Raw genomic sequence first — 49,995 nt, forward strand, 5'->3', positions numbered from 1 at the left:
GGCGTTGGCCGTGCTTTGTCCGTGGCGGATCAGCCAGAGTTCGCGCAATGTCATGGAGCGGCAAGCGGGAAGGAAAGGGTCTTGTTGTACACCGGTTGCGAGAATTGCGCGCCCAGGGCCTCGCGAGCCTGGGCGACGAAGGCGCTCTCGCCCTGGCGTGGAGGCAGCAGGTGGAAGGTGGCGTCGGGCAGCGCGGGCAACCGCCGGCCGGGAGCCAGCCGCGCCATGCCGGGCCCCAGCGACGAGGCGTTCAGGCAGGCGATGCCCAGTCCCGCCGCCACGGCCTGCTGCATGCCGGCCACGCCCGATGCCACGTGCGCGAGCAGGTAGGGTACCTTGGCGCGATCCAGCAGGCCGACGGTGTATTGGTGCAGGGCGCAGGTGTCCGGCAGGGCCACCAGCGGCAGCGGGGCGGTACGGCTGAACGCCGGCGGTGCGCCGTCGGCCGCCGTCCAGCACAGCGGTTCGCGCCGCAGGCGCAGCCCGGCGGGCGGGCGGCGGCCACCTGCGCCCCGGGATTCGATGCGCATCGAGATCGCCACGTCGAACTCGCCGCGCGCATAGGCCTGTTCGATGACGCCGCTTTTCAGGATGGCCACGTGCAGGCGCACCCCGGGATGGTTCTGGCCCAGCCGGCGCAGCAGGGGCGCGATGTCTCCCGGGCGGAAGTAATCGGTGACGGCCAGGCGCAGTTCGCCCAGCAGGGGTACGCCGCGCAGGTCGCGGTAGGCTTCTTCGTTCAAGGCCAGCAGGCGCCGGGCATGGGCCAACAGGCGGTCGCCGGCGGGGGTCAGGGTGACGCCGCGCTTGGCGCGCACCAGCAGGCGCTGGCCGGCCTTGTCCTCGAGCTTGCGAATCTGTTCGCTGACGGCCGATTGCGACAGGAAGAGGCGCGGCGCGGCTGCCGTCAGGCTGCCGGCGTCGGCCACGGCGGCCAGGGTGCGCAATTGGTCGAACTCGAAGCCGTCCATGCCTATCCATCGGAAAGTTTGATGGATAAGATCCTAAAATCCCGTTTTTCAAATGTCAAAGGCCGCCCTAGACTGGCCTCGTCCATTGCACGAGGAGTCTGTCATGCCACACATCGTCATCCATCTTTCCGGCCAGCCCGAGGCGGCCCTGACCCGGGAAGCCGTCCAGGCGGCCACCCGGCTGACCCAATCCATCCTGGGCAAGGAAGAGCGGGTCATCGCCGTCGCGGTCCAGTACGTCCCGAAGGACCAGTGGTTCATCGGCGGCCGATCGCTGGAGGAGCAAGGGGCCAATGCCTTTCACCTGGACATCAGCGTGACCGACGAGACCAATACCAAGGCCGAGAAGGCGCGCTTCATCCGCGAGGTCTACGCGGCATTCAAGGAGCTGTTGGGAGGCGTGCACGAATGCTCGTACGTACACGTGATCGATGCGCGCGCCGCCGCCTACGGCTACGGCGGCGCGACGCAGGAGTACCGGCACCAGCGCGCCGGGTGACGCGCCGGGCGGAGGACGGGTCCTAGGCCAGCTTCTGTTTCAGCAGTTCGTTGACCTGCTGCGGGTTGGCCTTGCCCTTGGCGGCCTTCATCACCTGGCCGACCAGCGAGTTGAAGGCCTTTTCCTTGCCGGCGCGGTATTCGGCCACGATCGCGGGGTTGGCGGCCAGCACGTCGTCGATCATCTTGCCGATGGCGCCGGTATCGCTGATCTGCTTGAGGCCGCGCGCTTCGATGATGGCATCGGCGTCGCCGCCGTTCTCGCCCTGCCAGATGGCGGCGAACACGTCGCGGGCGATCTTGTTCGAGATCGTGCCGTCGGCGATGCGCGCCAGCAGCTTGCCCAGCTGGGCGCTGGAGACGGGGCTCCGGGCGATGTCCATTTCCTCGCGGTTCAGGGCGGCGGCCAGCTCGCCCATGATCCAGTTGGCGGCCAGCTTGGCCTGGCCGGCGGGCAGCGCCTTGGCGGTGGCCTCGAAGAAGTCGGCGGTATCGCGGCTGCCGGTGAGCTGGGCGGCGTCGTAGGCGGGCAGGCCGTAGTCGGCTTCGAAGCGGGCGCGCTTGGCGGCGGGCAGCTCGGGCATGTCGGCGCGCACGCGCTCGATCCAGTCCGGCGCGATGACCAGCGGCGGCAGGTCGGGATCCGGGAAATAGCGGTAGTCGTGCGCGTCTTCCTTGGACCGCATGCTGCGGGTCTCGTCGCGGTCGGGGTCGTACAGGCGGGTTTCCTGCACCACCTTGCCACCGTCCTCGATCAGTTCGATCTGGCGCCGCACTTCGTATTGGATGGCGCGTTCGAGGAAGCGGAACGAGTTGACGTTCTTGGTCTCGGTGCGGGTGCCGAATTCCTTCTGGCCCACGGGGCGCACGGACACGTTGGCGTCGATGCGGAACGAGCCTTCCTGCATGTTGCCGTCGCAGATGCCCAGCCAGACCACCAGCGCGTGCAGCGCCTTGGCGTAGGCCACGGCTTCCTCGGCAGAACGCATCTCGGGCTCGGACACGACTTCCAACAGCGGGGTGCCGGCGCGGTTCAGGTCGATGCCGGTGGACTTTTCGCCGTGGGGGCCGGCGAAGTCGTCGTGCAGCGACTTGCCCGCGTCTTCTTCCAGGTGGGCCCGGGTCAGGTTGATGGTCATTTCCCGCTCGCCCACGAAGAAGGTGAGCGAGCCGCCCTGCACGACCGGGATCTCGTACTGGCTGATCTGGTAGTTCTTGGGCAGGTCGGGATAGAAGTAGTTCTTGCGCGCGAAGATCGAGCGCGGCGCGATGTGCGAGCCCAGCGCCAGGCCCAGCTTGATGGCGCGTTCGACCGCGCCCCGGTTCATGACCGGCAGCGTGCCCGGCAGCGCCAGGTCCACGGCATTGGCTTGCATGTTGGCCGGGGCCCCGAAGCGGGTGCTGCTGCCCGAGAAGATCTTGGACGCCGTGGACAGTTGCACGTGCGTTTCGAGACCGATGACGACTTCCCAGTTCATACGTTCATTCCGCTTGAAGGATCACAGGCTGCCCGGGCGGCGATCATGCCAATCGGTGGCTTGTTGGAAGATGTCGGCGATGCCGAGCAACCGGCCCTCGTCGAAATAATTGCCGATGATCTGCAGGCCGACGGGGCGCTGGCCGTGCACCGGACCCAGGCCGAAGCCGCAGGGGATGGACACCCCGGGCAGGCCCGCCAGGTTCAGGCTGAGCGTGTAGATGTCGGCCAGGTACATGGCCACCGGATCGTCGGTCTTCTCGCCCAGGTTCCAGGCCACGGTGGGGGACACGGGGCCGACGATCACGTCGCACTGGTCCCGCAGCGCCTTCTGGAAATCGTCGGCCACCAGCCGGCGCACCTTCTGCGCCTGCAGGTAGTAGGCGTCGTAGTAGCCGTGCGACAGCACGTAGGTACCCGTCAGGATACGGCGCTGCACTTCCAGGCCGAAGCCCTCGGCGCGCGAGCGGCTGGTCATGTCGGCCAGGTCGCGGTATTGGGCCGCGCGGTGGCCGTAGCGCACGCCGTCGTAGCGCGAGAGGTTGCTCGAGGCCTCGGCCGGGGCGATGACGTAGTAGGCCGGGATGGACAGTTCCGTGCGCGGCAGCGAGATGTCCACCCGCCGGGCGCCCAGCGCCTCGAATTGCTGCAGCGCGGTCTCGATGGCCATGCGCACGTCGTCGGCCAGCCCGGCGCCGAAGAATTCGCGCGGGATGCCGATGCGCAGGCCGGCCAGCGGCTTGTCGCCCTGGGCCCGCGCCGCGAACGCGTCGAACGCCGCGCGCACGCGGCCGGGGGCGTTGGGCTCGGCGCCGCAGCGTTCCAGGCTGGTGGAGTCCCGTTCGTCGAAGCCGGTGATGGGGTCCAGCAGTTCCAGCAGGTCGCGCGCGTGGCGGGCGATTGGGCCGCCCTGGTCCAGGCTGGAGCCGTAGGCGATCATGCCGTAGCGGGACACGGTGCCGTAGGTGGGCTTGATGCCGCTGACGCCGCACAGCGAGGCCGGCTGCCGGATCGACCCGCCGGTGTCGGTGGCCGTGGCGCCCACGGCCAGGCCCGCGGCGACCGCGGCGGCCGAGCCGCCGGACGAACCGCCGGGCACGGCCGCGGTGTCCCAGGGGTTGAGGACCGGGCCGTAGGCCGAGTTCTCGTTGGACGAACCCATCGCGAACTCGTCGCAATTGAGCTTGCCCAGGGTGACCGCGCCCGCCGCGGCCAGTCGTTCGACCACGGTGGCGTCGAACGGGCTGACGTAGTCCTTCAGCATGGCGCTGGCCGCCGTGGTGCGCCAGCCGCGGGTGACGAAGACGTCCTTGTGGGCGATGGGGATGCCGGCCAGCGGACCGGCCTGGCCGTTCGCCAGCGCGGCGTCGGCGGCGCGGGCCTGGGCCAGCGTCAGTTCGGGGTCGACGTGCAGGAAGGCATTGAGTTCGTGGCGGGCGGCGATGGCCTCGAGCGCGCTTTGCGCCAGCTCGACGGCCGAGACGCGGCGCTCGTCCAGGGCCTTGCGCAGCTCGGTGATGCCGGAGAATTCGGTGTGCAGGGGTTGGGGCATGGGCTTACTCGATGACCTTGGGCACCAGGAACAGGCCGTCCTGGACGGCCGGGGCGTTGGCCAGCAGGGCGTCGCGCGATTCGGCGGTGGCCGGCTCGGTGGCGGCGTCCTCGCGCAGGCGCAGCGCCACGTCCTCGATGGCCGAGATGGGATGGGTGAGCGGTTCCACGCCCTGGGTGTCGACCGCCTGCAGTTGCTCGATCAGGCCGAAGATGCCGTTCAGGTCCTTCAGGACGCGGGCCTGGGTGTCGCCCGCAAGTTCGAGACGGGCCAGCCGCGCGATGCGCGTGACGTCGGTTTCGGTAAGCGCCATGACAGTGTGATGGAAAGGCTGCGAAACGGCGTCGGACGGGGCTTTGGCGCGCTTCGGGGCCGGGTGGGTCGTAGCACTGCTTCGAAGACCGCAGAATCGAGAATAATGCAGAACTTTGATGCAGTTTCAGGGTATTGAAGCAGGATTATAAGTTATCATTTCGCGTTTACCGGACCCGCCCACCCCGCATCCGTTCTTCATAAAAGATTCCCGATGTTCAGTTTCCTGCGCAGTTATTTTTCCAATGATCTGGCGATCGACCTTGGCACCGCCAACACGCTGATCTACGTCCGCAGCAAGGGCATCGTGCTGAACGAACCCTCGGTGGTGGCCATCCGCCAGGAAGGCGGGCCCAGCGGCAAGAAAACGATCCAGGCGGTGGGCAAGGAAGCCAAGCAGATGCTGGGCCGCGTGCCCGGCAACATCGAAGCCATCCGCCCCATGAAGGACGGCGTGATCGCCGACTTCACCGTGACCGAGCAGATGCTCAAGCAGTTCATCCGCATGGTCCACCCCAAGGGCCTGTTCGCCCCCAGCCCCCGCATCATCATCTGCGTTCCCTGCGGCTCCACGCAGGTCGAGCGCCGGGCGATCCGGGAATCGGCGCTGGGCGCCGGCGCCAGCCAGGTGTTCCTGATCGAGGAACCCATGGCCGCGGCCATCGGCGCCGGCCTGTCGGTTTCCGACGCCAGCGGCTCGATGGTGGTGGACATCGGCGGCGGCACCACCGAGGTCGCCGTGATCTCGCTGGGCGGCATGGTCTACAAGGGCTCGGTGCGCGTGGGCGGCGACAAGTTCGACGAGGCCATCGTCAACTACATCCGCCGCAACTACGGCATGCTGATCGGCGAACCCACGGCCGAACTCATCAAGAAGGCCATCGGATCGGCGTTCCCCGGCTCCGAGGTCAAGGAAATGGAAGTCAAGGGCCGCAACCTGTCCGAAGGCATCCCCCGCAGCTTCACCGTTTCCTCCAACGAAATCCTCGAGGCGCTGACCGATCCGCTGAACCAGATCGTCTCGGCCGTGAAGATCGCGCTGGAGCAGACCCCGCCCGAGCTCGGCGCCGACATCACCGAGAAGGGCATCATGCTGACTGGCGGCGGCGCGCTGCTGCGCGACCTGGACCGCCTGCTGCAGGAAGAAACCGGCCTACCCGTCATCGTGGCCGAGGATCCGCTGACCTGCGTGGTGCGCGGCTGCGGCCAGGCGCTCGAGCGCATGGACAAACTGGGCGCCATCTTCACGAACGAGTAATCTTTTCTCGTGGTTGTCATCGCGACGGGGCGAAGCGGCTGACAAGCGGTTCGCCCCGGTCTTTTTTCCTCGGGACCTGTCCCGGCATCGCCGGACGCTGGACATACTTCCATGCAATACAGTCCACCGTCGTTTTTCAAGCAAGGGCCGCCGGCCTTGGTCCGGCTGGCGTTCTTCGTGTTCCTGTCCCTGGTCATGCTGGTGGTCGATACCCGCATGCGGGCGCTCGATGCCTTGCGTGAAGCGGTCAGCGTCGTCCTGTATCCGTTCCAGCGCGTGATGCTGCTGCCTCGCGACGGCGTGCGCTACGTGGCCGATTTCTTCGAGGTCAACAGCAGCGTCCAGCAGGAAATCGAGCTGATGCGCCGCCAGCGCATCGAGATGGCGCAGTCCACCGCCCAGGCCGCGCAACTGGCTTCCGAGAACGCCCAGCTGCGCCGGTTGCTGGGCGCCAGCGAGCGCGTTCCGGCGCCCGCCGTCCTGGTGCAGGTGCTGTACGAGTCGCGCGACGCCTTCTCGCGCCGCCTCATCATCGACAAGGGCAGCCACTACGGCATCATCGCCGGCATGCCGGTCATCGACGACGGCGGCGTGGTGGGGCAGGTGGTGCGCACCTCGCCCATGACCTCCGAGGTCGCGCTGCTGACCGACCGGGTGCAGTCCATTCCCATCCAGGTGCTGCGCAACGGCCTGCGCGGCATCACCTCCGGCGGCGAGATCCCGGGCCGGCTGGGCCTGCGGTTCATGGCGTCCGACGCCGACATCCAGGTGGGCGACACCCTGGTCACGAGCGGGCTGGATGGCATCTATCCCGAGGGCCTGCCGGTGGCCACGGTCGAATCGGTCGAGCGCGACGCCAGTTCCGGCTTCGCGCGCATCCTGTGCAAGCCGGTGGCCGGCGTGGACCGCTACCGGCATTTCCTGGTGCTGCAGACCATCAAGCCGCAGGAACTTCCCGGCGCGCCGGGGGACGAATCCTCCAAAAGCGAACTGTCGGACAAGTCGTCCCCATCATCCATGGCGCCCCGCGCTACCCCCAGCCGATGAAAGCACACTTCCTCATCCAGGGCGCGGCGGATCCGGCTCCGCCGGTCCGCCAGTGCCGCCCCCTGGGGGGCGCGCGTCAGCGCGCAGGGGGGGGCTTCCGTTGAAAGCACCTTCCACGCTGCCACGTTCCCGGGTTCCGACCGAACACCTGCTCTTGCCGGTCGAACCCCGCTTCATCTGGCTCACGCTGTTCCTGGCCTGGCTGCTCAACCTGCTGCCCTGGGGCCAGGTGGGCGGCATCCCCGACGCGCTGGCGATCTGCCTGGTATTCTGGAGCGTCCACGAGCCCCGGCGCGTGGGCATGTTGACCGCCTTCGTCTTCGGCATCCTGATGGACGTGCACGGGTCGGCCCGCCTGGGCGAGCACGCGCTGTCCTACACCTTGATGGTCTATCTGGCGCTGCTGATGCACCGGCGGCTGTCGTGGTTCTCGCCCTGGCTGCAGGCCTTGCACGTGCTGCCGGTTTTTTTCGTCTCCGAACTCACGGTATTCTCTATCCGCGGCTGGCTCGACGGCACCTGGCCCGGCTGGTGGTGGGCGCTGAACAGCGTGATCTCGGCCCTGTTGTGGCCGCTGGCGGGCTGGATCCTGCAAGCCCCCCAGCGCAGGCCGGTGGACCCCGACGACACGAGGCCCATCTAAGCCAGGCCAGCCGGCACCACGCAACACCGTCCGGCCCGCAGGGGCCGGGTTTCCGCAGCACATGACCGAACTCAAGAATACCGAGCGCGAACTCCAGCATTTCCGCCTGCGCCTGCTGGTGGCGGTGGGGCTCGTTCTCGTCTGCTTCGGCCTGCTCGGATCCAGGTTCTGGTACCTGCAGGTCGCCAACCACGACGCCTATGCCGCCCGTGCCGAGCAGAACCGCATCTCGGTCGTGCCCATCACGCCCCATCGGGGCATCGTCGTGGACCGCAATGGCGCGCTTCTGGCCCGCAACTACTCGGCCTATACGCTGGAAATCACCCCGTCCAAGGCGGGCAAGCTGGACGAGACCATCGAGCAATTGGGCGAGGTGGTGCACATCGACGCCCGCGATCGCCGCCGTTTCCGCCAGTTGCTGGGCGAGTCGCGGCGGTTCGAGAGCCTGCCCATCCGCAGCCGCCTGACCGACGAGGAGGTCGCCCGCTTCGCCGCCCAGGCCTATCGTTTCCCGGGCGTGGAAATCCGCGCGCGGCTGCTGCGCAACTACCCCCAGGGCGAGACCGCGGCGCATGTGGTCGGCTACATAGGGCGGATTTCCCAGCGCGATATCGGCCGGTTGGAAGAAGATGGCACCATTTCCAACTATCGGGGAACGGATTACATAGGCAAGGAAGGCCTGGAAAAATCCTACGAGAGCGTGCTGCACGGGAAGACCGGGGTCGAGGAGGTCGAGGTGACCGCCTCGGGCCGCGCGGTGCGGACGCTTTCGCGCACGCCGCCGGTTTCGGGCAAGAACCTGATCCTGTCCATCGACATCGAGCTGCAGAAGATCGCCGAGGCGGCGTTCGGCAACCGGCGGGGCGCGCTGGTGGCGATCGAACCGTCCACGGGCGACATCCTGGCCTTCGTCTCCCGCCCGTCGTTCGATCCCAACCTGTTCGTCGACGGCATCGACGTGGACAACTGGAAGGCGCTGAACGAGTCGCCCGACCGCCCGCTGATCAACCGGCCGCTGTACGGCACCTATCCCATCGGCTCCACCTACAAGCCCTTCATGGCGCTGGCCGGACTGGAACTGGGCAAGCGGACCTTCACCGGGACCATGTACGACCCCGGTTATTTCGAATTCGGCGACCGGCGCTACCGCAACTCCGGGGAACGGGCCTACGGCACGATAGACATGCGCCGCGCGCTGGAGGTCTCGTCCGACACCTATTTCTATTCGCTGGCCGCCGACCTGGGCGTGGACGCCATCCACGACTTCATGAAGCCCTTCGGTTTCGGCCAGATCACCGGCATCGACCTGGGCGGCGAGAAGACCGGCATCCTGCCGTCCACCGCCTGGAAGCGGCGGGCCTATTCCAAGCCCGAGCAACAGCGCTGGTACGCGGGCGAAACCATCTCCATCGGCGTGGGCCAGGGCTACAACGCCTTTACGCTGCTGCAACTGGCCCAGGCCACCTCGGTGCTGGCCAACGACGGCGTCTACATGAAGCCCCACCTGGTGAAGTCCCTGCAGGACAGCGCCACCGGCGAACAGACCCTGACCGTCCCGCACGAGAGCTATCGCATCCCGCTCAAGCCCGAGAACGTCAGGATGATCAAGCAGGCCATGGCCTCGGTGACGCGCAGCGGCACCGCGGCCCGGGCCTTTGCCGGCGCGCCCTACGTCGCGGCGGGCAAGACCGGTACGGCGCAGGTCTACAGCCTGCGCACGGGGGAACGCTACAACGCCAACCGCATCGACGAGCGGTTGCGCGACCACGCCTTGTTCATGGCCTTCGCGCCGCTGGACCACCCGCGCATCGCGGTGGCCCTGATCGTCGAGAACGCCGGCTGGGGCGCCACGGTGGCCGCGCCGGTGGCGCGCCAGGTATTCGACTTCTGGCTGCTGGGCAAGCGCCCGGGCGGGCCCGTGCCCGACACGCCACCCCAACCTGTGGAGGCTTCCGGTGATTGATGGACCGGGCCTGTTCAACCGCCTGACCTGGCGCACCGTCTTGCTGCGCACGGTCGCGGTGTTCGACGCTCCCATGCTGCTGATCCTGATGGCCCTGGCCGGCATCGGACTGATGTCCATGTACTCGGCCGGAGGCGGCTTCGACGGCCGCTTCGCCGACCAGTTGCGCAACTACGGCATCGCGCTGCTGGCGATGTGGCTGCTGGCGCAGCTCTCGCCGCAGACGCTGATGCGGCTGGCCGTGCCGGTCTACTTGGTCGGGCTGGTCCTGCTGTTCGGCGTGGAATTCGCCGGCGAGACCAGCAAGGGCGCGACACGCTGGCTGAACCTGGGCTTCACCCGCATCCAGCCTTCCGAGGTGATGAAGATCGCCGTGCCGATGATGCTGGCCTGGTATTTCCACAAGCACCAGGGCACGCTGCGGGTACGCGACTTCATCGTGGCCGCCGTGCTGATGTTGACGCCGTTTTCGTTGATCGTGCTGCAACCCGACCTGGGCACCGCGCTGCTGGTGTTCGGCGCGGGGTTCTTCGTGCTGTTCTTCGCCGGCCTGTCGTTCCGCCTGCTGGTGCCGATCACCCTGGTCAGCGTGATCGGCCTGGGGACGCTGGTCACGCTGGAGGACACCCTGTGCGAGGACGGCCTGGACTGGGTGGTGCTGCACGACTACCAGAAACACCGTGTCTGCACCCTGCTCAACCCCGCTTCCGATCCGCTGGGCAAGGGCTTCCACACCATCCAGTCCGCCATCGCCGTCGGCTCGGGCGGCATGCTGGGCAAGGGCTACATGCAGGGAACCCAGACCCACCTCGATTTCATTCCCGAGCGCACCACCGACTTCATCTTCGCCGTCTTCGCCGAGGAGTTCGGCTTCGTCGGCAACCTGCTGCTGCTGTTCCTGTACCTGCTGCTGCTGATCCGCGGGTTGACCATCGCCGCGAATGCCCCGTCGGTCTTCTCGCGCCTGCTGGCGGGGGCGCTGACCATGGTGTTCTTCGTCTATGCCTTCGTGAACATGGGCATGGTCAGCGGCATCCTGCCCGTGGTGGGCGTGCCGCTGCCTTTCATGAGCTACGGCGGCACGGCGCTGCTGACGCTGGGGTGCGCCGCGGGCATCCTGATGGGGATACAGCGGCACCGGGCGCTGGTGCAGAGCTAGCGGCGCACCCCTAGTCCTCCGGCAACGCCGGCTGCGGCGAGAACGGCGCCACGTTCATGATCTTCACCTCCTGGGCGACGAACGACCCCCGGTTCATCTGCCTGAAGGCAGCCCATTCGGGGTCCGCCTCCAACCGCTCGCGGCGCCGTTCGCGCTCGGCCAGGCTGGCGTAGGCCCAGATGTGGACGACCTGGTTCAGCGGACCGATCTCGCTTACGTAGAAGCCGACCAGCCCGCCCAGGTGCCGCATCTGCACGGGCAGGCCGTGCGTGCGGTATCGCTGCAGGTAGTCGTCCATGGTGCCGTGCTTGAGCGTGTAGGTGCGGTGCTCGACGATCATGCGGTGGGTTCCTCTGTTTCCTCTAGGGCTGGACCTGGATGCCGGTCTTCTTCAGGAAGGGGATCCAGCGGTCGAAGTCGCTGGCCAGCTTGGCCTTGAATTGCTCCGTGTCCATGGGGCCGATCAACCCCATGCCGCCCAGCTTGTCCGATACCTCGGGCGAGCGCGCGACCTTCAGGATGGCCTGCTCCAGCTGCCGGCGCGTGGCCTCCGGGGTGCCGGCCGGCGCCAGGATGCCGTAGGCGTTGCTCATCTGCAGGTCGGGATAGCCCGCCTCGACCGAGGTCGGCACGTCGGGCAATTGCTTGGAACGCTGCGTGTCGAACAGCACCAGGCCGCGTACCTTGCCTTCGCGCACGTAGGGTGCGAGGATGGTCACGTCGGCGTTCAGCGCGTCGATCTGCCCGGCCAGCAGGTCGGCGATGGCGGGGGCCGCGCCGCGATACGGGACGTGCAGCATCTGCGAACCCGTGTAGACGTTCACCATCTCGCCGCCTATGTGCATGGTGGAGCCGACGCCGGACGAACCGTAGCTGATGCGCGCCCCGGACTTGGACTTGTCCACCAACTCGCGCAGCGTGCGCACGCCCAGGTCGGGGCGGGCGATCATCAGGGTCTGGACCTGGCCGATCAGCGCCACGGGTTCCAGGTCCTTGCGCGGGTCGTAGGGCAGTTGCGTCATCGTGCCCGCCGACATCACGTAGCCCGAGGTCGCCACCAGCAGCGTCCCGCCGTCCGCGGGCGACTTGGCGACATAGTTGGCGCCGACGACGCCGCCCGCGCCGCCGCGGTTCTCCACCACGACGGTCTTGCCCAGCGCCGCGGTGAGCCCCGGCGCGATGATGCGCGCGACCTGGTCCACCGGACCGCCGGCCGCGAAGGGCACCACCAGCTTGACGACATCGGCGGCGGGCGATGGGGCCGCGACGGCACACGACAACAGGAACAGCAAGGCTCGAACTCGTTGCATGAAGGTCTCCTCCATGGCGCTGCGCCATGGTCGTGGTCGACGCGGGGCGGATGTCGGAGCCGGGGTGCCGCGTTCAGCCCCGGAAGCGTGGTTCGGGCAGGCCGCCCACGCCCACGTCGAGCGCGAACAGTCCGCCGGCGAGCGGTTCCCTGGCCAGCTCGGGAATGCGTTGCGAATGGCTCGTGACGTACAAGGTGTCGAGCCGGTCGCCGCCGAAGGCGGGGCAGGTCGGATTGGTGACCGGCATCTGGATGACCCGGTCCACCTTGCCTTCGGGCGTGAGCCGCACCAGCTGCCCGGTGGCCACCATCGCGTTCCACAGGCAGCCGTCCACGTCCACTGTCGATCCGTCGGGGCGCCCTGCCTGGTGGGTCCAGTCCTTGAAGACGCGGCGATTGGAGATGACGCCGTCGTCCAGGTCGTAGTCGAAGGCCCAGATGACCTGCCGGTGCGTGTCGGCGAAGTACATCGTGCGGTCGTCGGGACTCCAGGCGATGGAGTTGGGCAGCACGACGTCGTCCAGCATGGCGTGGCAGCGGTGATCGGGGTCGAAGCGGTAGAGCCTGCCTTCCGGCGTGCGGCGGGTATCGGGCATGCTGCCCACCCAGAAGCGGCCGCGGCGGTCGCACTTGCCGTCGTTCAGGCGGTTGTCGGGCAGGTCGGGTTCCGGGTTCAGCAGGGGCTGGGGAGGTTCGCCGGTATCGGGGTCGTACAGGTACAGGCCGTGGCTGGTGGCCAGCAGGAAGCCGCCCGCCTCGCGCAGCGCGATGCTGCCCACCAGCAGTTCGGGCGCCAGCCGTTGCGCGCGATGCCGGCCGGTGGCGGGTTCGTACGATTGCAGGGCGGGCCGCCGCACGTCCACCCACCACAGGCGCTGGCTGCGGTCGCACCAGAGCGGGACTTCGCCCAGGATGTCGGCCCCTTGGACGACGCATTCGATCTTGCCGGCCACCGTTGTCTCCTTCGGTCTTGTGGGCCCCGCGATGCGGAGCGTTTTTTTCAGGTTATTCCGTAATTCAGGATTCGTCAAACATCCCATTATTTAGGATTGATAAGTTGGTGTTGCCATGACCGGTATAATCCGCGTCACCATTCCGCCCCCAAGCGCTCCGTGAACGCATCCGATAACGCCCGCCCGGCTTCCACGCTCGCCCGCGCTTTCGAAGTGCTGGAACTGCTGTCCGTCGAGCATCCGCTGCTGCGCGTCGAGGACGTCATGTCGAGGCTGGGCCATACCCGCTCCACGGCCTACCGGTACGTGAAGGAACTGTGCGACGCCGGCGTGCTGGCGCCGTCCTCGGGCGGCATGTATGCGCTGGGGCCCCGCATCATCGAACTCGAACGCATGCTGGTGCTGACCGATCCGCTGTACCTGGCGGGCCGCAAGGTGCTGCCGGCCGTACGCGAGCCGGGCAGCGTGCTGCTGCTGCACAACCTGTATCGCGACAAGGTGTTGTGCATCTACAAGGAAGGGCCCGATACGCTCGAATACCGTGGCGAGACCATCGCCGTGCGGCGCTCGCGGGGTACGCCGTTCCCGTTGTTCCGGGGCGCGGCCTCGTTGGCGATGCTGGCGTTCTTCACGCCGCATCGCATCCGGCAGGCCTATCTGCGTAGCGCCGACGAGATCGCTCAGGCGGGTCTGGGGCGCAGCTGGGAGGAATTCCGCGGGGCCCTGGCCGCGATCCGGCGCAGCGGCTACGCCACCAGCCGCAGCCAGATCACGCCCAACCTGGCCGGCGTGGCGGTGCCGATCTTCCTGCCGGGGGAAAGGAAGGTGATAGGCAGCCTGGCGCGCGCGTTCCCCGCCGAACTGCTCACGCCCGAGATGGAGCGGGCCTGCCTGGGCCGTTTGTCCGAGGCGGCCGCGCTGATCGCCCGGGAGTTCGTCCAGGCGGGGCACGGCGCCTAGGCGCCGCCTCCTGCCCCTCAGTCCGTCAGCTTGATCCCGGCGCTCTTGGCCACGCTGCGGGTGCTGTCGATTTCCTGGCGGATGAAGGCGTCGAACTGCGCCGGCGTGGATGCCACCACGTCGGTGCCCCAGGCATTCATCTGCTGCACGACGTCCGGCCGCTTGATGGTCGCGATCAGGTCGGCGGACAGTTTCTGCGCGACGTCGGCGGACAGGCCGGCCGGCGCCACGAAACCGAAGATGCTTTCGTACGCGTAGCCCGGCACGCTTTCCCCTATGGTCGGGAAGTCCGGGTGCGCGGAGCTGCGCTGGCCGTTGGCGATGGCCAGCAGTTTCAGCCTGCCCGACTGGATGTGGGGCAGCGCCGACTCCAGGATGACAAAGCCCAGCTTGACCCGCCCCGGCAGCAGGTCGTTGTAGGCCGGCGCGCTGCCGTTGTAGGGCACGTGGGGCATGTCCAGGCCGGCCTTCACCTTCAGCAGTTCCCCGGCGACGTGGGTGGCCGTGCCTATGCCCAGCGAAGCGTATTCCAGGCGCCCCGGTTCGGCGCGCACGAGCTTGATCAGTCCCGGCACGTCGCTGGCGGGCAGCGATGGATGGGCCACGAGCGCGATCACCGCCGATCCCAGCTGCGTGAGCGGCGTGAAGTCCTTCAGCGTGTCGTAGGGCAGCGTGCTGCGCAGCGCGGGATTGATGGTGTGCGAGCTGATGACCAGTCCGAACGTATAGCCGTCGGGAGCGGCACGCGCGATGGCCTGGGTGCCGATGATGGCGCCCGCGCCGGCGCGGTTCTCCACCACGACGCTCTGGCCCCAGCGTTCGCCCAGCTTCATCGCGATCAGCCGCGCCATGCCGTCGGTGGCGCCGCCCGGCGGCATGGGCACGATCATCCTGACGGGCTTTTGGGGATAGGTGGCCTGTGCGCGCAGCGCGGGCGACAGCGCCAGGGTGGCCGTCGCGGCCAGCCACTGGCGGCGACGGATGTCCGGCGAGCAGGACGGGGTCGTCATGTCGATTCCTTGGGCGTGGAGGGAAGGTGATGTATCCATGGCCGGCGCAACGCGTCGTGCCGCTGGAAGTCGTCGATGAGGTGTTTGCGCTTCAAGGTCTGCGCGATCGGATCGAGCCCTTCGAGCAGGGCCTCGCGGCGCAGGGCCTGGATGTCGAAACCGATGCGCGCGCCGTCGGCGCCGGCCACGAAGCATTGCCGCAGGTCCACGGTCATGGGGACGCCGGGGTGGCTGCGCGCCTGCGCCGCCAGCGACTCGACGTCGGCGCGTGGCAGACGCACGGGAAGCAGGCCGTTCTGGAAGCAGTTGCCATAGAAGATGTCGCCGAAGCTGGGCGCGATGACGCAGCGCACGCCCAGCGCCAGCAGCGCCCAGACCGCGCCTTCGCGCGAACTGCCGCAGCCGAAGTTGGCGCCGGCCAGCAGGATGCGCGCCTGCCGGGTGGCCAGCTGGTTGAAGACGAAATCGGGATCTTCCGTGCCGTCCGGGCGATAGCGCAGGGACTCGAAGCAATAGGGTCCCAGCTCGCCGCGCGGGACGCCGTTGAACAGGGGTTCGACCCGGATGATCAGGTCGGTGTCGATGTTGTCGCGCAGCAGCGGGGCGGCCACGGATTCCAGGCGGGTGAAGGGCGTCATGCCGGGGTTGCCTTGAAGTCGCGGACATCGCAGATCGCTCCGGCGACGGCCGCCGCCGCGGCCATGGCCGGGCTGGTCAGGTGGGTGCGCGCGCCCGGGCCCTGGCGGCCCACGAAGTTGCGGTTCGATGTCGAGACGACGCGCTCGCCGCGCGCCGCCAGGTCGCCGTTGGCGGCCAGGCACATGGAACAGCCGGGGTCGCGCCATTGGAAGCCGGCGGCGAGGAATATCCCGTCCAGGCCCTCGGCCTCGGCGGCCTGCTTGATGTGTTCGGATCCGGGCACGACCCAGGCCTGGACGCGCGCGGCCACCTTGCGGCCCCGGACGACGGCGGCGGCGCTGCGCAGGTCCGACAGGCGGGCGTTGGTGCAGGAGCCGATGAAGACCCGGTCGACGGGCGTGCCGGCGATCCGCTGGCCCGGGTTCAGTCCCATGTAGTCGAGCGCGGCCTGTACCGATAGCCGGCGCTGGGGGTCGTCGATGCCGGCGGGGTCGGGCACGACGCCGTCGATCGCCACCACCTGCTCGGGGCTGGTGCCCCAGGTGACCTGGGGCGCGATGCCGGCCGTGTCGATCAGCACCTCGCGGTCGAAGCACGCGTCGGCATCGGAGCGCAGCGTGCGCCAATAGGCGACCGCCACGTCCCAGTCCTGCCCGGCGGGCGCGTAGGGCCTGCCGCGCAGATAGGCGTAGGTCTTTTCGTCGGGGGCGACCATGCCTATCTTCGCGCCCAGTTCGACCGAGAGATTGCACAGCGTCAGGCGGGCTTCCACGTCCAGCGCGGTCACGGCATCGCCCGCGTATTCGATGGCATGGCCGGTCCCGCCCGCCGTGCCGACGACGCCGGCGGCGTGCAGAATCATGTCCTTGGCCGAGACGCCCTGCGCAAGCCTGCCGACGAAGCGTATCCGCATGTTCCTCGGCTTGGCCTGGACCAGGGTCTGGGTGACGGCGATGTGCACGAATTCGCTGGCGCCGATGCCGAAGCCCAGCGCGCCCAGCCCGCCATGGGTGCAGGTATGGCTGTCGGCGCACACTACCAGGGCTCCCGGCAGCGTCAAGCCCTGTTCGGGGCCCATGACGTGGACGATACCCTGCGAGCCGCTGCCCACGTCGAACACCCGGATGCCGCGCGCTTGCGCTTCGCGGCGCAGGTCGCCCAGCAGCCGGACGCCCTGTGGGGTGGGACTGGCGCGTCCCGGCAGGGTAGAGACGGAATGGTCGGGAGAGGCGAAGGCCAGTTCCGGATTCCGCATTTCCAGGCCGCGCTGGCGCATGTCCACCAGGGCCTTGCTGCCCGCGTCCGTGATCAGGTGGCGATCGACATGCAGCAGCGCGAAACCGTCACCCAGATCGGCGACCACGTGATCGTCCCAGATCTTGTCGAAGAGCGTACGTGGAGTCGGCACTTCTCTTTTCCTCGCCATTGGGGTGAAATCGTATAATCATTATGACAACATAACAAATTTCATGCAAAGCGGGGCGCATGTGATGGACATGCCACAATGGTGCTTCCACGGCATGACCTCGTGGCCCGCCCATCTCATGCAGAAACTCAGCCGAAGCCTAGGAACGCCCCTCCATCACCAGATCTCCGCCGTCATCAAGGACGGCATCGCGAACGGCCGCTACCAGCCTGGCGAGCGGCTGCCGACCGAGGACGCGCTGTGCAGGCTCTTTTCCGTCTCGCGCATCACGGTGCGCAGGGCGATGCAGGGACTGGAGGAGCAGGGGCTGATCGAGCGGCGCCAGGGCGACGGCACCTTCGTGGCCGAGTCGGCGGCGGTGGTGTCCTTGCAGACGCCGCTGTCGGGCTTCATGGCGCAGGTCGCGGAAAGTCGCGCGCTCAGCACTCCCCGGCTGCTGTCCTTCGAGGAGGTGGAGGCGCCGCTCCAGGTGCTGACCGGCTTGATGCTGCCGCCCGGAGAACGGGTGATGAAGCTCGTGCGCCTGCGCACGCGGGGCAGCCTGCCCATCCTGCACAGCACGGCCTGGCTGCCGGCGGACATCGCGGCACGCCTCCAGCCCGAGGATTTCTCCCGGCATGCATTGAGCGAGTTGATGGCGCGGGCCGGTTTCCCCTACTTCAGGATAGAGGCGGCCGCGGGAGCGGCGCTGGCCGATCCGGTTCTGGCGCGCGACCTGCAGGTGCCCATCGGGTCGGCGCTGGTGGACGTGCGGCGCGTGGCGTTCGACCAGCATGGCCGGGCCATCGAATACCAGCATGTCCTCGGCCCGTCCGACCGTTATCAGATGCGCGTGACGATGCGCAGCTAGGGGCTGTTCCCGACCTCAGGGCCGGAACAGGTCGTTGTGGCCGAACAGTCCGCCCAGCAGTTTCTTCACCGGCGCGGGCAGCGCCGCGTCGGCCAGTTCCGCGGACGGCAGCCAGACTTGCGGATGGTCTCCTTCGCGCAGGTCCAGCGAGCCCGCCTGTACGTGCCAGGGCTCGATGTGCAGCTTGAAGTGGGTGAAGGTGTGCGAGAACACCGGCAGCCGTATGGTCTCGGCCGGCGCCACGCCCAGGACGCGGCAAGCTTGCGCGGGATCCCCGTCGGCGAATTCCGGCAGGCTCCACAGGCCGCCCCAGATGCCGGGCGAGGGCCGGCGCTGCAACAGGATCTCGCCCGCTTTCTCTATCACCAGCATGCCGGTATGCCGCTCGGGCACGGCCTTGCGCTCGCGCGGCGTGGGCAGTTCGTGCTGCCTGGCCTCGCGCAGCGCGACACAGGACTCGCGCACGGGGCAGCGACCACAGTCCGGGTCGCCGCGTGTGCACAGCGTGGCGCCCAGGTCCATCAGCCCTTGCGTATAGCGCCGCATTTCATCGGCCGCGTCGGGGCCGTCGGCCGGCACCTCGGCATGGGCGATGGCCCACATGCGCTGTTCCACCGCACGCTTGGTGGGATCGCCCTCGATGCCGAAGTGGCGCGCGAAGACGCGCTTGACGTTGCCGTCCAGGATGGGGCTGCGCTCGCCATAGGCGAACGCCGCGATCGCCGCCGCCGTCGAGCGGCCGATGCCGGGCAGCGTCTCGATGTCCGCCGCCGTGGGAGGGAAGCGCCCGCCCCAGTCCGATACCACCTGCCGCGCACAGGCGTGCAGGTTTCGCGCCCGCGTGTAATAGCCCAGCCCCGCCCACAAGGCCATGACCTCGCCTTCGTCGGCGGCGGCCAGGTCGGCCACCGTGGGGAACTTCGCCAGGAAGCGTTCGTAGTACGGGATCACCGTCGCGACCTGGGTCTGCTGCAGCATGATCTCCGACAGCCAGATGCGATAGGGGTCCTGCGTGTTCTGCCAGGGCAGCGTATGCCGTCCGTTCTCGCGCTGCCACTGCGCCACGCGCCGGGAAAAAGCAATCATGTCATGTGTTCCATAGGGGAGCCCGCTACCGCTGGCATTTCGGGCAGTAATAGGTTGCTCGTTGTCCTTGCACCAGCCTGCGGATCGGCGTCTCGCACACCCGGCAGGGCTGGCCCGCCCGGTCGTAGACCCGCGCGTCGATCTGGAAATAGCCCGATTCGCCGCCCGCGCCCACGTAGTCGCGCAGCGAGCTGCCGCCGGCGCGGATGGCGTCGTCCAGCGTAGCGCGCACCGCGGCGGCCAGTTTCTCGTAGCGGGCGGCCGAGATGCGCCCGGCGGCGGTGCGCGGATGGATGCCGGCGCGGAACAGGCTTTCCGACGCGTAGATGTTGCCCACCCCGACGACGATGTCGCCCATCAGCAGCGCCTGCTTGATGGGCGCGCTGCGGCGGCGGGTATGGCGGAACAGCCAGCCGCCGTCGAAGCGGTCATCGAAGGGCTCGATGCCCAGGCTGGCCAGCAGGGGATGGCTTTCCACCGGCCCGGCCGCCGCGTCGTGCCACAGCACCGCGCCGAAGCGCCGGGGATCGTGCAGGCGCAGGACCGCCTGGTCGAAGACCCAGTCGACGTGGTCGTGCTTGCGCGGCTCCTCGTCCGGATGCACGTGGCGCAGCGAGCCGGACATGCCCAGGTGGACGATCAGCCAGCCATGCTCGAATTGCATCAAAAGGTATTTGCCGCGCCGGCCCGTGGCCAGGACGCGGCGCCCCTCGACCAGGGCGGCGAGACCGGCGGGCACGGGCCATCGCAGCCGGGGCTCGCGCACGATCAGGCGGCGCAGTTCGCGTCCTTCCACCGTGGGCGCGATGCCCCGGCGGGTGGTTTCTACTTCGGGAAGTTCGGGCATGGCGTTTGCTGCTTGCGCGCGATGAACTGTTGGCGCGGCCGGCAGTCCGATGAGTAAGGCATGGGGTCCAGCATATCGGCGCCCCGCCGCCACCGGCCGTTGGGTGGTAAGCGCAGTGCTAACATCAACGAATATGGACGGCGTCGGCGATACGCCAAGGAATTGTGCCATGTTGTTTAACGCTCATCGTTTGAAGCTGGCGGCCGCAGGGGTCGGGCTGGCGACGGCCGTATCGGCCGTGTCCGCCCAGGACGCGCGCCCGGCATCCGACGAGTTGCTGGTTCCGGGCCTCAGTCTGTCCCCCATGGGGCGCGCCATCGGGCCCAGGGCACTCCCCAACGTCGACCTGACGGCCGAGATCCTGTTCCAGGTGCTCGCCTCGGAAGTGGCCGCCCAGCGCGGCGCCTTCGGGCCCGCCACCAGCACGACGCTGGACCTGGCCGAGAAAACACGCGATCCGCGCCTGGCGCGCCGCGCGGTCGAGTTCGCGCTGGCCGGCGGCGACCTGGTGCGCGCGCTCGACGCCGCCCAGGCCTGGGCCGAACTGGACCCGGCCGACGTCGAGGCGCGGCAGACCGCGCTGTCGCTGGCTGCCGCGGCGGGACGGGTCGAAGGCATGGGCTCGGCGCTGCGGGCCCGCATCGCGGCCGCTCCCGACAAGTCCGTGGCCATCGTCGATGCCCGCCGCGTCGTCGCCCGCCTGGATGACAAGCGCAAGGCGCTGTCCATCCTGGAAGAGGCGCTGACCGATGTGCGCAACCTGCCCGAGGCGCACCTGGCCCTGTCGCGCGTCGCCGCGACGGCGGGCGACAAGGCGCGCGCGCTGCAGGAGGCGCGCGCGGCGCTCGACGCCCAGCCCGATTCCGAGGCGGCCGCCATGCTGGCCTTGCAGATGGGCGTGGAAACCGAGCCCGACCAGTCCGTGGCGCGGGCGCGAGCCTTCATCGCCACGCATGCGGAATCGCGCAACCTGCGCGTATTGCTGGCGCGTGCGCTGGCCTCGCTGAAGGACTACGACGGCGCGCGCGACGAATTGCAGGCCCTGGCGCGCGCCAATCCCGAGGACTTCGAGATCCTCTACATGCAGGGCGTGCTGGCCTACCAGTCGCAGCGCCCATCGGATGCCGACGGCTATCTCAAGCAGTACCTGGACGTGCACGAGCAGCGCACGGCCAAGGGCGCCGCGCAGCTGCCCGAGGCGGACAACGCGCTGTTCCTGCGCGTGCAGATCGCCGAGGACCAGCAACGCTACGACGACGCCTTCGACCTGCTGGCCAAGGTCGACGACCCCGACGCCGCCCTGCCGGCGCGCCTGCGCCAGGCCGTCCTGCGCGGCAAGCAGGGCCGCGTGGACGAGGCCCGCCGCATCCTGGGCCTGATCGACCCGCGCGACGTGCGCGAGGGCAGCCAGGTGGCCCTGACCGAGGCGCAGATCCTGCGCAATGCCGGCGACCGCGACGAGGCGGTCAAGGTGCTCGAGGCGGCCAACCAGCGCTATCCCGACGCGCCTGACCTGATGTACGACCTGGCCATGCTGTACGAGCAGCAGAACCGGATCGACGACATGGAAAGCCGGCTGCGCCGGATCATCGCGATCAAGCCCGACCATGCCCATGCGTACAACGCCCTGGGCTATTCGCTGGCCGACCGCAACGTCAGGCTGCCCGAGGCCAAGCGGCTGATCGAGCGGGCCATGAACCTGGCCCCCGACGATCCCTTCATCATCGACAGCATGGGCTGGGTGCACTATCGCATGGGCGACAACGCCAAGGCGCTGTCCTACCTCGAGCGCGCCTACGAGATCCGGCCCGACGCCGAGATCGCCGTGCACCTGGGCGAGGTCCTGTGGGCCTCGGGCCAGCAGGACCGCGCGCGCCGGCTGTGGCGCGAGGTCCAGTCCAAGGATCCGTCCAACGCGGCATTGCGGGGCACCCTGGCGCGCCTCGACGTGACGCTGTGACCGGCATGCGGCGCCTGTCCCGCGCGGCCGCCGCGGGCGCAATGGCCGCGATCCTGGCGGCCTGTGCCGTGCCGGTTCCCATCCCCGCGCCCCAGGGCGCGGACGAGAGCCGCTCGTTGTCGCGGGTCGGCCGGTTCGCGCTGCGGATCGAGGAAGCCGGCGGCAAGCAGAACGCGGTGCAGGGCAGCTTCGCCTGGCGCGACGACGGCAGCCGCCTGGCGCTCGATCTCGTCTCGCCGCTGGGCGCGACCCTGGCGCGCGTCGAGGCCGTGCCGGGCGAAGCGCTGCTGCGGGAATCCAGCGGCAAGGAAACGCGCGCCGCCGATCCCGACGAACTGGTGGCGGTCGTGCTGGGCAGCGACATCCCCGTGTCCGGCCTGCGCGATTGGCTGCGCGGCCGCCTGGCGGCGCGGCCGCCCGCCGAGGTGGCCGAGCGCGACGAGCAGGGCCGTCCGCTGGTGTTCGACCAGGCGGGCTGGCGCGTGACCGCCCGGCAGTACGACGCGCTGGGTCCCACGCGGCTGCAGATGGCGCGCAACGAGGGCGGGCAGGACGTGGACCTGCGCCTGGTCATCAATCCCTAGGGTCCGCAAGGCCCTTTCCAGCGTGAACAGGCCCTGGCCCCCATGACTGCCGAATTGCGCGACGTTCCCGCGCCCGCGAAGATCAATCTGTTCCTGCACGTGGTGGGGCGCCGGCCCGACGGCTATCACCTGCTGCAGACGGCCTTCCGTTTCATCGATCTGCAGGACACGCTGCATTTCCGCGCCCGTCCCGATGGCCGTATCGTCCGCGCCTACGACCTGCCCGGCGTGCCCGAGGACGCCGACCTGGTCGTGCGGGCCGCCCGCGCGCTGCGGCAGGCTACCGGCTGCGGGCAGGGCGCCGAGATCGGCCTGGAGAAGCGGATTCCCGCCGGCGGCGGCCTGGGCGGCGGATCGAGCGACGCGGCCACGGTGCTGCTGGCCCTGAACCGCCTGTGGGGCACCGGCCTGTCGCGACATGAGCTGATGAGGCTCGCGCTGCCCCTGGGCGCGGACGTGCCCGTGTTCGTGTTCGGCCGCAACGCCTTCGCCGAGGGCGTGGGCGAGGAACTGACCGCCATCGACCTGCCGCAGCGCTGGTACGTGGTGGTGCAGCCGGACGCCAGTGTGCCGACCGCGGACGTTTTTCGCGCACCCGAATTGACAAGAGATACGCCACGCGTCAAAATAGCGGACTTTCCTCGGGGAACATTTGATCCCTACGGAAATAGCTACAGGAACGATCTGGAAAACGTCGTTTTTGCCCGCTTTTCGGAAGTGGGGCGGATTTCGGCGGTGCTTGCCCAGGCACTCGGTGGTGCGCGGGTCAGGATGTCCGGGTCGGGCGCGTGCCTATTTGTCGAGTGCGACACGAAGGCGCAGGCCGATGGCGCGGTGGATAGAATCGCCGCTACAATGCAAGTCCAGCCCAGCGGGCTGCCGGCGTTGAGAGTGAACCTGGCATGTGCCGGACTCGATGCGCATCCGCTACTGGACTGGGCCGCGTAAGCGGCCACCGAATCGAGGGCGATCCGCCGCAGCCGGACGCCAGCGCAGCAAGTTTCGATGTTCACGCAGTTCCTGCGGGGGCAACGAGTTGGGGAGTCGCCAAGTTGGTTAAGGCACCGGATTTTGATTCCGGCATGCGAGGGTTCGAGTCCTTCCTCCCCAGCCAAAGTCTTTGACCTAAAAGCTGTTGATGCCTGTCAGCGTTTCGCAGGATCAACAGCTTTGTTGTTTTGTCGATCGGCCTCGGTTACAGGTCACCGGGCCACAGCCACGGGCAATGCGTCATGGCGCAAGAAAGCTTCATGATTTTCACGGGGACTGCCAACCCCAAGCTGGCGGCGGACGTCGCGAGTCACCTCGGCATACCACTGGGCAAGATGAGCGTCGGTCGGTTCTCCGACGGCGAAGTCATGGTGGAAATCAACGAGAACGTCCGTGGTAAAGACGTCTTCGTCCTCCAGCCCACCTGTGCACCGACCAACGACAACCTGATGGAAATCATGGTCATGGTCGATGCGCTGCGCCGGGCCTCCGCCGGTCGCATCACCGCCGCGATGCCGTATTTCGGCTACGCCCGGCAGGATCGCCGCCCGCGTTCGGCGCGCGTGGCGATCTCGGCCAAGGTCGTGGCGAACATGCTGCAGGTCGTGGGCGTGGACCGCATCCTGACCATGGACCTGCACGCGGACCAGATCCAGGGGTTCTTCGACATCCCCGTGGACAACATCTACGCCGCGCCGATATTGCTCAGCGACATCTGGAAACGCAACCTGTCCAACCTGATGGTGGTCTCGCCCGACGTGGGCGGCGTGGTCCGCGCCCGCGCGCTGGCCAAGCGCCTCGAGGTCGACCTGGCCATCATCGACAAGCGCCGTCCGCGCGCCAACGTGTCCGAGGTGATGAACATCATCGGCGACGTCGAAGGCCGCACCTGCATCATCATGGACGACATGGTCGATACCGCCGGCACGCTGTGCAAGGCCGCCCAGGTCCTCAAGCAGCGCGGCGCGCTGGCCGTCTACGCCTATTGCACGCACGCCGTGCTGTCGGGCGGCGCGGTGGGCCGCATTGCCGAATCCGACCTGGACGAGCTGGTCGTCACCGACACCATCCCCGCCAGCGACGAGGTCCGGGACTGCAGCCGCATCCGCCAGTTGTCGTGCGCGGCCCTGATCGGTGAAACCATGCTGCGCATTTCGCGGGCCGACTCGGTCAGCTCGCTGTTCGTCGAATAAGTTCTGCTCCCGCCGGCCTGCATCGCGCAGGGCGGCGGGGCGAGCCGGAAGCGCTGGTCGCGGCGCTGCCGGACGGAATGCGATGGTCGCGTTCCGTGCACCGTGAGCGGGCATGTCGCCCGCCGCATTTTGGAGAAAACCATGCAATTCAACGCCACTTCGCGTAGCGTCCAGGGTTCGAGTGCGAGCCGCCGCCTGCGCCGCGCCGGCCGTGTACCCGCCATCGTCTATGGCGGCGACGCAGCGCCCCTGTCGATCGAACTCGATCACAACGAGATCTACCATGCCCTGCGCAAGGAAGAGTTCCACTCGTCCATCCTGAGCATGCAGCTCGACGGCAAGGGCTCGCAAGTCCTGCTGCGCGCCGTTCAATGGCACCCCTACAAGCAGCAAGTGCTGCACGTGGACTTCCAGCGCGTCGCCGCCGGCCAGGCCCTGCACACCAAGGTGCCGCTGCACTTCGTCAACGCCGAGTCGTCGCCCGCCGTCAAGCTCAGCGGCGCGATCATCAACCACGTGTTGACCGAAATCGAAGTGACCTGCCTGCCGAACGACCTGCCCCAGTTCATCGAAGTGGACCTGGGCAACATCATCGCCGGCGCATCCATCCACCTGTCCGACGTCAAGGCGCCCAAGGGCGTGACGTTCCCGGCTGGCAGCGATACGGTCATCGCGACCGCCATCGCCAAGCCCGGTGGTGCCGCCGCCGAGGAAACCGCTGCTGAATAGGGTCCCCCCTACGCGCTGCTGTCTGAAGAAACCCCGATCGGTTACGGTCGGGGTTTTTTCATGGGCGAAGCCTGATGGGAGGCGATGACGGCTGAGACATCGCACGTATCAGCAGTGCCATTGAAAAGAATTAGAGATATCAGGGACGATCGGGCACACTGAATCGTCCGGGGCCAGTACGCCCCGGGGCGATTCCAACTCTTTCCCGTCCGACGACCATGTCCACTGCCACTCGCCACCTCCTGCCTCCTACGGGCGCGCCCGCTTCCTGGCGCGGCCCGCAGATCGATTGGACCGAAAGCTGCCTGTTCCACCTGGACGAGGCCGATATCGACGAAATCGGCCGCGCGCTTGCGGCCCTGAATGCACGAGGCGGGGAGCGGACCCTGCCCTTGCGCCGCCAGGACTTCCCGCTGGACCGGGTGGCGCGCAAGCTGGCGGCGGTTGCCGAGCAGATCTATCGCGGCAAGGGATTCGCCATGCTGCGCGGCCTGCCGCGCACCGAGTACAGCGCCGATGAAATGGCCCAGATCTATTTCGGCCTTTCGGTGCACCTGGGCGTGCCGATCTCCCAGTCCCACCGGGGCGAACTGCTGGGTCACGTGCTGAACCTCGAAGGCTACGGCGAAGTGGCGCGCGCCTACCAGGACGGCGGCCACATGAACATGCACACCGATTCCTGCGACATCATCGGCCTGATGTGCCTGCGCACCGCCAAGGCCGGCGGCGCGAGCCGGATCTGCAGCGCGCTGGCGATCCACGATGCGCTGGCCGAGAGCCGGCCGGACCTGCTGGCCAGCCTGTACGGCGGCTACTACTTCCGGCGCGGCGACAAGGACGCCCAGCTGGGCGACGGGAGAAAGGTGAGCCTGGCGCCGGTTCCGGTGTTCGACCGGCTCGACGGCTGGCCGCAGCGGGTGGCCTGCTACTTTCTAGGCAGCTACATCCGGCGCGCGGCGCAGGAGGGGCACGGACACCTGACCGACCTCGACAGGGAAGCGATCGCCACCCTCGAGACCATGGCCGAATCGCCGGATTTTTACCTGGACATGCAGTTCCAGGACGGCGACATCCAGTTCCTCAACAATCGCGTGATCGTGCATGGCCGCACCGACTATGTCGACGAAGACGCCATCGAGAAGCGCCGCCATCTGCTCCGGGTCTGGCTCAGCGCGCCGGAGTGGCCGCCGCTGGCCGAGCGCCAGGTGATGCACTCGGACGAGGACCACCGGCTCTGGCTGGCGCGCCGGCAGCCCGAACTGGAATTTCCCGAGGCCTATCTCGAATCGCTGCGCGCAAGCGTGGCTTGAATGCATACGTGGAAGGGAGCGCGACCAACATGAAGAACATCGTCAGGAACGGCATGGGGCGTGCCCGTGCACTCGCCGCCCGCGCACTGGTGCTGGCGGCCGCCCTGTTCGGCGCGATGCCGGCGGGAGCGGCGGAGGAGTATCCCAGCCGCAATCTCGAACTCATCGTCCCGTATGCGCCGGGAGGATTGCTGGACGTGGCGGGGCGCCTGGCCGCGACCTATCTCGCCAAGGAGCTCGGCCAGCCCGTGGTGGTGAGGAACGTGCCGGGCGCCGGCAGCACGATCGGCATGGTGCGGCTGGCCAAGTCCAAGCCCGACGGCTACACCCTCGCGCTGGGCTCGTTCGGCATCCTGCTCAACAGCAGGCTGCGGCCCGACGTGGAATACGATCCGCTGCGCAGCTTCGCGCCCATCGGCTACCTGGGCGACCAGGGCTTCGTCCTCATGGTCGCGCCGCAGCACGTGGACGTGGCCAATGTGCGCGAGCTGGTCGAACGCATCAAGGCCAAGCCCGGCGCCTTCATATACGCATCCGGCGGCGTGGGGGCGCCTTCGCACGTGCTGGCCGAGCAGTTCCGCCTGCAGCAGGGCCTGAACATGGTGCATGCGCCGTACCAGGGCCAGAACCCCGCCATCATGGCCTTGCTCGCGGGCGACGTGCAGCTCACCCTGCAAACCGTGGCGGGCGCCGAAGACCTCATCCACAGCGGACGCATCCGCGCGCTGGCGTCCACCGGTTCCGAACGGCCGGCCGCGTTTCCGTCCGTGCCGACCTTCAAGGAACTGGGCATCGAGGGCATGGCCAACGACGGCTGGCTTGCCGTCTTCGCGCCTTCGGGCGTAAGCGCGCCGGTCAAGGAAAAACTCCGCGCGGCATGGGCGCGGGTTGCGCGCAACGACGAGTTCCGCCAAGCTCTGGCCAAGCGGGCCATCCAGACGCGCGATGTCTCGCCCACGCAGTTCGAGGCCATGATGGCCGAAGATCTCAAGTACTGGACGGAAATCCTGGACAAGACCCGCATCACCTTGAATTGAGCCGCCATGCAGCCGGACCTCCGCCTTCGATGAACACGCCGGAACGACCTCCATCGGGGCTTGCGGATCTCAGGCAGCTCAGGCAATTCATCGTGGTGGCCGAGGAGCTCAATTTCCGGCGTGCCGCCATCCGTCTCTGCATGACCCAGCCGCCCCTGAGCACGGCCATCCGGCGGCTGGAGGAGACCGTGGGGACGCCGCTCTTCCAGCGTACGCGTTCGTCGGTCTCGCTCACGCCGGCGGGCGTGGTCTTCCTGCGCGAAGCCCGCTACCTGTTGCGGCAGGCCGAAATGTCCGTCGCGGCGGCCAGGGCGGCCACCGAGGGCGCGCGCGAGATCCTCCGGATCAAGAGCATAGACAGCGCGATGCTCAACCTGCTGCCGGAATGGCTGGAGCGGTTCTGCGCGGTGGAGGCCGGCATACGCGTGTCCTTGACCACGGGGTCCAGCCAGGACGTGATCTCCGCGGTCGAAGGCGGCAGCATCGACGTGGGCGTCTGCGTGCCGGGAGGTGCGAGCCATCCCCAGCTGCGGACGTTTCCCTTCGGCCGCGAGCGGTTCTGCCTCGCGGTGCACCGGGCCCATCGTTTTGCCGGCCTTGGCCGCGTCGGTCTTCCCGACCTGGCGGGGGAACAGCTCGTCACGCATTATCCGCACGCGGCCAGCCCGGGCTATCACGCGGCCGTGAGCGTCGCCCTGCAGCAGACCGGGGCCCACGTCCACGTGCACCAGTCCGAAACGCACCTGCTGGCCACGCTGGGGCTGGTGCGCCTGGGCGTGGGCGTGGCTCTCATTCCCGATTCGACCCGCCGCATCGCGATGGACGGCGTGGTGTACGTGGAGGTGGTGTCGGGGCAGGGGGAAGCCGTGACCTATCCCGTCGTGCTGGCGGTGCACCACGGCGGGGCCAGCGCGGCCGCGATGCGCTTCTGCGAATTCGTCCGGCGGGACTGGGATCCGGGCGCCCGCCGACAGGGATCGGGCTAAGATAACAGGCCTTTCGAGCCCCGGCCGCCGCGTCGCCGCACCCGGCGGCCGTCCATCGTTTTTCTTGCGCATCGATCCCTTCATGTCCGAACCCATACGCCTCATCGCCGGGCTGGGCAATCCCGGCCCCGACTACGAACGCACCCGCCACAACGCGGGATTCTGGCTGCTGGACCAGATCGCCGACGACCTGCGCGTATCGTTCACGAACGAGAAGCCCTTCTTCGGCCACGTGGCCAAGGCCCGCTTCGAAGGGGCGGCCATCCTGCTGGTCAAGCCCATGACCTACATGAACCGTTCCGGACAGGCGGTGGGCGCGCTGGCGCGTTTCTACAAGCTGGCGCCCGAGCAGATCCTGGTGGCGCACGACGAACTCGACCTGCTGCCGGGGCAGGCCAAGCTCAAGCAGGGCGGCAGCCATGCGGGGCACAACGGCCTGAAGGACATCCAGGCGGCGCTGGGATCGCAGGCATTCTGGCGGCTGCGGCTGGGCATCGGACACCCGCGCTCGCTGGGGCTGGCGCAGCAGGTGGTGGACTTCGTGCTGCATCCGCCGCGCAAGGAAGAACAGGCCCGCATAGACGAGACCCTGGACCGGTCGCGCGCCATCATTCCCGCCGTGCTCAAGGGCGAGTTCGAGCAGGCCATACAACAGTTGCACAGCGGCAATGCCTGAGGCTCGCCTGACTTGCGCGGCGGCTGCCGCGCCGGCGCGCGGCAGGCCGGCCTTTCGCGAGGAGTTCGCGGATTTCCTCGATTTCGTCAGGCGCCCGCGGCTGGGGCCGCGCATGCCGCGCGGGGGGCGTGGCGCCGAGTCGCACTACGGATCCCAGGAATGGCTGGGCGGCCTGACCGGTCCGCATCTGCTCCACTGGGTGCTGGTGCTGTGGGGCGTCAACCTGCTGGTGCTGGGGCCCCTGGCGGCATCGGTCGCGACGGCCTCGGGTGCCGAGCGCAGGCTGGATGCGCTGCATCTGTCCTGGTTCCACGTCGTCGTCTGGGCGCCGGTGATCGAGGAAATGGTCTTCCGCTACGGGTTGAGGCGGCCCGCGCCGGCACTATGGCTGCTGCCCGTGCTGGTCAGCGCCATGCTGATGCGTCCCAGCCTGGCCGCGGGCGCCAGCGTGGCGTTGGCCTGCGGCGCGATCGCCGCCGTGCTGGTCTGGCGCGACCATCGCTGGCCCTGGAAATGGCTGCGCCGCCATGTCCGGGCCTTTCCGATCGTCTTTCATCTGGCCACGCTGGCCTTCGCCTTCCTGCACCTGGCCAACTTCCGGCTGGGCGCGGGAGGCTGGCTGCTGCTGCCGCTGCTGGTCCTGCCGCAGTGGGCCTGCGGCCTCGTGCTGGGCTGGATGCGCGTGCGCTTCGGCATAGGCGCGTCCATCGCGCTGCATGCCTGCTTCAACGCCGGGCCCATGGCCTTGCTGTGGGCCCTGCAGAACTATGCGCCCGGGCTGCTGGATGGATAATGACCCTTTCTTCAACGATCACGAACCCGCAACAGGACAGGCCATGAAGCAAGCTCCCACGCTGTCGTTCGACGGCTCCGTCGTCTTGATCACCGGCGCCAGCAAGGGCATAGGCCTGGCCTGCGCGCGCGCCTTCGCCCGGGCGGGAGCGGCGGTGGCGGGCGTGTCGCGCAGCCGGGAGAACCTGGACGCCGCGCGGCGAGCCTTGCAGGCCGAGGGCCTGGAGATGCGCGTCCATGCCGCCGACCTGTCGGATCCGGCGGCGGCGCAGGCGGCGGTGGACTGGGCCGAGCGCGAGTGCGGTCCCATCGCGGTGCTGGTGAATTCCGCGGGCGCGGCGCGCCGGTACGCGCCCGAGCAACTGGGACCCGAGGCGTTCCGGCAGACCATGGACGCCAAGTACTTCAGCTACATGCACATCCAGGATCCCGTGGCCAAGCTGATGGCGGGCAGGGGGCGGGGCAGCATCGTCAACATCGTCGGCCAGGGCGGCAAATCTCCCGGCATCTTCCACATCGGCGGCGGAGCCGCCAACGCGGCGCTCATGCTCGCCACGGTGGGCTATGCGCAGGCCTACGCAGGCCGTGGCGTGCGCGTGAACGCGATCAATCCCGGCATGACCCAGACCCATCGTGTCGAGGAAGGGCTGGCTGTGGCGGCGCAGGCCAGCGGCCGGCCGCGCGACGAGGTGCTGGCCGAGCAGGTCGCGGGCATTCCCCTGGGCCGGCTCGCGCAGCCCGAGGAAATCGCCAACGTCGCGCTGTTCCTGGCGTCCGACCTGGCCAGCTACGTCACCGGCGCCGTCATTCCCATGGACGGCTGCGCCTCGCCTTCCATCTGAGCCGGGCCGCCGGGCAGGACACGCCACATTCATGAATTCCTGATATCAATCTATAGGAACAATTCAATTCCGAAAAAGAATGCCCTTTGCTACCTTGGGCAGATCCCGTATCGGAATGCATGAATGAAAGCAGTCTTTGGAGACTACGACCAGGAGGCGCTGGACTACCAGTACGACAACCAGCGCTACTGTCCCACCTTCCGCCAGACCCTGGACGAGGGCGCGCGCCTGAGCCTGGAGGCCGTTCCCTTCCGCACCGGACATGACCTGCGCTGGGGCGCCCACGAGGATGCCCGGCTGGACATCTATGCGCCGGCCGGCGCTGGTCCCCATCCCGTCGTCGTCTATGTGCACGGCGGCGCGTGGCTGGGGCAGAACAAGGAAGAAAGCGCCTTCGCCGCGCCCGCCTTCGTCCGGGATGGCTGCATGTACGTGGCGCTGGGCTTTCCCCGGGCCTCGCAGGTTCCCTTCTCCGAGATGGTCGCGGCCGTGCGCGAAGGCATCGGCTGGATCGTGCGCAACATCGCCCGGCATGGCGGCGACCCTTCGCGCATCGTGCTGATCGGGCATTCGTCGGGCAGCCACCTCGTCACCCAGTGCCTGACCCATGACTGGAAAGCGGCCGGCCTGCCGGGCAACGACTTCGCGGGCGCGGTGCTGGTCAGCGGACTGGGCCATCTCGAACCCGTGCGCCTGTCCTACCGCAACCAGCGCCTGCATCTGACGCCGGAGCAGGTGCGGGAGTTCTCGCTGCTGACCAACGAGCCCAGCGGTCGCACGCCGGTCGTGGTGGCGGTGGCCCGTGGCGATACCGACGAGTTCCGCAGGCAGAGCGGGGACGTTGCCCGCTACTGGCGCGAACGCGGCCTGCTGGTCTCCGAGCATGTCTTCGAAGGCCGCCATCACTTCGATGTGATCCTCGACCTGTGCGACCGGTCGAGCACCCTGTATCGCGCCGTCATGCAGCTGATCGAGGGGAGCGGCGCCCGCCCCGACCAACGGAGGACCCCGACATGAGCAGCCTTTCCGACATGCCCCGCCGCGCGCTTGCGGCGGCCCTGGCGCTGTGCGCCTTCGGCACCGCCACGCACGCCGCCGACAACTGGCCGTCGCGGCCCATACGCGTGGTCGTGCCCTACGCGCCAGGCAACGCCGGCGACGTGACCTTCCGCATCGTCCAGCAGGAACTCGAGGCCCGCCTGGGCGCGAATTTCTACATCGACAACAAGAGCGGGGCGTCGGGCAACATCGGCGCCGAGGACGTGGTGCGGTCCGCGCCCGACGGCTATACGCTGCTGCTGGGCGCCACCAACAACTTCGTCACCAACCAGTACCTGGCCAAGCTGCGGTACGACCCGGCCAAGGACCTCGTGCCGGTCACGGTCATCAATAACGCCCCGGCGGTGATCGTGGTCAATGCCAGCCTGCCGGCGAACAACCTGGCCGAACTGACCGCCTACGCCAAGAAGAACCCCGGCAAGCTCAACTACGGCACGCCGGGCAGCGGCACGGCGCCTCACCTGATCGGCGCGCTGTACGCGCAGTCCGCCGGCATAGAGCTGGTGCACGTGCCTTATCGCGGCTCGCCGCCCGCGCTGCCCCAGGTCCAGACCACCGCCGAGCAGGGCCTGCCCGACCTCGTGGCCGGCAACTGGTGGGGATTGGCCGCCCCGGTGGGCACCGACCCCGCCATCGTCCGCAAGCTGGCCGATGCCGTGAAGGCCGCCGTGGCCAAGCCCGAGATCGCCCAGCAATTCGAGAAACTGGGCCTGACCGCGGTGGGCAACACCCCGGCCGAGTTCGGCGCCCAGATCCAGCGCGAGGCCGCCGTCTGGAAGGGGATCATCCAGAAGGCCGACATCAAGGCGGAGTAAGCGCGCCAGGGGGCAGGGGCGGCCGGGCTGCAACCGGGGTGGGGGCGGTACAATGCCCCCAGCTCCTTTCCATGACAACATAGGTTTCCCCCATGGCCCTCCAGTGCGGCATCGTGGGCCTGCCCAACGTCGGCAAGTCCACACTTTTCAACGCCTTGACCAAAGCCGGCATCGCCGCGGAAAACTACCCCTTCTGCACGATCGAACCCAACGTCGGCGTGGTCGAGGTTCCCGACCCGCGGCTCGACGCCCTGGCCGCCATCGTCAAGCCCGAGCGCGTCGTGCCCGCCACCGTCGAATTCGTCGACATCGCGGGCCTCGTCGCCGGCGCCAGCACCGGCGAGGGCCTGGGCAACCAGTTCCTGGCCCACATCCGCGAAACCGACGCCATCGTCAACGTCGTGCGCTGCTTCGAGGATCCCAACGTGGTCCACGTCTCGGGCAAGGTCGATCCCATTGCCGACATCGAGGTCATCGAGACCGAACTGGCGCTGGCCGACCTGCAGACCGCCGAAAAGGCCGTGCAACGCCACACCAAGACCGCCCGTGCCGGCGACAAGGACGCCGCCAAGCTGGTGGCCGTGCTGGAGAAGTGCGTGGCCCAGTTGAACGAGGCCAAGCCCATCCGCGCGCTGGACCTGTCCACCGACGAGAAGGCCCTGATCAAGCCGCTGTGCTTCATCACCGCCAAGCCCGCCATGTACGTGGGCAACGTCAAGGAAGACGGCTTCACCGACAACCCCCTGCTGGACAAGCTGGTCGACTACGCCAACAAGCAGAACGCGCCCACCGTGGCCATCTGCGCCGCCATCGAGGCCGAACTGGGCGAGATGGAGGACGAGGACCGTGCGGTGTTCCTGGCCGACATGGGCATGGAAGAACCCGGCCTGAACCGCCTGATCCGCGCCGGCTTCAAGCTGCTGGGCCTGCAGACCTACTTCACCGCGGGCGTCAAGGAAGTGCGCGCCTGGACTGTGCCCATCGGCGCCACCGCGCCGCAGGCCGCGGGCGTGATCCACACCGACTTCGAACGCGGCTTCATCCGCGCGCAGACCATCGCGTTCGACGACTTCATCCAGTACAAGGGCGAGGCGGGCGCGAAGGAAGCCGGCAAGATGCGGGCGGAAGGGAAGGAGTACATCGTCAAGGATGGCGATGTGATGAACTTCCTGTTCAACGTCTGAGTCGCCAAGCCGTTTTCCTGATGTTTCATGAAACACCAGGAAAGCATGAAAACCTCAATAAAACCGCGCAGTTGCGCGGTTTTATTGTTTCATGATGCTGCTTCGCGTTTCCCGAGCAGCCAAAGCGTGGCTGAGTACGACAGTGAGTACAGATCTTGGAGGGCGTGCGGATAAATGAGTACAGTAACGCTGTCGCCATGACAAGGAGTCAGCCACCATGCTTACCGACACGCACTGCCGCAACGCCAAGCCCAGGGAGAAGCTCTACCGCTTGAATGACCAGCGCGGGCTCTACCTCGAAGTCAAGCCCAACGGAGTCAAGGCTTGGCGATACCGCTTCACACTGGATGGCAAGGCCAGCATGTTTGCGCTTGGCGAATACCCTGCTGTTACGCTCTCTGAAGCCAGGGAACGCAGCGAGGCCGCACGCAAACTGGTCAAGCAAGGCATCAATCCCGCCCAGCAAAGGCAGCTCGACCGCATCCGGAAAGCCAGCGAAGCAAAGAACACCTTCGAGATCGTCGCCAAGGAGTGGCTGCAGACAAAGGACTGGGAAGATGTCACCAAGAACCGGCGTCTGGATATGCTGGAACGCGTGGTGTTCCCCAGTATCGGCAATATGCCGGTTCGCGAAATAACGCCAGCCCATGTCCTGGACATCCTGCAGAAAACAGCAAAGCGTGGCGCCCCCACGGTCGCCGCCGAGGCGCGGCGCACCATGTCCGCCGTATTCGAGTTCGCCGTCGCCACCCTGCGAGCCGACAGCGACCCGGTTTGGCCGGTACGCAAGGCGCTACCAGCAAACAAGACCCAGCACAAACCGGCGCTGAGTAAAGAGCAGATCGGCAAACTGCTGAGCGACTTCGCAAACCACCGTTGCAGCTTTCAGGTAAGTCATTGCATGCAACTGATGTGGTGGACCCTGGCGCGACCGAGCGAAGTGGCCGAGGCGGCTTGGGATGAGTTTGACCTTGAGAAGGCTGTTTGGCGTATCCCTGCGCAGCGCATGAAAGCACGCAAGGAGCACGTCGTGCCTCTGCCACGACAGGCGGTGGACATGCTCAAAGGACTGTATGCCATTACCGGCAACCGTAAGCACTTGTTTCCTGGCCGGGATGATCGCAATGCCCCGATGTCCGCCGCATCGCTTCGCCAGGCGCTCAAGGTTTTGGGGTGGAGCGGCACCTACAGCCCGCACGGCACCAGAACCACGGGCAGCACCCGGCTGAATGAAATGGGCTATCGCGCCGACGCCATCGAAGCGCAGCTTGCCCATGCTGACCAGAACAATGTGCGTCGTACCTACAACCACGCCACCTATTTCGATGAGCGTCGCGCCATGATGCAGGAATGGGCGGACAGATTGGACGAATGGAAAGAGCAAGCACAGGCATGACCACAAAGATCATGGCTCCAGATATTCCCAACTCTGATGCCGTCGCCGAGCTGCGCACCAGAGCAGAGGCAACCTGCGACCGATATGGCGTCCAGCGCCGCGAGCAATGTGTAAATGCTTTTCTGCGGCTGGCAGAAAGTTTTCGTTGGCGTACGATGCCGCCCCCTGAAATTGAAGAAGGCACACTTGAGCAACTAAAAAGACTCCGAGATGCGGCGTCCCGGTTAAGCAAGGCGCTTCGAAGCCTGGACGAAGAGTCGGCAGCGCTATTACCCGAATTTCTGAGGAAGGACCTGCCTACCCATAAGCTGTTCTGCGAGTCGCTACACTCCGTGAGCAGGCAACTATCAGCGTCCGGAGCAAGCAGAGAACATGAGGCCAAGGAGCTGATCGCGAAGCAATTTATCGTTACCTGCCAGCAATTCAGAATTCCGATCAAGTGGAGCAAGGAGTTCGAGTACCACTCGGTGAACAGCAAGAACGAGCCATCCGCCTATCTCCTCGGCGCCATCTATGCTGCAGGCGGCATGAAGGCCGATGCTGAAACCACGCCTGCTCATCGCGCCAATCACTATCTGGGGCGTTTCAGCAAAGGATTTACCGTCGCTATCGATGGAGTTGTAGTCCGGGTGCTGCTGAAGAAAACAGTGATAGAGCCCAATCTTTACATGTCCCAGATAATGAAAGCCGTCTCCGAGGGACGTGAACCAACCCTGCCCACAAGCAGCATCCTTACGGCATCTTGCCAAGGATACGAGCTTGGCTTGTCTCGGCCATTTTGTGAAACATTCGACTGGCACAGCTGAGGCCACTGCTCGACACCGGTTTGCATGCTGGGTGATTTCAGGCCCGAGAATAGGGAGTGCAGGTGACAACCGTGCTCCCTGACTTCATAACCAGATCTTTTGCATGATCCCTTCGTGTTTCAACACGTTAAGAGGAACAGCATGCAAATCATCAAGACGCAAGATGTCTGCATGAAGATCTCGGTCAGCCGGACAACCCTCTGGCGACTTTGCCAGACTGAAGATTTTCCGAAGCCAGTTCGGCTAGGCCCAGGCGGCCGTTCGATTGGCTTTTTTGCCCACGAGATCGACGCTTGGCTTGAGACTCAGGCTGCGGAGCGCGAGCACGCCGGTTGTCCGGCTCGCAAGAGGGCGAGGTCATGAGCCGCATCCGCGTTGACGACTCCGCCGAATACTGGTGGTCTCTGCCTTGCAGCCTGTTACGCGACTCCCGGTTGAGCTATGAAGCCCGAGGCGTGGCTTGCCACTTGCTCTCGCTAGGCCGTAACTGGCAGTTGCGCGCTGTCGCACTGCCGCGCGTGCTGCACGATCAGTCGCGAGCGAAAGGCCATCTTGGCCGAGACCTTTGCCGCCGCATCCTGCGCGAACTTGAAGATGCCGGCTACCTGGCGCGGAGGAAATTCCAGGACGAGGAAGGGCTTTGGCGATGGGAGTCCGTGTTGACACCCGTTTCGCAAAAGGTGCCACAGACATCCATGGCCGGCTTGGCCGGCGACGGAGAAACCGTGGACGGCACATCCGTCGCCGGTCAGGGCGGTGATATAGGTGTAGGTGAATACAAGGAAGAAGTAGTAGTAAAAAATATAAAACCACTACTACAGACAGGGGCTGTGGGTAACTCTCCGAAAACGGGAGAGGCTTCCGCGCCCTTGGACTTGTCGCACCCTTCTCTTCTGCCCTACCTGCGCGTCATCGCCGACGTAACCCGCCGCTTCGGGCCCTCGCTCTCAGCACAACAGATACAGCTTGTCGCCGACGAGCTGGCTGGCGTCCTGTCGGCAGCCGGTAGTGGCAAGCACGCGGGCATCCGCTCCGTGCGCTCATGGCTATTGGCCGTGATGAATAGCGCTGTCGCGGGAGAATTCATCGCCGAGTTCGCACCGAATATCGCCCGCTGGCGAAAGAACCGACAGGAGGCGATGGAGGCAGCGCAGTCGCGCGCCACTGTGCAGCAGTCAGAAGCCGAGCATCAAAAGACAAAGGCTGAACGCGCAAAGGCCATCGCCGATTTGAAAGCGATGTTCCACGGTGAACGAAATGATCGACGCGAATGAGATGGTTGCGCTGATCGAATCGTGCCGGCGCGAGATGCAAGCCATGCTCCCGGCCGATGAGTTTGCCAGCTTGAGCAGCAAGACGAGGCAAGACTATCGCCAGCTCGGCCGAACGCTGCTGTTGCGTGCCCGCTACGCCGAAGGTGGGGTGGCCGAAGTCATGACGGCCACCCAGCGTCCGACAACCTACTACAAGCGCGTCGCAGCGCTTCGCTACTGCCTGTACGCCGATCTTGTCGAGCGCCTGAAAAGCCTGCATTCCGCGCTCTCTGCTCGACCTGTGGACGAGTTGCAAGTAATGGCCATCCAAGCCCAATTGCAACAACAGCGTGCATTTCTGCGCGAGTTCGATATGGCCCGGCAAAGCGGCCATCCCGGCGAGCGCCGCAAGCGTGCCAGCAAGCGGCAAGCCTTGCGCGGCCTCCCCGGCGACTGGCGCGAGCGACTGTATCAGCGCGCTGCGAAAGGCAAGTATGCCGATGCGATTCTGGTCGCCGCGCTGACCGGCTGCCGCCCGGAAGAGCTCCGGCAAGGCGTGCACATTCGCCGGGTGGACAATCCGCGCAGCGGCATGGGCGAGATCAGATTCGAGATCGATGGCGCCAAGGTCAAGGCGCATCAAGGTCAGCCGCACCGCTTGATCGCCTATGGCGCACACGATCCCCATCCATTGCTGGAGGCTCTGCGCATCCGGCTAGCGGGGCGGCGGGAATTGCTCGTTTGCATTGACAGCCCAGTCAACTTCACCGTCGAAGTCCGTCGGCTGGCACGTAGCCTCTGGCCGAAGCACAAGCACACTGTCACGGCTTACTGCCTGCGTCACCAATGGGCGGCCGACCTGAAACGGCACGCAGCGACGGATTCAGTCAGCCAGGGGCTGGGACATGCCAGCGCCAAGACACGGCGTCACTACGGCCAAGCCAATCAGGCCAGCAGCCGGCATGCCCTCCATCCCATCGCCATCGAGGCTGAGCGCTCCGTGAGGCTGGCTACCGCTAAGGCGCCGCACCATCGAGCAGCCTCAAGCACGGAATCCACGCCCTGAAGAGAATCATGGCGAGGTGGGGCAAAATGCAGTACATTTGCGTGACATCACTGACGAGACGCTGCCATGTCACGCCTGAAGGACGAAACCCTTTCCATCCGCACCTCCGCCGAGATCAAGCAGCTTTTGCGCTTGGCGGCTGATCGTGAGCGTCGCTCGGTGGCCTCAATGATCGAAATCCTGGTGCTGGAGTACGCTCGTACGCATGAATTGCATGCCGATGACGCCGCGAAAACCCCAGTCAAGAGCACGCTATCCAAATGACGCAAGCAACCCCGGCAATCACCCTTGGCCAACTTGAAGGCCACCTCTGGGAATCCGCCAATATCCTGCGCGGCCCGGTGGATGCGGCTGACTTTAAGACCTACATCTTCCCGCTGCTGTTCTTCAAGCGCATCTGCGATGTCTGGGATGAGGAATACCAGGAGATCGTCGATGAGACCGGCGACGAGCAACTGGCCTGGTTTCCCGAGTCGCACCGCTTCCAGATCCCGGAAGAATGTCACTGGAACGACGTTCGTACCAAGGCCAGCAATGTCGGGACGGCCCTGCAGCGCGCGATGCGCGAGATTGAGAAAGCCAACCCCGACACCCTGTACGGCGTGTTCGGCGATGCCCTGTGGTCGAACAAGGATCGGCTGTCTGATGCCTTGCTCAAGGACCTGATCGAGCACTTCTCCAAGCTGCCGTTCGGCAACAAGAACGTCAACTCGGATCTGCTTGGCGACGCCTATGAATACCTGATCAAGAAGTTCGCTGACGCCACCAACAAGAAGGCCGGCGAGTTCTACACCCCGCGCAGCGTCGTGCGGCTGATGATCGACATGCTCGATCCCAAAGAAGCCGAGACCATCTACGACCCGGCCTGCGGTACCGGCGGCATGTTGCTGGCCGCCGTGCAGCACGTGAAAGAACAGCATGGCGACGTGAAGCGGCTGTGGGGCAAGCTGTACGGGCAAGAGAAGAACCTCACCACCTCATCCATCGCGCGGATGAACCTGTTCCTCCACGGCATCGAGGACTTCCAGGTGGTGCGCGGCGACACGCTGCGCAACCCGGCCTTCTTTGAGGTCGACCGACTGGCCACATTCGACTGCGTGATCGCCAACCCCCCGTTCTCGCTGGAAAAGTGGGGCGAGGACCTGTGGTTGAACGATCCCTTCGGCCGCAACTTTGCCGGTCTGCCACCCTCATCCAGCGGTGACTTCGCCTGGGTGCAACACATGGTCAAGTCGATGGCCGACGTCAGCGGCCGGATGGCCGTGGTGCTGCCCCAGGGCGCCCTGTTCCGCAAAGGTGTGGAAGGCAGCATCCGCCAGAAGCTGCTGGAAATGGATCTGGTCGAGGCCGTGATCGGGCTGGCACCCAACCTGTTTTACGGCACCGGCCTGGCCGCGTGCATCCTGGTCTTGCGCAAGCGCAAACCGGTCAAACACAAAAAGAAGGTGCTGATCGCCGATGCGTCACGCTTGTTCCGCCGGGGTCGCGCGCAGAACTATCTGGAACCCGAGCACGCCGCCGAAATCCTCAGCTGGTATCGCGGCTTTGCCGATGTGCAGGACGCGGTCCGGGTGGTCCGCCTCGACGAGATCAAAGCCGAGGACTGGACGCTGAACATTTCGCGCTATGTCTTGCCACCACTGCAAGAAGACATCCCGCCACTGCCTGACGCCATTGCGGCGTTCAAGGATGCGCTCACCCGCTGCCGCGAAGCCGAAGAACGGCTTGCGCAGGTCATGAATGAAGGGGGATGGCTGAAATGAGTTCGGATCGTCCATTCAAAGACAACAAGATCTTTACTGAGGAACTGGCTAATGCTGCGCGCGCTCGACTGAAGGAAAAGTTTGCCCAGATGGAACAAGAGAAAGCTCGTAGCACCAAACGCATCAGCCAACAAGAGCTCGAAAGCTACCTTTGGGGCGCCGCCGTGCTGCTGCGCGGCCTCATCGACGCCGGCGACTACAAGCAGTTCATCTTCCCGTTGCTGTTCTACAAGCGCGTCTCGGATGTTTGGAACGAGGAATACCAGGCGGCGCTGGCCAACTCCAATGGCGACCTCTCCTATGCCCAGTTTGCGGAGAACCACCGTTTCCAGATTCCCGAGGGCGCGCACTGGAACGACGTTCGCCAGGCACCCAAAAACGTCGGTGCAGCCATCCAGAAAGCCATGCGCGCTATCGAGACCGCCAACCCGGATCTGCTTGATGGCATCTTCGGCGATGCACCCTGGACCAACCGCGAGCGCCTGCCCGATGAAACGCTGAAAAACCTGATCGAGCACTTCTCGACGCAGACGCTTTCGGTGGCCAACGTGCCCGAGGACGAGCTCGGCAACGCCTACGAATACCTGATCAAGAAGTTTGCGGACGACTCCGGACACACGGCCGCCGAGTTCTACACCAACCGCACCGTCGTTCACCTGATGACGCAACTCCTGGCACCGCAGGCGGGCGAGTCGATCTACGACCCCACGTGCGGCACCGGCGGCATGCTGATCTCGGCGCTGGACGAAGTGAAGCGCTCGGGCGGAGAGTACCGCACGCTCAAGCTCTACGGGCAGGAGCGCAACCTCATCACCTCGTCCATCGCCCGCATGAACCTGTTCCTGCATGGCGTGGAGGACTTCGAGATCATCCGGGGTGACACCCTGGCCGAACCCAAGCACATCGAAGGCGACCGCCTGCGCCAGTTCGACGTGATCCTGGCCAACCCGCCGTACTCTATCAAGCAGTGGAATCGCGAGGCCTGGAGCAGTGACAAGTGGGGCCGCAACTCGCTGGGCACGCCGCCGCAGGGCCGTGCCGATTACGCCTTCCAGCAGCACATCCTGACCAGCCTCACCGCCAAGGGGCGGTGTGCCGTGCTGTGGCCCCATGGCGTGCTGTTCCGCAATGAAGAACAAGCCATGCGCGCAAAGATGGTCGAGCAGGATTGGGTCGAGGCCATCATCGGCTTGGGTCCCAACCTGTTCTACAACTCCCCGATGGAGTCGTGCATCGTCATCTGCAACCGCAAGAAGGTCGCCGCTCGCAAGGGCAAGGTGATCTTCATCGACGCGGTGAACGAGGTCACCCGGGAACGGGCACAGAGTTTTTTGAAGCCCGAGCACCAGCAGCGCATCCTGAGCGCTTACAAGACGTTTGCCGATGTGCCCGGTTTCGCCAAGGTCGCCACACTGGCCGAAATCGGTGCCAATGCGGGCAACCTCTCGATCCCGCTGTACGTGAAGCGCATTGCCGCCGCAGTCGCCACCGACAGCAATGGCGACGCGGTATCGCTGCGCTCAGCTTGGAACCAATGGCAGACCGATGGTCGTGCCTTCTGGCAACAGATGGACGCAGTGGTGGAAACGCTGGATGGGCTTTGCCCTACCAGTCCTGTGGCCCAAATAATTCCTATGCCACAGAAAGCGAAGTCGCCAGTGCAACCAGCTTTTAAGCGTGCAGTCCTCGCAGCGGAGATCGTGCATCAATCGCATCGTGAACAGCGCTTTGGCAGCGTGAAGCTAGAGAAACTGCTGTTCCTGAGTGAAAAGCACTTTAGTCTCGAAGCCGACATGCAAAGCCATTACTATCGGCAAGCAGCAGGGCCATATGATCCCAAAGCCATGCGTTCTATTGTGAACAATCTGCGATCACATAAATGGTTTGACACATCAAAAATAAATGGCCGCACGCAATACACCCCGCTGGAGAAAGTGGGGCAGCATGCTGACTACTATGCTCGCTACTTCGCACATGCGCGTGACGGCATAAATCTTCTGATCACGCGGCTCAAGGCGGCCAGCACGGAACAATGCGAGATCGTGGCCACGCTGTACTCGGCTTGGTTCGATCTCAAAGCCAAGAATGAGCCTTTCGTCGATGAAGACATCATCCGTGAAGTAACTCATAACTGGCACCCCAGCAAGCAGCGTATTGAAGAAGCACGTTGGTATAGGGCCCTAGCATGGATGCGCGAGCATCGCCTGACCCCTGATAATGTGGGGGATTTGGTATGAGTGCTCGCCGTGTCAAATTCGGTGATGTGGTACGCCTCTCGAAAGCGCGCAGCCAAGATCCGCTGGCCGACGGCATTGAACGCTACGTCGGCCTGGAACATCTCGAACCCGGTGACTTGCGCATCCGCAATTGGGGCAACGTCGCTGACGGCGTGACCTTCACCAGCGTGTTTCAACCTGGGCAGGTGCTGTTCGGCAAGCGACGCGCTTACCAGCGCAAGGTGGCTGTGGCGGATTTCTCTGGGGTGTGCTCCGGTGACATCTATGTGTTGGAAACCAAGGACGCACAGGTTTTGCTGCCGGAGCTGCTGCCCTTCATTTGCCAGACCGATGCCTTTTTTGATCACGCGGTGGGCACTTCTGCCGGCTCGCTGAGCCCTCGTACCAACTGGGAGAGCTTGGCTAGTTTTGAGTTTGTGCTGCCGTCTTTGGATATCCAGAGTCAAATCGCTTCTGCGATCACATCTGCGCTCGAATGCGAACTGGCTTATGAACAAGCACGCAACAACGCCTCTGCTTTGTTCCGCTCAGCCTCCGTTGAACTTCTCAGCCCTGCGGATTCATGGAAACAGACTCTATTGCAAGATGTGGCAACAGTAGATCGCGGGAAATTTAGCCACCGACCTCGAAACCTCCCGGAGTTCTTTGGAGGTCCTTATCCTTTTGTGCAGACCGGTGACATCGTTGCCTCGACGGGTGATTTGCGTGGCGCATCGCAGATGCTTAGCGATGAGGGGCTGAAATACAGCAAGTCGTTTCCTAAAAACTCGATCCTCATAACCATCGCGGCCAACATTGGCTACACAGCCATAACGACGCAGGAGACGTGGTGCCCGGACAGCGTTGTTGGGATTGTTCCAAGAGATGGCACAAATGTTCGCTTCCTTGAGTACGTGCTCCGGACAAAGCAAAAGTACCTTGAAAATCATGTGGCCACCCAAACTGCACAGAAGAACATCAATCTTCAAGATCTGAGACCACTTCGATTGGATATGCCTGATCCTGTGACCCAGAAGGAGGTTGCGGATCAGCTTCACACATTAGAAAAGGCGGTTGCCGATTTGGACCGCCGCTTTACAACGGCGCGCGACTTCCGGGCGAGGCTCGCTAACGAGATGATCGGAGTTGCTGATGTTTAACGAATCCAACACCGTCGAAGCCTACGTCCGCGATCTGCTCGCAGGCCCCATTAAGGCTGTCCCGGGCAACACTGTTCAGGAGCCTCAAGCCAGCTACGGCCCTAGCCCCAAGGGCATCGGTTGGCGATACGCCGCCCCGGCTGAGGTGCCGCGCCAGATTCAGGAAGTGCTGGTCGAGCCCTGGCTGCGCGAGGCGTTGATCCGCCTGAATCCGGAGATTGCTGCCCAACCCGACCGCGCCGACGAGGTGCTCTACAAGCTGCGCGCCATCGTGCTGTCGGTGCGCTCGGATGGGCTGATCCGCGCCAACGAGGAAATGACCGCGTGGATGCGTGGTGAGCGCTCGATGCCCTTCGGTCACAACAATGAGCATGTGCCGGTGCGGCTGATCGACCTGGATGATCTGGCGCAGAACCAGTACATCGTCACCCAGCAGTACACCTACCGTGCTGGCCCCATCGAGCGCCGCGCCGACCTGGTGTTGTTGGTCAACGGGCTGCCGCTGGTGCTGATCGAGGCCAAGACGCCGGTCAAGAAGTGCATCAGTTGGGTCGATGGCGCGGTGCAGGTGCACGACGACTACGAGAAGTTCGTGCCAGAGCTGTTCGTCTGCAACGTGTTCTCGGTCGCCACCGAGGGCAAGGCCTACCACTACGGCTCCATCGGGCTGCCGGTCAAGGACTGGGGCCCGTGGCACCTGGATGGCGACGGCGAGGATGGTCAGCACCACCCGCTGAAGTCGCTCAAGCTGTCCGCTGAGAGCATGTTGCGCCCGCATGTGGTGCTGGACATCCTCGGCAGCTTCACCCTCTTCGCCACCAACAAGAAAAAGCAGCGCATCAAGATCATCTGCCGCTACCAGCAGTTTGAAGCGGCCAACAAGATCGTCGAGCGCGTGCTGGCGGGTTACCCCAGGAAGGGCCTGATCTGGCACTTCCAGGGTTCGGGCAAGTCACTGTTGATGGTCTTTGCCGCGCAGAAGCTGCGCATGCATGCCGGCCTGAAGAATCCCACCGTGCTGATCGTGGTGGATCGAATCGACCTGGATACTCAGATCACCGGCACCTTCACTGGCGCTGACATTCCCAATCTTGAGAAAGCGGACACCCGCGAGAAGCTGCAGCAGCTGCTGGCTCAGGACGTGCGCAAGATCATCATCACCACGATCTTCAAGTTCGGCGAGGCCACTGGCAGCCTGAACGACCGCAGCAACATCATCGCCTTGGTGGACGAAGCCCACCGCACGCAAGAAGGCGACCTGGGCCGCAAGATGCGTGAGGCCCTGCCCAACGCGTTTCTGTTCGGCCTGACCGGCACGCCGATCAACCGTGCCGACCGCAACACCTTCTACGCCTTTGGTGCCGACGAGGACGAGAAAGGCTACATGAGCCGGTACGGCTTCGAGGAGTCGATCCGCGACGGTGCCACGCTAAAACTGCACTTCGAACCGCGCTTGATCGATCTGCACATCGACAAGGCTGCCCTGGACGCCGCCTACAAAGACCTGACCGGCGGCCTGTCGGATCTCGACAAGGACAACCTCGCTAAGACTGCCGCCAAGATGGCCGTGCTGGTGAAGACGCCCGAGCGCATCCGCAAGATCTGCGAGGACATCGTCGAGCATTTCCAGACCAAGGTGGAGCCCAATGGCTTCAAGGGCCAGATCGTAACGTTCGATCGCGAGTCCTGCCTGCTGTTCAAGGCCGAGCTGGACAAGCTGCTGCCGCCTGAGGCTACAGACATCGTGATGTCGGTGCAGGCGGCGGACAAGAAGGAACATCCAGAGTACGCGCCCTACGACCGAAGCCGTGACGAAGAAGAGCGACTGCTGGATCGCTTCCGTGACCCGGCCGACCCGCTAAAGCTGATTATCGTCACGGCCAAGCTGCTGACCGGCTTCGACGCGCCAATCTTGCAGGCCATGTACCTGGACAAGCCGCTGCGTGACCACACGCTGCTGCAGGCCATCTGCCGGGTGAACCGCACCTACTCCGAGCAGAAGACCCACGGACTGATCGTCGACTACCTCGGCATATTTGATGACGTGGCTGCAGCACTGGAATTTGACGACCAGAGCGTCAAGCAGGTGGTGAGCAACATTCAGGAGCTGAAGGACAAGCTGCCAGAAGCCATGCAGAAATGCCTGGCCTTCTTTGGCGGCTGCGACCGCAGCGTGCAAGGCTACGAGGGCCTGATCGCCGCGCAGCAGTGTCTGCCCAATAACGAGGTAAGAGACAACTTTGCTGCTGAGTACAGCGTGCTCAACAAGATCTGGGAGGCCCTGTCACCCGACACCGTTCTGGGCCCCTTCGAGAAGGACTACAAGTGGTTGTCGCAGGTGTACCAGTCGGTGCAGCCCTCCAGTGGCCACGGCAAGCTGATCTGGCATTCGCTGGGTGCCAAGACCATCGAGCTGATCCACCAGAACGTGCATGTCGACGCGGTGCGGGATGACCTCGACACCTTGGTGCTGGACGCCGATCTGCTGGAGGCCGTGCTCTCCAACCCCGATCCCAAGAAGGCCAAGGAGATCGAGATCAAGCTCAAACGCCGCTTGCGCGGGCATGGGGGTAACCCCAAGTTCAAGAAACTGTCGGAGCGGCTCGATGCGCTGAAGGACCGCTTCGAATCCGGACAGATCAACAGCGTCGAGTTTCTGAAGCAGTTGCTGGAGATCGCCAAGGAGACGCTACAAGCCGAGAAGGAGGTCCCGCCTGAAGAGGACGAGGATCGAGGCAAGGCGGCGCTCACCGAGTTGTTCAACGAAGTAAAGACCGCCGAGACGCCGATCATGGTCGAACGCGTCGTGGCGGACATCGACGAGATCGTGCGCCTCGTCCGATTCCCGGGCTGGCAAGGCACGCAGGCCGGCGAACGCGAGGTCAAGAAGGCCCTGCGCAAAGCCCTCTTCAAATACAAGCTGCACGCGGATGAGGAGCTGTTTGAGAAGGCCTACAGCTACATCCGGCAGTATTACTGAGGGAATGAACATGAGCGTCAACGCAAGCCAACCCTGGCCTTATCCCGGCGCCCGCTGGTGGAAGTTCGATTTCCATACCCACACGCCGGCTTCCAAGGATACCGGGGCATGGCAGGTAGCCATCGGCACGCCGATGAGTTAACGCCGCAGACATGGCTGCTCAAGTACATGGCCGCCGAAATCGACTGCGTGGCGGTCACCGACCACAACACCGGTGAGTGGATCGACAGGCTCAAGTTGGCCTATGCAGAGATGAAGCGTGAGGCCGACGCGGGCACGCCACCTGACGGGTTCCGTGAGCTGCACCTCTTCCCCGGTGTGGAAATCTCGGTGCAGGGTGGCTTTCATCTGCTGGCGATCTTTGACCCGTCCGCCACCAGTCAGACCATCAGCGATCTGCTGGCAAGGGTGGACTACCAAGGCACGCGCGGCGACAGCGATGGCGTCACCCGCATCGGCGCCGCCCAGGTGGTGGAACGCATTCTGGCGGCGGGCGGCCTTGCCATTCCGGCACACATCGAAGGCGACAAGGGGTTGTTGCGGGTCGAGCCTGGTACGCGCAGATGCGTGATGGATGCCAACACGGTTAAGGCGGTCTTGCAGGAGCCCGCCATCCTGGCGCTGGAGTGGACTGCCTCCTCCAGCCCCGTGCCCATGGTGCTGGATGAACTGAAACTGCGTTTTTCCAGCGTGGCGGGCAGCGATTGCCACAGCTTCCAAGGTACGGCTGTTCCCGGTTCGCGCTACACCTGGATCAAGATGGCCCGGCCTAGCCTGGAGGGCTTGCGCCTTGCGTTGCTCGATGGGCAGGAGGTGTCGGTCAAGCGCAGCGATGAGAGCAACGGCTTTGCGCCCTTCAATACGCCCGAGCATTTCATCGAATCGATAGAAATCCGTGACGCACGTTACATGGGGCGCGGCAGAACGTCTGCGAGATTGCCGCTCAACCCCTACTTCAATGCCTTGATCGGCGGTCGTGGCACCGGTAAATCGACCATCGTACATGCCCTGCGTCTGGCTTATCGCCGTGAGAAGGAGCTGTCGCTCAGTTCGGAAGCCGGGCAGACCTTCAAGCGTTTCAATCAGGTTGCCAGGAGCCGCAATGACGAAGGCGGACTACGGGCGGAAACCAGCCTCTGCGTGCAAGTACAGCGCGATGGCATGCCCTATCGCTTGATCTGGCGGCAGGATGGCCAGGGCCACGCGGTGGAGGAATGGGACGCCGCTACGGGCAGTTTCAAGCCTTCGGCCAGTCAGGCCGTCACCGAGCAACGCTTTCCGGTGCGTCTGTTCAGCCAGGGGCAGATCGCCGCGCTGGCCGGTGACAGCCAGCAGGCACTGCTCAAGGTGATTGACGATGCGGCGGGCACGCAATCGCAGCAAGCCGCTTTCGAGGAAGCTAAGCGTGCCTTCCTGGCCGCACGGGCGCAGATGCGCGAGCTGGATGGCAAGCTGCAAGGGCGTGAAGCGTTAACACTGGCCCTGCAAGATATTCAGCGCAAGCTGGCCCGCTTCGAGGGCGCCGATCATGCCGCTCTGCTGAAAAACTATCAGCGCACCAACCGGCAAAGCCGCGAGCTGGAACGCCAGTTCGACGCCTCCGCCGAACTGGCAACCCGCTTGAAAGCGCTTGCCGACGATCTGTTGGCGGAAGACTTGCCGGAAGGCTTGTTCGATACCGCCGAGGACGGCCCGGCACTAGGCATTGTCCAGGCGCTGCACGCCGCCATCGCCAAGGCGCAGCAGGACGTCGAGCGCGCGGCAAACGTGCTGCAGGAGCGAGGGCAAGTCCTGAGAGGTGAACTGGAGGCTTCGCCCTGGTTTGCGCGGATCGGCGCGGCCAAGACGGCTTACGAGCAGCTCAAGGCCGACTTGCAGCAACAAGGCGTCAGCGACCCCAGCGAGTACGGTCGTCTGGTGCAAGAAAAGCAGCGCCTGGAAATCGAGCTGAAGAAGCTGGAAGCCTTGCAGAAGCAGCACACCGAGTTGCGCGAGAAGGCCAAGTCGTTGCTGGAACAGGTGCAATCCGCCCGCCGCGCCATCAGCGCCCAACGGCGCGCATTTCTGCAGGCAACGCTGCAAGGCAATCCCTTTGTGCGCATCGAGCTGATCCCGTACAGCCGGGACGCGCAGGGCATCGAGCGCTCCTTGCGGGAGGTGCTTGGGGCCGCTGAAGGCAAGTACGTGGACGACCTGTATCAGGAGCAAGAGGGGGCATCCCCCAAAGGGCTCGTGGCCGATCTGCTGGGCACGGTTGATCTGGTCGAGCAGCCGGGCGTATGGGATACGGCGGCCTTCGAGCAGGCGCTATTGACGCAGAAGAAACGCCTGTCGCAAGCCTGTCGCGGCCAGGCTGAGTTTGGAGGCTGGTTCAATAAATTCCTGAAAGCGGAAGCCGACAAGCGCCCGGAGTTCATCGATCACATCCTGTGCTGGTTCCCTGAAGACGGTTTGCAGGTGGAATACAGCCGCAAAGGTGACGGGCGGGACTTTCAGTCCATCGGCCAGGCGTCCGCCGGGCAGCGCGCGGCGGCCATGCTGGCCTTCCTGCTGGCGCACGGCAACGAGCCGCTGGTGCTCGACCAGCCAGAAGATGACCTGGATAACCACCTGATCTACGGACTGGTCGTGCAGCAGATCCGCAGCAACAAACTGCGCCGTCAGCTCATCATCGTGACCCACAACCCCAACATCGTGGTCAATGGCGATGCGGAGTTGATCCACGTACTGGACTTCAACCACCAGTGCCACGTGAAGCAAACCGGCTCGTTGCAGGATCAGGCCATGCGCCGCGAAGTCTGCCAGGTGATGGAAGGCGGCGAAGAAGCGTTCGAACGGCGTTACCAACGCCTGGGAAGAGAGGTTTGACATGTTCGACAACATCGCGGACTTGATCGACAAGATTCGCCTGGGAGAGGACTCCTATCTGGAGTTGAAGGAAGTCCGCTTTGCCGGTCAAAAGGTGTCAGCCCCCCATAAAGATTCGCTGGCCGATGAGCTGGCCGCTTTCGCCAACAGCCGGGGGGGTGTGTGCGTGCTCGGCGTGGACGACACCCGTGAAGTGCTCGGTATCCCGCTGGAGCGCTTGGACCTGGTGGAGGATTTCGTCCGGCAGATTTGCCTGGACAGCATCACCCCGCCGCTCGCGCCGGTGATCGAGCGTCTGAGCCTGCCCAGCACGTCAGGCGAGTCCTTGCCTGCGCTGAAGATCGATATCGCAAGCAGCCTGTTCGTGCAT

The 49,995-nt window shown here is 65.6% G+C and carries 46 protein-coding genes, 1 tRNA gene and 1 pseudogene (1 of these 48 only partly in view); 35 read left to right on the forward strand and 13 right to left on the reverse strand.

The features are described from left to right. A protein-coding gene (locus tag N5K27_RS14255; protein WP_279817206.1) for a histidine phosphatase family protein crosses the window boundary here: on the reverse strand, positions 1-54 show its 5' end (the start). The gene continues 552 nt to the left of window position 1, outside the view; only the first 54 of its 606 coding nucleotides appear in the window; its start codon is at positions 52-54; the stop codon falls past the left edge of the window. Then, positions 51-971, reverse strand: a complete 921-nt coding sequence (locus N5K27_RS14260; RefSeq protein ID WP_087838801.1) for a LysR family transcriptional regulator — start codon at positions 969-971, stop codon at positions 51-53. Before N5K27_RS14260 ends, N5K27_RS14255 begins: the two co-directional genes overlap by 4 nt. 103 nt (positions 972-1,074) lie before the next feature. On the opposite strand from N5K27_RS14260, the gene N5K27_RS14265 reads away from it, so the two are divergent. Then, positions 1,075-1,470, forward strand: coding sequence for a 4-oxalocrotonate tautomerase family protein (locus N5K27_RS14265; RefSeq protein ID WP_087838800.1), 396 nt, complete (start codon positions 1,075-1,077; stop codon positions 1,468-1,470). Between the two features lie 22 nt (positions 1,471-1,492). Here the strand turns inward: N5K27_RS14265 and gatB are convergent, their stop codons facing one another. Genes gatB through gatC form a run of 3 tightly spaced genes read right to left on the reverse strand, consistent with a single transcriptional unit; the run spans position 1,493 to position 4,811 of the window. Continuing rightward, positions 1,493-2,947 carry an Asp-tRNA(Asn)/Glu-tRNA(Gln) amidotransferase subunit GatB gene (gene gatB, locus N5K27_RS14270; RefSeq protein ID WP_087838799.1) on the reverse strand — a complete coding sequence of 485 codons (1,455 nt, stop codon included), beginning with the start codon at positions 2,945-2,947 and terminating at the stop codon, positions 1,493-1,495. A gap of 21 nt (positions 2,948-2,968) precedes the next feature. Beyond that, positions 2,969-4,498 carry an Asp-tRNA(Asn)/Glu-tRNA(Gln) amidotransferase subunit GatA gene (gene gatA, locus N5K27_RS14275; protein ID WP_279817207.1) on the reverse strand — a complete coding sequence of 510 codons (1,530 nt, stop codon included), beginning with the start codon at positions 4,496-4,498 and terminating at the stop codon, positions 2,969-2,971. 4 nt (positions 4,499-4,502) lie between these two features. Continuing rightward, positions 4,503-4,811 (reverse strand): Asp-tRNA(Asn)/Glu-tRNA(Gln) amidotransferase subunit GatC, encoded by a 309-nt coding sequence (gene gatC / locus N5K27_RS14280; protein WP_087838797.1) that lies wholly within the window; start codon positions 4,809-4,811, stop codon positions 4,503-4,505. Positions 4,812-5,024: 213 nt separating this feature from the next. Here gatC and N5K27_RS14285 point away from each other — a divergent pair, with 213 nt between their 5' ends. The 5 genes from N5K27_RS14285 to rodA all read left to right on the forward strand — a co-directional run bounded on the left by N5K27_RS14285 (position 5,025) and on the right by rodA (position 10,880). Next, a complete protein-coding gene (locus N5K27_RS14285) occupies positions 5,025-6,068 on the forward strand; it encodes a rod shape-determining protein (RefSeq protein ID WP_087778192.1) in 1,044 nt (347 codons plus the stop codon). A 111-nt stretch (positions 6,069-6,179) separates the two neighbouring features. Then, complete coding sequence (gene mreC, locus N5K27_RS14290) at positions 6,180-7,115, forward strand: rod shape-determining protein MreC (protein ID WP_087838796.1); 936 nt, start codon at positions 6,180-6,182, stop codon at positions 7,113-7,115. A gap of 100 nt (positions 7,116-7,215) precedes the next feature. Continuing rightward, on the forward strand, positions 7,216-7,758 hold the full coding sequence (mreD, locus tag N5K27_RS14295) for a rod shape-determining protein MreD (protein ID WP_338617095.1): 543 nt from the start codon (positions 7,216-7,218) through the stop codon (positions 7,756-7,758). Between the two features lie 61 nt (positions 7,759-7,819). Beyond that, positions 7,820-9,721, forward strand: coding sequence for a penicillin-binding protein 2 (mrdA, locus tag N5K27_RS14300; protein ID WP_087838795.1), 1,902 nt, complete (start codon positions 7,820-7,822; stop codon positions 9,719-9,721). Between the two features lie 73 nt (positions 9,722-9,794). Then, positions 9,795-10,880: a rod shape-determining protein RodA gene (gene rodA / locus N5K27_RS14305; protein ID WP_279817253.1), complete on the forward strand. Its 1,086-nt coding sequence runs from the start codon at positions 9,795-9,797 to the stop codon at positions 10,878-10,880. 10 nt (positions 10,881-10,890) lie between these two features. On the opposite strand, the gene N5K27_RS14310 is transcribed toward rodA, so the two are convergent. From N5K27_RS14310 to N5K27_RS14320, 3 genes are all read right to left on the reverse strand, one after another. Beyond that, positions 10,891-11,220, reverse strand: a complete 330-nt coding sequence (locus N5K27_RS14310) for an NIPSNAP family protein (RefSeq protein WP_132979733.1) — start codon at positions 11,218-11,220, stop codon at positions 10,891-10,893. A gap of 22 nt (positions 11,221-11,242) precedes the next feature. After that, a complete protein-coding gene (locus N5K27_RS14315) occupies positions 11,243-12,190 on the reverse strand; it encodes a tripartite tricarboxylate transporter substrate binding protein (RefSeq protein ID WP_279817211.1) in 948 nt (315 codons plus the stop codon). 73 nt (positions 12,191-12,263) lie between these two features. Next, positions 12,264-13,142, reverse strand: coding sequence for an SMP-30/gluconolactonase/LRE family protein (locus N5K27_RS14320; RefSeq protein WP_087838790.1), 879 nt, complete (start codon positions 13,140-13,142; stop codon positions 12,264-12,266). 159 nt (positions 13,143-13,301) lie between these two features. Between N5K27_RS14320 and N5K27_RS14325 the strand changes: the two genes are divergently transcribed. Beyond that, the gene (locus tag N5K27_RS14325; RefSeq protein WP_140416861.1) at positions 13,302-14,102 is read left to right on the forward strand and encodes an IclR family transcriptional regulator C-terminal domain-containing protein; all 801 of its coding nucleotides are present in this window, start codon (positions 13,302-13,304) and stop codon (positions 14,100-14,102) included. Positions 14,103-14,119: 17 nt separating this feature from the next. Here N5K27_RS14325 and N5K27_RS14330 read toward each other — a convergent pair whose 3' ends face one another. The 3 genes from N5K27_RS14330 to leuC are packed head-to-tail and all read right to left on the reverse strand — an operon-like array spanning position 14,120 to position 17,177. Next, a complete protein-coding gene (locus N5K27_RS14330) occupies positions 14,120-15,112 on the reverse strand; it encodes a tripartite tricarboxylate transporter substrate binding protein (RefSeq protein ID WP_176400726.1) in 993 nt (330 codons plus the stop codon). Next, entirely contained in the window at positions 15,109-15,750 is a 642-nt protein-coding gene (gene leuD / locus N5K27_RS14335; protein WP_087838787.1) for a 3-isopropylmalate dehydratase small subunit, read from the reverse strand. The genes N5K27_RS14330 and leuD overlap by 4 nt, the downstream gene beginning before the upstream one ends. After that, on the reverse strand, positions 15,747-17,177 hold the full coding sequence (gene leuC, locus N5K27_RS14340) for a 3-isopropylmalate dehydratase large subunit (RefSeq protein ID WP_087838786.1): 1,431 nt from the start codon (positions 17,175-17,177) through the stop codon (positions 15,747-15,749). The genes leuD and leuC overlap by 4 nt, the downstream gene beginning before the upstream one ends. Before the next feature lie 64 nt (positions 17,178-17,241). Between leuC and N5K27_RS14345 the strand changes: the two genes are divergently transcribed. Continuing rightward, positions 17,242-18,027 carry a GntR family transcriptional regulator gene (locus N5K27_RS14345; protein ID WP_176400725.1) on the forward strand — a complete coding sequence of 262 codons (786 nt, stop codon included), beginning with the start codon at positions 17,242-17,244 and terminating at the stop codon, positions 18,025-18,027. Between the two features lie 15 nt (positions 18,028-18,042). Here the strand turns inward: N5K27_RS14345 and mutY are convergent, their stop codons facing one another. Beyond that, positions 18,043-19,113 (reverse strand): A/G-specific adenine glycosylase, encoded by a 1,071-nt coding sequence (mutY, locus tag N5K27_RS14350; protein ID WP_279817215.1) that lies wholly within the window; start codon positions 19,111-19,113, stop codon positions 18,043-18,045. Between the two features lie 25 nt (positions 19,114-19,138). Beyond that, on the reverse strand, positions 19,139-19,960 hold the full coding sequence (gene mutM, locus N5K27_RS14355) for a bifunctional DNA-formamidopyrimidine glycosylase/DNA-(apurinic or apyrimidinic site) lyase (protein ID WP_087838784.1): 822 nt from the start codon (positions 19,958-19,960) through the stop codon (positions 19,139-19,141). Between the two features lie 169 nt (positions 19,961-20,129). Between mutM and N5K27_RS14360 the strand changes: the two genes are divergently transcribed. From N5K27_RS14360 to N5K27_RS14495, 27 genes and pseudogenes are all read left to right on the forward strand, one after another. After that, positions 20,130-21,920, forward strand: coding sequence for a tetratricopeptide repeat protein (locus N5K27_RS14360; RefSeq protein ID WP_279817216.1), 1,791 nt, complete (start codon positions 20,130-20,132; stop codon positions 21,918-21,920). 5 nt (positions 21,921-21,925) lie between these two features. Further along, complete coding sequence (locus tag N5K27_RS14365; protein ID WP_132979739.1) at positions 21,926-22,504, forward strand: outer membrane lipoprotein LolB; 579 nt, start codon at positions 21,926-21,928, stop codon at positions 22,502-22,504. A gap of 42 nt (positions 22,505-22,546) precedes the next feature. Next, positions 22,547-23,452, forward strand: coding sequence for a 4-(cytidine 5'-diphospho)-2-C-methyl-D-erythritol kinase (gene ispE, locus N5K27_RS14370; protein WP_087838782.1), 906 nt, complete (start codon positions 22,547-22,549; stop codon positions 23,450-23,452). An 89-nt stretch (positions 23,453-23,541) separates the two neighbouring features. Next, positions 23,542-23,618 (forward strand) — tRNA-Gln (locus N5K27_RS14375). A gap of 118 nt (positions 23,619-23,736) precedes the next feature. Further along, the gene (locus N5K27_RS14380; RefSeq protein WP_165404471.1) at positions 23,737-24,687 is read left to right on the forward strand and encodes a ribose-phosphate pyrophosphokinase; all 951 of its coding nucleotides are present in this window, start codon (positions 23,737-23,739) and stop codon (positions 24,685-24,687) included. Positions 24,688-24,828: 141 nt separating this feature from the next. Continuing rightward, positions 24,829-25,416 carry a 50S ribosomal protein L25/general stress protein Ctc gene (locus tag N5K27_RS14385; protein WP_087838781.1) on the forward strand — a complete coding sequence of 196 codons (588 nt, stop codon included), beginning with the start codon at positions 24,829-24,831 and terminating at the stop codon, positions 25,414-25,416. A 218-nt stretch (positions 25,417-25,634) separates the two neighbouring features. After that, positions 25,635-26,726 (forward strand): TauD/TfdA family dioxygenase, encoded by a 1,092-nt coding sequence (locus N5K27_RS14390; RefSeq protein ID WP_087838780.1) that lies wholly within the window; start codon positions 25,635-25,637, stop codon positions 26,724-26,726. A gap of 29 nt (positions 26,727-26,755) precedes the next feature. Further along, positions 26,756-27,763 carry a tripartite tricarboxylate transporter substrate binding protein gene (locus N5K27_RS14395; protein WP_279817217.1) on the forward strand — a complete coding sequence of 336 codons (1,008 nt, stop codon included), beginning with the start codon at positions 26,756-26,758 and terminating at the stop codon, positions 27,761-27,763. A gap of 29 nt (positions 27,764-27,792) precedes the next feature. Next, on the forward strand, positions 27,793-28,749 hold the full coding sequence (locus N5K27_RS14400) for a LysR family transcriptional regulator (RefSeq protein WP_279817218.1): 957 nt from the start codon (positions 27,793-27,795) through the stop codon (positions 28,747-28,749). A gap of 82 nt (positions 28,750-28,831) precedes the next feature. After that, the gene (gene pth, locus N5K27_RS14405; protein WP_279817219.1) at positions 28,832-29,425 is read left to right on the forward strand and encodes an aminoacyl-tRNA hydrolase; all 594 of its coding nucleotides are present in this window, start codon (positions 28,832-28,834) and stop codon (positions 29,423-29,425) included. Further along, a complete protein-coding gene (locus N5K27_RS14410; RefSeq protein WP_279817220.1) occupies positions 29,418-30,218 on the forward strand; it encodes a CPBP family glutamic-type intramembrane protease in 801 nt (266 codons plus the stop codon). Before pth ends, N5K27_RS14410 begins: the two co-directional genes overlap by 8 nt. A gap of 43 nt (positions 30,219-30,261) precedes the next feature. Continuing rightward, positions 30,262-31,059, forward strand: coding sequence for an SDR family oxidoreductase (locus tag N5K27_RS14415; RefSeq protein ID WP_279817221.1), 798 nt, complete (start codon positions 30,262-30,264; stop codon positions 31,057-31,059). Between the two features lie 123 nt (positions 31,060-31,182). Next, a complete protein-coding gene (locus N5K27_RS14420) occupies positions 31,183-32,076 on the forward strand; it encodes an alpha/beta hydrolase (RefSeq protein WP_279817223.1) in 894 nt (297 codons plus the stop codon). Further along, positions 32,073-32,933, forward strand: coding sequence for a tripartite tricarboxylate transporter substrate binding protein (locus tag N5K27_RS14425; RefSeq protein ID WP_279817225.1), 861 nt, complete (start codon positions 32,073-32,075; stop codon positions 32,931-32,933). The genes N5K27_RS14420 and N5K27_RS14425 overlap by 4 nt, the downstream gene beginning before the upstream one ends. Positions 32,934-33,025: 92 nt before the next feature. Further along, on the forward strand, positions 33,026-34,117 hold the full coding sequence (gene ychF / locus N5K27_RS14430; RefSeq protein WP_279817226.1) for a redox-regulated ATPase YchF: 1,092 nt from the start codon (positions 33,026-33,028) through the stop codon (positions 34,115-34,117). Positions 34,118-34,334: 217 nt separating this feature from the next. After that, positions 34,335-35,513 (forward strand): integrase arm-type DNA-binding domain-containing protein, encoded by a 1,179-nt coding sequence (locus tag N5K27_RS14435; protein WP_279817228.1) that lies wholly within the window; start codon positions 34,335-34,337, stop codon positions 35,511-35,513. Continuing rightward, a complete protein-coding gene (locus N5K27_RS14440; protein WP_034085895.1) occupies positions 35,510-36,319 on the forward strand; it encodes a hypothetical protein in 810 nt (269 codons plus the stop codon). The genes N5K27_RS14435 and N5K27_RS14440 overlap by 4 nt, the downstream gene beginning before the upstream one ends. Before the next feature lie 141 nt (positions 36,320-36,460). Next, a complete protein-coding gene (locus tag N5K27_RS14445) occupies positions 36,461-36,682 on the forward strand; it encodes an AlpA family phage regulatory protein (RefSeq protein ID WP_079387070.1) in 222 nt (73 codons plus the stop codon). Next, positions 36,679-37,593, forward strand: coding sequence for a hypothetical protein (locus tag N5K27_RS14450; RefSeq protein ID WP_279817231.1), 915 nt, complete (start codon positions 36,679-36,681; stop codon positions 37,591-37,593). Before N5K27_RS14445 ends, N5K27_RS14450 begins: the two co-directional genes overlap by 4 nt. Continuing rightward, entirely contained in the window at positions 37,577-38,638 is a 1,062-nt protein-coding gene (locus N5K27_RS14455) for a site-specific integrase (RefSeq protein ID WP_279817232.1), read from the forward strand. Before N5K27_RS14450 ends, N5K27_RS14455 begins: the two co-directional genes overlap by 17 nt. Positions 38,639-38,704: 66 nt before the next feature. After that, positions 38,705-38,902 carry a hypothetical protein gene (locus N5K27_RS14460; RefSeq protein ID WP_279817233.1) on the forward strand — a complete coding sequence of 66 codons (198 nt, stop codon included), beginning with the start codon at positions 38,705-38,707 and terminating at the stop codon, positions 38,900-38,902. After that, entirely contained in the window at positions 38,899-40,401 is a 1,503-nt protein-coding gene (locus tag N5K27_RS14465) for a class I SAM-dependent DNA methyltransferase (protein ID WP_279817234.1), read from the forward strand. The genes N5K27_RS14460 and N5K27_RS14465 overlap by 4 nt, the downstream gene beginning before the upstream one ends. Beyond that, the gene (locus N5K27_RS14470) at positions 40,389-42,638 is read left to right on the forward strand and encodes a class I SAM-dependent DNA methyltransferase (protein WP_279817236.1); all 2,250 of its coding nucleotides are present in this window, start codon (positions 40,389-40,391) and stop codon (positions 42,636-42,638) included. The genes N5K27_RS14465 and N5K27_RS14470 overlap by 13 nt, the downstream gene beginning before the upstream one ends. After that, positions 42,635-43,777: a restriction endonuclease subunit S gene (locus tag N5K27_RS14475; RefSeq protein ID WP_279817238.1), complete on the forward strand. Its 1,143-nt coding sequence runs from the start codon at positions 42,635-42,637 to the stop codon at positions 43,775-43,777. The genes N5K27_RS14470 and N5K27_RS14475 overlap by 4 nt, the downstream gene beginning before the upstream one ends. Further along, positions 43,770-46,757 carry an HsdR family type I site-specific deoxyribonuclease gene (locus tag N5K27_RS14480; protein WP_279817239.1) on the forward strand — a complete coding sequence of 996 codons (2,988 nt, stop codon included), beginning with the start codon at positions 43,770-43,772 and terminating at the stop codon, positions 46,755-46,757. Before N5K27_RS14475 ends, N5K27_RS14480 begins: the two co-directional genes overlap by 8 nt. A gap of 10 nt (positions 46,758-46,767) precedes the next feature. Then, a pseudogene (locus N5K27_RS14490) lies at positions 46,768-49,625 on the forward strand (TrlF family AAA-like ATPase). A gap of 1 nt (position 49,626) precedes the next feature. Then, positions 49,627-49,995: ATP-binding protein (locus tag N5K27_RS14495; RefSeq protein WP_279817243.1), on the forward strand; the 369-nt coding region annotated here is incomplete at its 3' end.

Source organism: Pigmentiphaga sp. GD03639, assembly GCF_029845405.1.
GTDB classification, from domain to species: Bacteria; Pseudomonadota; Gammaproteobacteria; order Burkholderiales; family Burkholderiaceae_B; genus Pigmentiphaga; species Pigmentiphaga daeguensis.

What these genes read in the sequence shown, in the direction of transcription:
- N5K27_RS14260 (WP_087838801.1), bottom strand. Translation starts at nt 971, where the DNA reads ATGGACGGCTTCGAGTTCGACCAATTGCGCACCCTGGCCGCCGTGGCC.
- N5K27_RS14265 (WP_087838800.1), top strand. Translation starts at nt 1,075, where the DNA reads ATGCCACACATCGTCATCCATCTTTCCGGCCAGCCCGAGGCGGCCCTG.
- gatB (WP_087838799.1), bottom strand. Translation starts at nt 2,947, where the DNA reads ATGAACTGGGAAGTCGTCATCGGTCTCGAAACGCACGTGCAACTGTCC.
- gatA (WP_279817207.1), bottom strand. Translation starts at nt 4,498, where the DNA reads ATGCCCCAACCCCTGCACACCGAATTCTCCGGCATCACCGAGCTGCGC.
- gatC (WP_087838797.1), bottom strand. Translation starts at nt 4,811, where the DNA reads ATGGCGCTTACCGAAACCGACGTCACGCGCATCGCGCGGCTGGCCCGT.
- N5K27_RS14285 (WP_087778192.1), top strand. Translation starts at nt 5,025, where the DNA reads ATGTTCAGTTTCCTGCGCAGTTATTTTTCCAATGATCTGGCGATCGAC.
- mreC (WP_087838796.1), top strand. Translation starts at nt 6,180, where the DNA reads ATGCAATACAGTCCACCGTCGTTTTTCAAGCAAGGGCCGCCGGCCTTG.
- mrdA (WP_087838795.1), top strand. Translation starts at nt 7,820, where the DNA reads ATGACCGAACTCAAGAATACCGAGCGCGAACTCCAGCATTTCCGCCTG.
- rodA (WP_279817253.1), top strand. Translation starts at nt 9,795, where the DNA reads ATGCTGCTGATCCTGATGGCCCTGGCCGGCATCGGACTGATGTCCATG.
- N5K27_RS14310 (WP_132979733.1), bottom strand. Translation starts at nt 11,220, where the DNA reads ATGATCGTCGAGCACCGCACCTACACGCTCAAGCACGGCACCATGGAC.
- N5K27_RS14315 (WP_279817211.1), bottom strand. Translation starts at nt 12,190, where the DNA reads ATGCAACGAGTTCGAGCCTTGCTGTTCCTGTTGTCGTGTGCCGTCGCG.
- N5K27_RS14330 (WP_176400726.1), bottom strand. Translation starts at nt 15,112, where the DNA reads ATGACGACCCCGTCCTGCTCGCCGGACATCCGTCGCCGCCAGTGGCTG.
- leuD (WP_087838787.1), bottom strand. Translation starts at nt 15,750, where the DNA reads ATGACGCCCTTCACCCGCCTGGAATCCGTGGCCGCCCCGCTGCTGCGC.
- leuC (WP_087838786.1), bottom strand. Translation starts at nt 17,177, where the DNA reads ATGGCGAGGAAAAGAGAAGTGCCGACTCCACGTACGCTCTTCGACAAG.
- N5K27_RS14345 (WP_176400725.1), top strand. Translation starts at nt 17,242, where the DNA reads ATGGACATGCCACAATGGTGCTTCCACGGCATGACCTCGTGGCCCGCC.
- mutY (WP_279817215.1), bottom strand. Translation starts at nt 19,113, where the DNA reads ATGATTGCTTTTTCCCGGCGCGTGGCGCAGTGGCAGCGCGAGAACGGA.
- mutM (WP_087838784.1), bottom strand. Translation starts at nt 19,960, where the DNA reads ATGCCCGAACTTCCCGAAGTAGAAACCACCCGCCGGGGCATCGCGCCC.
- N5K27_RS14360 (WP_279817216.1), top strand. Translation starts at nt 20,130, where the DNA reads ATGTTGTTTAACGCTCATCGTTTGAAGCTGGCGGCCGCAGGGGTCGGG.
- N5K27_RS14365 (WP_132979739.1), top strand. Translation starts at nt 21,926, where the DNA reads ATGCGGCGCCTGTCCCGCGCGGCCGCCGCGGGCGCAATGGCCGCGATC.
- ispE (WP_087838782.1), top strand. Translation starts at nt 22,547, where the DNA reads ATGACTGCCGAATTGCGCGACGTTCCCGCGCCCGCGAAGATCAATCTG.
- N5K27_RS14380 (WP_165404471.1), top strand. Translation starts at nt 23,737, where the DNA reads ATGGCGCAAGAAAGCTTCATGATTTTCACGGGGACTGCCAACCCCAAG.
- N5K27_RS14385 (WP_087838781.1), top strand. Translation starts at nt 24,829, where the DNA reads ATGCAATTCAACGCCACTTCGCGTAGCGTCCAGGGTTCGAGTGCGAGC.
- N5K27_RS14390 (WP_087838780.1), top strand. Translation starts at nt 25,635, where the DNA reads ATGTCCACTGCCACTCGCCACCTCCTGCCTCCTACGGGCGCGCCCGCT.
- N5K27_RS14395 (WP_279817217.1), top strand. Translation starts at nt 26,756, where the DNA reads ATGAAGAACATCGTCAGGAACGGCATGGGGCGTGCCCGTGCACTCGCC.
- N5K27_RS14400 (WP_279817218.1), top strand. Translation starts at nt 27,793, where the DNA reads ATGAACACGCCGGAACGACCTCCATCGGGGCTTGCGGATCTCAGGCAG.
- pth (WP_279817219.1), top strand. Translation starts at nt 28,832, where the DNA reads ATGTCCGAACCCATACGCCTCATCGCCGGGCTGGGCAATCCCGGCCCC.
- N5K27_RS14410 (WP_279817220.1), top strand. Translation starts at nt 29,418, where the DNA reads ATGCCTGAGGCTCGCCTGACTTGCGCGGCGGCTGCCGCGCCGGCGCGC.
- N5K27_RS14415 (WP_279817221.1), top strand. Translation starts at nt 30,262, where the DNA reads ATGAAGCAAGCTCCCACGCTGTCGTTCGACGGCTCCGTCGTCTTGATC.
- N5K27_RS14420 (WP_279817223.1), top strand. Translation starts at nt 31,183, where the DNA reads ATGAAAGCAGTCTTTGGAGACTACGACCAGGAGGCGCTGGACTACCAG.
- N5K27_RS14425 (WP_279817225.1), top strand. Translation starts at nt 32,073, where the DNA reads ATGAGCAGCCTTTCCGACATGCCCCGCCGCGCGCTTGCGGCGGCCCTG.
- ychF (WP_279817226.1), top strand. Translation starts at nt 33,026, where the DNA reads ATGGCCCTCCAGTGCGGCATCGTGGGCCTGCCCAACGTCGGCAAGTCC.
- N5K27_RS14435 (WP_279817228.1), top strand. Translation starts at nt 34,335, where the DNA reads ATGCTTACCGACACGCACTGCCGCAACGCCAAGCCCAGGGAGAAGCTC.
- N5K27_RS14440 (WP_034085895.1), top strand. Translation starts at nt 35,510, where the DNA reads ATGACCACAAAGATCATGGCTCCAGATATTCCCAACTCTGATGCCGTC.
- N5K27_RS14445 (WP_079387070.1), top strand. Translation starts at nt 36,461, where the DNA reads ATGCAAATCATCAAGACGCAAGATGTCTGCATGAAGATCTCGGTCAGC.
- N5K27_RS14450 (WP_279817231.1), top strand. Translation starts at nt 36,679, where the DNA reads ATGAGCCGCATCCGCGTTGACGACTCCGCCGAATACTGGTGGTCTCTG.
- N5K27_RS14455 (WP_279817232.1), top strand. Translation starts at nt 37,577, where the DNA reads ATGATCGACGCGAATGAGATGGTTGCGCTGATCGAATCGTGCCGGCGC.
- N5K27_RS14460 (WP_279817233.1), top strand. Translation starts at nt 38,705, where the DNA reads ATGTCACGCCTGAAGGACGAAACCCTTTCCATCCGCACCTCCGCCGAG.
- N5K27_RS14465 (WP_279817234.1), top strand. Translation starts at nt 38,899, where the DNA reads ATGACGCAAGCAACCCCGGCAATCACCCTTGGCCAACTTGAAGGCCAC.
- N5K27_RS14470 (WP_279817236.1), top strand. Translation starts at nt 40,389, where the DNA reads ATGGCTGAAATGAGTTCGGATCGTCCATTCAAAGACAACAAGATCTTT.
- N5K27_RS14475 (WP_279817238.1), top strand. Translation starts at nt 42,635, where the DNA reads ATGAGTGCTCGCCGTGTCAAATTCGGTGATGTGGTACGCCTCTCGAAA.
- N5K27_RS14480 (WP_279817239.1), top strand. Translation starts at nt 43,770, where the DNA reads ATGTTTAACGAATCCAACACCGTCGAAGCCTACGTCCGCGATCTGCTC.